The 45,530-nt window shown below is 37.8% G+C and carries 32 protein-coding genes and 1 pseudogene; 27 read left to right on the top strand and 6 right to left on the bottom strand.

Annotated elements, in window-relative coordinates; genetic code table 11:
• Positions 1–373 precede the first annotated feature (373 nt).
• From adhE to HMPREF1140_RS05745, 10 genes and pseudogenes are all read left to right on the top strand, one after another.
• Positions 374–2,974 carry a bifunctional acetaldehyde-CoA/alcohol dehydrogenase gene (gene adhE / locus HMPREF1140_RS05790; protein ID WP_009662880.1) on the top strand — a complete coding sequence of 867 codons (2,601 nt, stop codon included), beginning with the start codon at positions 374–376 and terminating at the stop codon, positions 2,972–2,974.
• 73 nt (positions 2,975–3,047) lie between these two features.
• Positions 3,048–3,803, top strand: coding sequence for an aminoglycoside phosphotransferase family protein (locus HMPREF1140_RS05785; RefSeq protein WP_009662923.1), 756 nt, complete (start codon positions 3,048–3,050; stop codon positions 3,801–3,803).
• Between the two features lie 138 nt (positions 3,804–3,941).
• A complete protein-coding gene (locus HMPREF1140_RS05780; protein WP_009662840.1) occupies positions 3,942–5,108 on the top strand; it encodes a cation diffusion facilitator family transporter in 1,167 nt (388 codons plus the stop codon).
• A 340-nt stretch (positions 5,109–5,448) separates the two neighbouring features.
• Complete coding sequence (locus tag HMPREF1140_RS05775) at positions 5,449–9,939, top strand: hemoblobin-interacting domain-containing protein (protein WP_009662868.1); 4,491 nt, start codon at positions 5,449–5,451, stop codon at positions 9,937–9,939.
• A 329-nt stretch (positions 9,940–10,268) separates the two neighbouring features.
• On the top strand, positions 10,269–14,171 hold the full coding sequence (gene rpoB, locus HMPREF1140_RS05770; protein ID WP_009662913.1) for a DNA-directed RNA polymerase subunit beta: 3,903 nt from the start codon (positions 10,269–10,271) through the stop codon (positions 14,169–14,171).
• A gap of 100 nt (positions 14,172–14,271) precedes the next feature.
• Positions 14,272–18,012 carry a DNA-directed RNA polymerase subunit beta' gene (rpoC, locus tag HMPREF1140_RS05765; protein WP_009662871.1) on the top strand — a complete coding sequence of 1,247 codons (3,741 nt, stop codon included), beginning with the start codon at positions 14,272–14,274 and terminating at the stop codon, positions 18,010–18,012.
• 217 nt (positions 18,013–18,229) lie between these two features.
• Positions 18,230–19,150: an Rpn family recombination-promoting nuclease/putative transposase gene (locus tag HMPREF1140_RS05760; protein ID WP_009662856.1), complete on the top strand. Its 921-nt coding sequence runs from the start codon at positions 18,230–18,232 to the stop codon at positions 19,148–19,150.
• A gap of 89 nt (positions 19,151–19,239) precedes the next feature.
• A pseudogene (locus HMPREF1140_RS05755) lies at positions 19,240–19,840 on the top strand (Rpn family recombination-promoting nuclease/putative transposase); the annotation flags it as partial.
• Between the two features lie 137 nt (positions 19,841–19,977).
• A complete protein-coding gene (locus tag HMPREF1140_RS05750; RefSeq protein ID WP_007595938.1) occupies positions 19,978–20,901 on the top strand; it encodes a hypothetical protein in 924 nt (307 codons plus the stop codon).
• Between the two features lie 9 nt (positions 20,902–20,910).
• Positions 20,911–22,620 (top strand): alpha-amylase family glycosyl hydrolase, encoded by a 1,710-nt coding sequence (locus HMPREF1140_RS05745; protein ID WP_009662941.1) that lies wholly within the window; start codon positions 20,911–20,913, stop codon positions 22,618–22,620.
• A 41-nt stretch (positions 22,621–22,661) separates the two neighbouring features.
• On the opposite strand, the gene HMPREF1140_RS05740 is transcribed toward HMPREF1140_RS05745, so the two are convergent.
• The 3 genes from HMPREF1140_RS05740 to HMPREF1140_RS05730 are packed head-to-tail and all read right to left on the bottom strand — an operon-like array spanning position 22,662 to position 25,657.
• Positions 22,662–23,498, bottom strand: coding sequence for a carbohydrate ABC transporter permease (locus HMPREF1140_RS05740; RefSeq protein WP_009662901.1), 837 nt, complete (start codon positions 23,496–23,498; stop codon positions 22,662–22,664).
• Between the two features lies 1 nt (position 23,499).
• The gene (locus HMPREF1140_RS05735) at positions 23,500–24,414 is read right to left on the bottom strand and encodes a carbohydrate ABC transporter permease (RefSeq protein ID WP_035619976.1); all 915 of its coding nucleotides are present in this window, start codon (positions 24,412–24,414) and stop codon (positions 23,500–23,502) included.
• Positions 24,386–25,657, bottom strand: coding sequence for an ABC transporter substrate-binding protein (locus tag HMPREF1140_RS05730; RefSeq protein WP_009662927.1), 1,272 nt, complete (start codon positions 25,655–25,657; stop codon positions 24,386–24,388). Before HMPREF1140_RS05730 ends, HMPREF1140_RS05735 begins: the two co-directional genes overlap by 29 nt.
• Before the next feature lie 263 nt (positions 25,658–25,920).
• On the opposite strand from HMPREF1140_RS05730, the gene HMPREF1140_RS05725 reads away from it, so the two are divergent.
• The 7 genes from HMPREF1140_RS05725 (at position 25,921) to HMPREF1140_RS05695 (ending at position 31,933) form a co-directional block, all read left to right on the top strand.
• Entirely contained in the window at positions 25,921–26,568 is a 648-nt protein-coding gene (locus HMPREF1140_RS05725; RefSeq protein ID WP_009662848.1) for a corrinoid protein, read from the top strand.
• A gap of 4 nt (positions 26,569–26,572) precedes the next feature.
• A complete protein-coding gene (locus HMPREF1140_RS05720) occupies positions 26,573–27,163 on the top strand; it encodes a hypothetical protein (protein WP_035619974.1) in 591 nt (196 codons plus the stop codon).
• A 3-nt stretch (positions 27,164–27,166) separates the two neighbouring features.
• Positions 27,167–28,693, top strand: coding sequence for an ASKHA domain-containing protein (locus tag HMPREF1140_RS05715; RefSeq protein ID WP_009662891.1), 1,527 nt, complete (start codon positions 27,167–27,169; stop codon positions 28,691–28,693).
• Between the two features lie 16 nt (positions 28,694–28,709).
• Positions 28,710–29,762, top strand: coding sequence for a methylcobamide--CoM methyltransferase (locus HMPREF1140_RS05710; RefSeq protein WP_009662957.1), 1,053 nt, complete (start codon positions 28,710–28,712; stop codon positions 29,760–29,762).
• 187 nt (positions 29,763–29,949) lie between these two features.
• The gene (locus HMPREF1140_RS05705; RefSeq protein ID WP_009662869.1) at positions 29,950–30,555 is read left to right on the top strand and encodes a TetR/AcrR family transcriptional regulator; all 606 of its coding nucleotides are present in this window, start codon (positions 29,950–29,952) and stop codon (positions 30,553–30,555) included.
• A 14-nt stretch (positions 30,556–30,569) separates the two neighbouring features.
• A complete protein-coding gene (locus HMPREF1140_RS05700) occupies positions 30,570–30,965 on the top strand; it encodes a hypothetical protein (protein ID WP_035619996.1) in 396 nt (131 codons plus the stop codon).
• Positions 30,962–31,933, top strand: coding sequence for a ketopantoate reductase family protein (locus HMPREF1140_RS05695; RefSeq protein ID WP_009662892.1), 972 nt, complete (start codon positions 30,962–30,964; stop codon positions 31,931–31,933). Before HMPREF1140_RS05700 ends, HMPREF1140_RS05695 begins: the two co-directional genes overlap by 4 nt.
• A gap of 73 nt (positions 31,934–32,006) precedes the next feature.
• On the opposite strand, the gene HMPREF1140_RS05690 is transcribed toward HMPREF1140_RS05695, so the two are convergent.
• The gene (locus HMPREF1140_RS05690; RefSeq protein WP_009662939.1) at positions 32,007–33,584 is read right to left on the bottom strand and encodes a vWA domain-containing protein; all 1,578 of its coding nucleotides are present in this window, start codon (positions 33,582–33,584) and stop codon (positions 32,007–32,009) included.
• Positions 33,585–33,852: 268 nt separating this feature from the next.
• Here HMPREF1140_RS05690 and HMPREF1140_RS05685 point away from each other — a divergent pair, with 268 nt between their 5' ends.
• From HMPREF1140_RS05685 to HMPREF1140_RS05660, 6 genes are all read left to right on the top strand, one after another.
• Positions 33,853–34,806: a peptidase gene (locus HMPREF1140_RS05685; RefSeq protein ID WP_009662875.1), complete on the top strand. Its 954-nt coding sequence runs from the start codon at positions 33,853–33,855 to the stop codon at positions 34,804–34,806.
• Positions 34,781–35,428: a pyroglutamyl-peptidase I gene (gene pcp / locus HMPREF1140_RS05680; protein WP_035619972.1), complete on the top strand. Its 648-nt coding sequence runs from the start codon at positions 34,781–34,783 to the stop codon at positions 35,426–35,428. The genes HMPREF1140_RS05685 and pcp overlap by 26 nt, the downstream gene beginning before the upstream one ends.
• Positions 35,429–35,596: 168 nt before the next feature.
• Complete coding sequence (locus HMPREF1140_RS05675; RefSeq protein ID WP_009662881.1) at positions 35,597–35,941, top strand: cupin domain-containing protein; 345 nt, start codon at positions 35,597–35,599, stop codon at positions 35,939–35,941.
• 33 nt (positions 35,942–35,974) lie between these two features.
• Positions 35,975–36,583 carry a hypothetical protein gene (locus HMPREF1140_RS05670; RefSeq protein ID WP_009662949.1) on the top strand — a complete coding sequence of 203 codons (609 nt, stop codon included), beginning with the start codon at positions 35,975–35,977 and terminating at the stop codon, positions 36,581–36,583.
• A gap of 1 nt (position 36,584) precedes the next feature.
• On the top strand, positions 36,585–37,148 hold the full coding sequence (locus HMPREF1140_RS05665; RefSeq protein WP_009662900.1) for a hemerythrin domain-containing protein: 564 nt from the start codon (positions 36,585–36,587) through the stop codon (positions 37,146–37,148).
• A 221-nt stretch (positions 37,149–37,369) separates the two neighbouring features.
• Entirely contained in the window at positions 37,370–37,918 is a 549-nt protein-coding gene (locus HMPREF1140_RS05660; protein ID WP_009662914.1) for a GNAT family N-acetyltransferase, read from the top strand.
• A 97-nt stretch (positions 37,919–38,015) separates the two neighbouring features.
• On the opposite strand, the gene HMPREF1140_RS05655 is transcribed toward HMPREF1140_RS05660, so the two are convergent.
• Complete coding sequence (locus HMPREF1140_RS05655) at positions 38,016–39,059, bottom strand: cell wall-binding protein (RefSeq protein WP_009662894.1); 1,044 nt, start codon at positions 39,057–39,059, stop codon at positions 38,016–38,018.
• A gap of 351 nt (positions 39,060–39,410) precedes the next feature.
• Between HMPREF1140_RS05655 and HMPREF1140_RS05650 the strand changes: the two genes are divergently transcribed.
• Genes HMPREF1140_RS05650 through HMPREF1140_RS13250 form a run of 4 tightly spaced genes read left to right on the top strand, consistent with a single transcriptional unit; the run spans position 39,411 to position 43,791 of the window.
• Positions 39,411–40,406: a metal ABC transporter solute-binding protein, Zn/Mn family gene (locus tag HMPREF1140_RS05650; RefSeq protein WP_009662854.1), complete on the top strand. Its 996-nt coding sequence runs from the start codon at positions 39,411–39,413 to the stop codon at positions 40,404–40,406.
• A 17-nt stretch (positions 40,407–40,423) separates the two neighbouring features.
• Positions 40,424–41,134 (top strand): metal ABC transporter ATP-binding protein, encoded by a 711-nt coding sequence (locus tag HMPREF1140_RS05645; protein ID WP_007596019.1) that lies wholly within the window; start codon positions 40,424–40,426, stop codon positions 41,132–41,134.
• Between the two features lie 3 nt (positions 41,135–41,137).
• Positions 41,138–42,025 carry a metal ABC transporter permease gene (locus tag HMPREF1140_RS05640; protein ID WP_009662948.1) on the top strand — a complete coding sequence of 296 codons (888 nt, stop codon included), beginning with the start codon at positions 41,138–41,140 and terminating at the stop codon, positions 42,023–42,025.
• Positions 42,022–43,791, top strand: a complete 1,770-nt coding sequence (locus tag HMPREF1140_RS13250; protein WP_009662889.1) for a metal ABC transporter permease — start codon at positions 42,022–42,024, stop codon at positions 43,789–43,791. Before HMPREF1140_RS05640 ends, HMPREF1140_RS13250 begins: the two co-directional genes overlap by 4 nt.
• Positions 43,792–43,910: 119 nt before the next feature.
• Here the strand turns inward: HMPREF1140_RS13250 and pckA are convergent, their stop codons facing one another.
• On the bottom strand, positions 43,911–45,518 hold the full coding sequence (gene pckA / locus HMPREF1140_RS05630; protein ID WP_009662944.1) for a phosphoenolpyruvate carboxykinase (ATP): 1,608 nt from the start codon (positions 45,516–45,518) through the stop codon (positions 43,911–43,913).
• Between the last annotated feature and the right edge of the window lie 12 nt (positions 45,519–45,530).

The following is a 45,530-nucleotide window of genomic DNA, read 5'->3' as shown; positions in this document are numbered from 1 at the left end:
GAGAGTACCAAGTTTGCGTACATTTACAGAGGTGCTAACCCCTTTGTCATTTATAAAGCTTTTGGAAATATAGAAGGACTCTGCATTTTTTGATTTTGATGTAGTAACTTTCATAGATAACCTCCACACCTTATTATATCATAAAATACTAGAAAATACTATATATTAAAACGAATATTTTGACAAAAAAATTGATTAAGAAAGATAGGATACATGCGGGTTCTAGGACTTTTCTAATACTTATTTAGGAAAACAAAGTGTCAAAGACCCGTGGAAAAGTTTGAAATATCATATTGACAAAAAAATAACAATATAGTATTATCTAACTGTGTTAAAAAAATAACGAAATATATTTTATTATGTCGGAGGAAATATGGCAGATAAGAATTTTATTGTAGATAATATCGATAACTTAAGTATCAGGATGAAAGAGCTGAGAGAAGCTCAGAGAGAATTTGCGACCTATTCTCAGGAACAGGTTGATAAGATATTCTATGAGGTAGCTATGGCTGCCAATAAAGAGAGATTCTCGCTTGCAAAGATGGCGGTAGAAGAGACCGGAATGGGAGTTTTGGAAGATAAGGTTATCAAAAACCACTATGCTGCTGAGTATATTTATAATGCTTATAAGGATACCAAGACCTGTGGAGTGATTGAAGAGGACAAGATATTCGGAATAAAGAAAATTGCCGAGCCTATAGGTGTTATAGCAGCTGTTATTCCAACAACAAACCCTACATCGACAGCTATATTTAAAATCCTTTTGGCACTTAAGACAAGAAATGCCATTATAATAAGCCCACACCCAAGAGCAAAGGACTGCACAAACTATACAGCTAAATTTCTGTTGGAAACAGCTGTAAAAGCGGGCGCTCCAAAGAACATTATAGGTTGGATAGATGTACCTTCACTTGAGCTTACAAATGAAGTAATGCATGAGGCTGATATTATACTTGCGACAGGCGGTCCGGGAATGGTTAAATCAGCTTACTCATCAGGTAAGCCTGCAATAGGTGTAGGTGCCGGAAATACTCCGGTTATCATTGATGAAACAGCTGACATTAAGATGGCTGTAAACTCAATAATACATTCAAAGACTTTTGATAACGGAATGATTTGTGCTTCAGAGCAGTCTGTAACTGTAATGGAGAGTATATATAATGAAGTAAAAAAAGAGTTTGCATACAGAGGTTGTTATTTTCTGAAGAAGGATGAGCTTAATAAGGTAAGAAAGACTATTATTGTAGGCGGATCACTAAATGCCAAAATCGTTGGACAGTCTGCATTTAAGATTGCGGAAATGGCAGGCGTAAGCGTACCTGAAAGTACAAAGATACTTATCGGTGAGGTGGAGTCTGTTGATATAAGCGAAGAGTTCGCTCATGAAAAGCTTTCACCTGTACTTGCAATGTATAAGGCAAAGACATTTGATGAGGCTATAGCTAAGGCTGAAAGACTTGTTGCAGACGGCGGTTACGGACATACATCAGCTATTTATATAGATGTAAATGAGAAGGAAAAACTTGCTATTCATGAAAATGCAATGAAGACTTGCAGGATACTTGTAAATACTCCTGCGGCTCATGGCGGTATCGGTGATTTGTATAACTTCAAGCTTGCACCTTCACTTACTTTAGGTTGCGGTTCATGGGGTGGAAACTCTGTTTCAGAGAATGTAGGCGTAAAGCATCTTATAAATATAAAAACTGTAGCACAAAGGAGAGAGAACATGTTGTGGCTTAGAACTCCTGAAAAGGTATACTTTAAGAGAGGCTGTCTTCCTGTAGCGCTTGATGAGCTTGGAAATGTAATGCATAAGAAGAGAGCGTTTATAGTAACAGATACATTCCTTTATAAGAACGGATATACAGATGTTATTACAAAGAAACTTGATGAGATGGGTATAAGACATACTTGCTTTTATGATGTAACACCGGATCCTACACTTCAGTGTGCAAGAGAGGGTGTAAAGGCAATGGCTTCATTTGAGCCGGATGTAATTATAGCGCTCGGTGGAGGTTCTGCTATGGATGCCGCAAAGATAATGTGGGTTATGTATGAGCATCCTGAAGTTAACTTTGAAGACATGGCAATGGACTTCATGGATATCAGAAAGAGAGTATATAAGTTCCCTAAGATGGGTGAGAAGTCATACTTTGTTGCGGTTCCTACATCATCAGGTACAGGTAGTGAGGTTACTCCTTTTGCCATCATTACAGATAAGGATACAGGAATAAAGTGGCCTATAGCAGACTATGAGATTCTTCCGAATATGGCGATAGTGGATGTTGACAATATGATGGATCAGCCGAAGGGACTTACAGCCGCATCAGGAATTGACGTACTTACACATGCTCTTGAAGCATATGTATCAATAATGGCTACAGATTATACGGACGGACTTGCATTAAGAGCAATGAAACTTGTGTTTGATTACCTTCCTTCAGCATATGAAAACGGAAGTGCAGACCCTATTGCAAGAGAAAAGATGGCGGACGCTTCATGTCTTGCAGGTATGGCTTTTGCAAATGCATTCCTTGGTATAAACCATTCAATGGCACATAAGCTCGGTGCATTCCACCATATAGCACACGGTTTTGCAAATGCCGTTATTCTTACAAGAGTAATGAGATATAATGCGGTAGATGCACCTACAAAGATGGGAACATTCTCACAGTATGATTATCCTAAGGCAAAAGCAAGATATGTAGAGGCTGCTAAATACTGTGGCGTAACAGGAAAAAATGATGATGAGATATTTGAAAACTTTATAATTAAAATAGAGGAATTAAAGAAAATTATAGGGGTAAAAGAGACTATAGCACTTTATGGTGTAGAGGAAAAATACTTCTTGGACACATTGGATGAGATGAGCGAGCAGGCATTTAATGATCAATGTACTCCGGCAAATCCGAGATATCCGCTTATAAGCGAGATCAAAGAGCTGTATTTGGACGCTTATTACGGTAGATAATATAAATTTGAGCGTATTGTATTAGACTTAATTTTAGAAAGGAGACGGATGTATTATACATCTGTAAAAAAGTATGGATTTGACAAATAAAAAGCTTATTTTAGAGAGATCGCATAAGAAAGTATATGAAACCGATGATTGCATTATTAAAGCGTTCAGCGGTGACCATCCCAAATCTGATGTATTTAACGAGGCACTGAATCAGGCAAGAATAGAAGAGACAGGTCTTAATGTTCCGAAGGTGCTCGCCGTAGAAGAAATGGACGGCGGATGGGCAATAGTAATGCTTAAGAAAAACGGTAAGACTTTAAAAGAAATCATGGAGTCTGACAAGGAAAATACAAGAAAGTACATGGAGATGTTTGTTGATATACAGCTGGATATCCATTCAAAATCATCCCCGCTTCTTAACAGAATGAATTTAAAATTCAGCAGACAGATAAATGATTTGAAGGAGCTCAGTGCAACTATAAGATATGAGCTTTTGACAAAGCTTGACGGAATGAAAAAGCATACCAAAATATGTCATGGCGATTTCAATCCCAGCAATGTGCTTATAGGAGAAGATGGTGAAGTTTCAATAATTGACTGGTCTCATGCTACTCAGGGAAATGCTGCCGGAGATGCGGCAAATACATACCTGCTCTTTGCACTCACAGATAAAGAGCTTGCGGATATGTATATGGATATATACTGTGATAAGTCGGATACGGCAAAACAGTATGTACAAAGATGGCTTTCAATAGTGGCTGCACAGAGATTATCAAAGCATATAGAGGCTGAAAAAGAGCTTTTGATGAAATACATTGATGTTGTAGACTATGTTTAGGTAAAAATTAATACAAACCCCATTCTGTTATAATAGCAGAATGTTCCAAATTCAATATAAAAGAGGTTGTATGCAATTTACGATTGCGTACAATCTTTTTTTAATGTATAATGTACATCCATATAAAGAAAGGAGAAGATGTGTAAACATCTAAGAACAATGAGCGAAGATATAAATTCATCCAATTTTAGAATGGATGCAAATGAAAGAAGAAAAAGAATTATAGGTGTATCCATAATAGGTATAGTAACAAATCTGTTACTGGGAGTGTTAAAGGCGGTGCTTGGAATACTTTCAGGCTCAATTGCTCTTGTAAGTGATGCTTTAAATAATATTACGGACTCATCATCATCACTTATTACGATAATAGGCACAAAGCTTGCAGGTAAGGCGCCTGATAAGCAACATCCTTTCGGACATGGAAGAACAGAGTATCTGACAAGTCTTTTGATTGGAGGTATCGTATTTATTACCGGTTTTCAATCTCTTATCAGTTCGATAAAGGCTATTTTTAACAGAGAAGAGATGAGTACGAGTATTGTTACTGCAATAATAATTATTGCAACAATTGTTGCTAAAATTGTTCTTGGTACTTTTACTGAAAACAGCGGTAAAAAATATAATTCGGGAGCATTGATTGCCTCAGGTGCTGATGCAAAAAATGATGCCATAGTGTCTTTAGTAACTTTGATATCCACATTAATATATATGTTTACAAAAATTTCTGTGGACGGTATTGCCGGTGTTATTATTTCGGTATTTATTTTAAAGACTGCCTATGAAGTATTATCAGATACAGTAAAGAAAATACTTGGTGAAAGAGTGGACGGTGAGATGGTAAGGGGAATAAAGGAGATAGCAAGAAATACCGAAGGTGTTATAAATTGCTTTGACCTTATATTAAACGATTATGGCCCTGATTTTTATACAGGGTCTATAAATGTGGAAATAGAGGATAACAGAAGTATCGGAGAGATGTATCCTATTTTACATGAGGCTCAGACAAAGATTTATAATAAATATAATGTATTTCTTGTATTCGGATTTTATTCGGTAGATGTAAATGATGAGAAATATATAAAGATAAAATCAATACTGAAAAACTACAAGGAAAATGAGAGGCATATCATTAACTATCATGGAATAGTTATTGATGACAAAGACAGTACCATTTATTGTGATATAACAAGAGACTTTGATATAAAATCGAAAACAGTTGTAGAAAACGTGAACAGAATTTTGAAAGAGGAGTTTCCGGAGTACAAAATACATGTAAATATAGATACTGAATTTGCCGGCGAATAGAGAGTAATCAGTCAATATAACGACTGATTGACAAATATATATCAAATTGGAAAGGCGAAAAATTGATTCTGTAGATTGTATCTAATAAAGTACTTGAAATACAAAAAAAGTACATAAAAATAGCTTGAAATAAATAAAACCTTTTAGTATACTCACAAGAGTTAGCTGATGCTAACAGATGTAATATAATAGAACTTAAATGCAAAGGGGAGTGTTTTTGCAAGAGTATTTGGTCAAAACGTATTACTACATTCTGATTTTGATGCTTTTTTGTAGCGCAACATTCCCTTTATTTGGGTTCGTGAGTTAGTGGACACTAACCAAATGTAATAGGAGATTTATGAAAAGGAAGCTATTTTTAAATGTAGGTGTTGGAGCATTAAGCATATTGATGGCTGCAACACAGGTTACACCGGCTTTTGCGGGTTCATGGAAGAACACACAGAGCGGATGGAATTATATAAATGATAACGGCAGCAAGGCTTTGGGTTGGACTCAGACTCCAAGCGGTTGGTATTATCTTGATACCGACAGCGGTATTATGCAGACGGGTTGGAAGAAGGATAATGCAGGATATTGGTATTTCCTTAATACAGCTAAGGGAGCTGCTGAGGGTATAATGCTCACAGGATGGAATTGGATCGACGGTTATTGCTATTATTTCAATCCTCAAAGCGGACCCGATCAGGGTAAACTTCTTGTAAATACTACAACTCCTGACGGTTACAAGGTTAATGCCGACGGTAAATGGGAAAAAGACGGAAAAGTTGTATTCTCACAGGGAAAAGGACTTTCTTCTACAGCAGGTGCGTCGGAAAATAATGCCGGTCAGTCATCTGCAAAAAAGAGCACAACAAGCTCTAAGGGCAGTTCGGGCGGTAGCAGTAGAGGCGGCTCAGGCAGTTCAAGAGGCGGCTCAGGCGGCGGAAGCTCAAGAGGCGGCAGTTCAAGAGGTGGCAATTCAAGAAGCGGAAACGGTTCAAATACAGTATCTGTAGGTGGAAATACCACAGAAAATAACAGCGCTTCAACAATCGTATCACCAAATCAAAACGCAGGTACAGATACGATTTCAGGAAATAGAGGATATTCTTTAGGTGATGTAGAGCACAGTGCTGATATAGTAGAAAATAATGGTGCAAATAATAATGTGGCAGGCACAGAAAACAACGCAGGCAATAATGTGGCTTCAAACAATGAAAACGCAGGAACTACAGGGAACAACACAGGTAGTGAAGTCGCAAATAACGCAGGCAACACCTCAAACGGTGAGGCTTCAAATAACGCAGGCAACACCTCAAACGGTGAGGCTTCAAATAACGCAGGTAATACAGAAAACAATGGAGCTCCAACTACTGAAGAAACAAACAATGATAAATTTGCGTATGTAAACTATACCAAAAATGTAAATACTGATTTCGGAGAGTATGTTGTAGTTGCATTCAAATATGGAACTATTGATGATTACAAAGTATTGGTAGACGGAGTAGATGTTACTTCAAACATGACCAAAGTGGATGATGACGGTCATGTTGTTAAGTGGCTTTCAAGTGTATCAAATCCTTCAGCATTACAGATTGTAAAAAAGGCTGATAATGATACTCAGGACATCACACTTGCAGGCGGGGAGAGGAAGAATATAACAAAGACTGATGTAAAGGCACCTAAGTATGTATTATCAAACGGTCCTATTACAAAGTTTGACTATTTCCTTGAGACATATGACAATGCCGGAAAGGTAAGAAAGAATGCTTCAAAGACTACATTCACATTGCAGTCAAAGAAGGTAGATTCAGCAGCGGCTGCAGTTCCTTCACAGTACTATATCCCTGTAACAGAGATAGACAATGTGGGAACAGGTAGTATAAAGATAAAGCTTCAGCTTGAAAATGAGGAGCAGGAGAAGTGGTTTGAAGGTCTTAATAATATTAAGCTTCTTAATGAAGACCACAATATTATAAACTCAAGCCTTATATACAATAAGTCTGTAGAGACAAAGTATGCAAAGGTGGGAGTTATAAATATTCCTCTTCCGCAAAACAATGCAAGAAGCAGAGGAGATTACTATGTAAGTATAGGCTCTGCAAAGGGCAATGAAAGAATAAGCCTTCCTATATCATTGGTAAGCAGTACAAACTTTAAGGTGATGCGTGACAGTACAACTCCAAATCCTAAGGTGGGAGAAAATATCAGATTTAAGATAGTTGATCCTAAAAACAATCAGAGCTTTGGAAATGATATAGGTGTGGTAATGTACAGAGTAACACTTACAAAGCCTGACGGTAGCGTTATTGAATTGCCGAAGATTTCAGGATGGCATAATATTTCTGATATAGTACAGATTACAGGAACAGACAGCACTTCAGGTAAGGTGTATACAGATGTAGCCGGAGTTTATACAGCTACAATATATACAAAGGGGTACAAGACTCTTACAAAGAAGTTTGAAGTATTAAAGAGTGACGGTTCATCCGTAGCAACAACACCTGTCAGTGACGAGTCTAAGACTGTGGATGCCATATCCGCTCCTACAGTAGGTAAAAATCATGCAGGAAACAGAGAGTCTTCAACAATTACAAAGGTTCTTGTAGGCGGAGGAAGTTCTTCATCTTCTTCAAGTTCAGGAAAGAAGGCCGATTCCGTATCAGGTGCTACAGGTAAGACAGGCGGTAAGGCTGATGCCACATCCGGTGCAAGCGGAAGTATGATGATAAATTCATACCTTATGTATGATTACGATCTGCTTGCAAATGCAATGATTTTAAATGAAATCGGGCTTAGAAGCAAGGATTCGGATGCTGTAATGAACTGGTGGCTTGAGCAGTCACCTGAGGCGATTGTTGGAGAAGATAAGAGTAAATTATATCTTCTTAACAATTTTGTGGATGCATATAAGGATGCAAAACTTGAAGGAAAGGTTCTTACATTTGAGGACTATATCAAGTCTGAGAATGCAACTACAAGAAATATTGTCGGAAATGTAAAGAACGTACTTGAAAACGGTAGGCTTGGAACTATTTATCGTTACGGTAATCTTGTAGGAGAAGCTGCACCTACATTTGAAGGTCTCATACAGGCAAATGCGGACAGCTTTACAATAACAACCGACAACGCAGATTTCTTAAAGAATCTTGAGTCTGTTATACTTGACGGTTCATCACCACTTAGAGGAGACAATTACCTAAAGCAGTATGAAGTAAGTGCAGATTATAAGAGTATCACACTCTATAAGAGTGCATTCAACAGATATCTTGCTCCTATTGTAGGAACACATAAACTTGCTCTTAATTCTATAGGTTTTGAGAAGATAGAACTTGACCTTACCATCACAGATACTTTGGAAGAAGTGGAACTTAGTGATGTAAGTGAAAAGCATGAAACGGATTCGGAAATAGTTATAAAGGCTGTTAAGGATGATGATGCCAAGAAAGGCGATTTCCTCAGTAAGCTTGGCAGCGTAAGTATTCAAAGTCCTGACGGTACACTTAGAGACGTAATATCCGCGTCTGCAGGCGGTTATACTTCAAATTCGGTTTATACTGTTGCGGACGGAAAAATTACACTTCGCGGCGGATTGTTTAAAAATGCAGGTGAGTATATTATCTATCTGAAGTCAAACGACAGAAACTATGCTGTAAAGTCTATAAAAGTAAATATTACTGAGAAAGCAAATACAGCACCTGTAACCCCTGTAACTCCTGTAACCCCTGTAACTCCACCTGCAGTGGAAGAGGGCAAGGATGCACCTAAGGCAAAGACAGGCAAAAAGTCGAATTCGATATTCTACAATATGCTTACAGTGAAATTCGATGGCATGAATGAATCCGATCTTGAGAAATATCTTAAAGCGGTTACAAGTGTCAATGTAAACGGTGAGGATTATACTAAAGCGGGTATTATCGGTTTCGGATTTGGAAATACAAAAGAATTTAGGGCGCATAACGATTCGGCTTATGGAGGCAAAATAAGTCAGTTATCTGTAAAGGCAAACAGTTTTACAGATAATAAGTTTGATTTTGTTGTAAAGGCGGATGGATATAAGGAACTTACATTTACAATGAATGCTGACGGAAGCATAGCGGAAAGTGTTGCACCGGCACCGGTAGTTCCTACAGTTAATGAGGTGGAAGTAGATAAGGTTGAATTTACAAAGTATAATAATGCCGAAGTATATGCCGTTACATTAAAGGGTGATACTGCAAAGATTAATGAGTTTATAGAGAAGCTTAATGCCGTAGAAGTAAACGATGTAAGGGTTGAAGAAGGTACAATATCAACACTGGGCAGAGATGTATTTGCAGTAGACAACAATAATGTAATCTACATAAAATCAAGAAAGATAAAGGGATTTGCAGATAAACTTGTATTTAAGGGAGAAGGTATGGATGATTTAGTCTATACTACATCTTCACAGATAGCTACACCGGCTATTACAGGTTCAGAGATTAAGAAGGGCTATGATAATTTTGTAAGGCTGAAATTTGATGATACTGATAAAGCAGTACTTAAGAGATTTACAGAACTTATAAAGTCAGGTAAGGCAACAGTTACCGTAAACGGTGTTACTTACAATAAAGGATATAATCTTAGAAACGCCGCTACATATAAGCTTACAGCAAATATGACTTTCGGATACACTCAGCTTATTGACCTTTCACTTGACGGATTCAATCAGGTAAATAATGAAGTGGCAATAAGTTCAGAGAACTTTGAAACTGTCAGATTTAATGTTGAGATAGCTGAAAATGCTTCCGCAACAGGCAGAACAAGATCAAGAAGAGACTTAAGTGCAGTAGAAACCGCTACATCATCAAATGCGGTAATACGATAAGATTAAAAATTAAATATTATATTTGATTGATTATGCCTCCTTTTAGAGCAAATGAGTGAAAAATACTTATTACTTTATAAGGGGGCATTTTAGATATGTGGAAAATTGAAAATAAATGAACATATGTTCCGTATTGACATGTTGACTTTATTTTTGTAAGATGAAAGTTGCACTATTGTAGGGATTTTTGTGCCCTTTTAGAGGTGTTTGGACGTGAAAATGTCCAATGTAACTTGCCTAACGGCTAAACAAATTGAATAGATTGCTCTAATTATAACATAGAAAAATCTAAATTCATAGAATAAAAAATATACAGGGGTGAAACGTCAATGGATAGAAGCAAGATGCATCCGATAACTTCCGGAAAGAGCATGAGGATGAGTTTCCAGACACAAAAAGAAGTTCTGGAAATGCCAAACCTGATAGAGATACAAAAAGACTCATATCAATGGTTCCTGGATGCAGGCCTAAAAGAAGTTTTTAGGGATATATTTCCTATAGAAGATTTTGCGGGACATTTTAGCCTCGATTTTGTCAATTTTAAATTGGCAAGAGATGAAGTTAAATATTCCATAGAAGAGTGTAAGGATAGAGATACAACATACGCAGCTCCGTTAAAGGTGAAAATCAGACTTACCAATAAGGATAAGGATGAGATAAACGAGCATGAGATCTTTTTAGGAGATTTACCACTGATGACAGATACCGGATCATTTGTAATAAACGGTGCGGAGAGAGTTATAGTCAGCCAGTTGGTCCGTTCACCGGGTATTTATTATACAATTGATCACGATAAAATAGGTAAAGAGCTATTTATGTCTCAGGTCATACCTAACAGAGGTGCATGGCTTGAATACGAAACAGATTCTAACGATATCTTTTATGCAAGAGTGGACAGAACAAGAAAAGTTCCTATCACAGTACTTTTGCGTGCTTTCGGTCTTGGAACAAATACTCAGATTATAGATATGTTCGGCGAGGAGCCGAAGATTATGGCGAGTTTTGCAAAAGATCCGTCTGAAAATTACCAGGACGGTTTGCTCGAATTATATAAGAAGATCAGACCGGGTGAGCCTCTTTCAGTAGACAGTGCTGAAAGTTTGCTTAAAGCAATGTTCTTCGATGCCAGAAGATATGATTTGGCAAAGGTGGGAAGATACAAATTCAACAAAAAACTCCATTTTAAGAACAGAATAAAGGGACATACTCTCGCAAGAGATGTAGTGGATGAGAATACAGGTGAAGTATTGGCACAGGCAGATACAGTAGTTGATGCTCAGACTGCAACAGCAATACAGAATGCGGCTATTCCTGCCGTATGGATAAAAGGAGTAGAACGTGAAGTAAAAGTTCTCTCAAATATGATGGTAGATATCGAAAGCTATGTACCTGAGCTTACAGACCCTAAATCTATCGGAGTTACAGAGCAGGTATATTATCCTGTACTTCAGAAATTGCTGGAAGAAAACGAGGGTGAGGAGCTTATAAAGGCTATTGAGAAGAATATCAATGAGCTTATTCCAAAGCATATCACAAAGGAAGATATTTTCGCTACTGTAAACTACAATATGCATATAGAAGAGCATATCGGAAGCAAGGATGATATCGACCACTTAGGAAACAGAAGAATAAGAGCGGTAGGAGAGCTGTTACAAAACCAGTATCGTATCGGTCTTACAAGAATGGAGAGAGTTGTAAGAGAGAGAATGACCACTCAGGACATTGAGTCTATTACACCTCAATCACTTATAAATATTAAGCCTGTAACTGCTGCTGTTAAGGAGTTCTTCGGAAGTTCACAGCTGAGCCAGTTTATGGACCAAAACAACCCTCTTTCAGAGCTTACACATAAGAGAAGACTTTCAGCTTTGGGACCGGGAGGTCTTTCAAGAGAAAGAGCCGGATTCGAGGTTCGAGACGTTCACTATACTCACTATGGCAGAATGTGCCCTATAGAGACACCTGAAGGACCTAACATCGGACTTATAAACTCACTTGCGAGCTTTGCAAGAGTAAATGAATACGGATTTGTAGAGGCACCTTATCGTGTTGTGGATAAGTCACAGGATCCTGAAAATCCGAGAGTTACGGAAGAAGTAGTATATCTTACAGCGGATGAAGAGGATAATTTCACAGTTGCGCAGGCGAATGAACCGCTTGATGCCGAAGGACATTTTGTAAACAACAATGTTTCAGGACGTTACCGTGATGAGACTTCAGAGTTTAAGAAGAAAAATATAGATTTGATGGACGTATCACCGAGAATGGTATTCTCAGTGGCTACAAGTATGATTCCTTTCCTTGAGAACGACGATGCTAACCGTGCGCTGATGGGTTCAAACATGCAGAGACAGGCAGTGCCTCTTATGATTACCGATGCACCTGTAGTAGGTACAGGTATGGAGACTAAGGCTGCAGTAGACTCAGGTGTCTGTGTTGTTGCCAAGAATTCGGGAACAGTAATTGAGTGTTCGTCAGATAAGATTGTTATTAAAAGAGATGATGATGCGGTACTTGATACTTACAAGCTTATCAAGTTTGCAAGAAGTAACCAGTCAAACTCATATAATCAAAAGCCTATAGTGTTTAAGGGTAACCATGTAAATGCCGGTGAGGTTATTGCAGACGGTGCTTCTACATATAATGGAGAGATAGCCCTTGGAAAGAATCCGCTTATCGGTTTCATGACATGGGAAGGATACAATTACGAGGATGCCGTACTCCTTAGTGAGAGACTTGTAGAATATGATGTATATACATCTATTCATATCGAGGAATACGAATGTGCGGCAAGAGAGACTAAGCTCGGACCTGAAGAGATTACAAGAGATGTACCGGGAGTCGGTGATGATGCTCTTAAAGATCTTGATGAGAGAGGTATTATCAGAATCGGTGCGGAAGTAAGAGCCGGTGATATACTTGTAGGAAAGGTTACTCCGAAGGGAGAGACGGAGCTTACAGCAGAGGAAAGACTTCTTCGTGCAATTTTCGGTGAGAAGGCAAGAGAGGTAAGAGATACTTCACTTAAGGTACCACATGGTGCTTACGGTGTTGTTGTTGATGCGAAAGTATTTACAAGAGAAGCCGGAGATGAATTGGCTCCGGGTGTTACACAGAATGTAAGAATTTATATAGCACAAAAGAGAAAGATTTCTGTCGGTGATAAGATGGCGGGTCGTCACGGTAACAAGGGTGTTGTTTCCAGAGTATTACCTGTAGAGGATATGCCATTCCTTCCAAACGGCAGACCGCTTGATATCGTGCTTAATCCATTGGGTGTGCCTTCACGTATGAACATCGGACAGGTGCTTGAGATTCACCTCTCACTTGCGGCAAAGGCGCTTGGCTTTAATGTGGCTACTCCTGTCTTTGACGGTGCAAACGAGAATGACATCATGGATATGCTTGAAGTTGCAAATGACTATGTAAACGGTGATTGGGATGACTTCGAGAATAAATATAAAGATGTGCTGGATCCCGGAGTTGTAGAATATCTCGGTTCACATCTTGAGAACAGAAAACTTTGGGAAGGTGTTCCTCTTTCAAGAGACGGTAAAGTAAGACTTCGTGACGGTAGAACGGGAGAGTACTTTGACAGCCCTGTTACAATAGGTCACATGCATTATTTGAAGCTCCACCACATGGTAGACGATAAGATTCATGCAAGATCTACAGGACCATACTCACTTGTTACTCAGCAGCCACTTGGCGGTAAAGCGCAGTTCGGTGGACAGAGATTCGGAGAGATGGAGGTTTGGGCTCTTGAGGCTTATGGTGCATCATATACATTGCAGGAGATTCTGACAGTAAAATCCGATGATGTTACAGGACGTGTGAAGACATACGAGGCCGTTATCAAGGGCGAGAACATACCTGATGCAGGTATACCTGAGTCATTCAAGGTACTTTTAAAAGAGCTTCAGTCTTTGGGACTTGATATAAGTGTACTCGGAGAAGACGGAAGAGAAGTAGAACTCAAAGAGAATACGGAATATGCAGATCTCAGCATTCACTCAATTATAGAGGGTGAGAGCAGACACCATGGAAGAGAAGATTTCAAGTCTGCAGGTTATAGTGAGCAGGAAGTAAAGGACGGCGAGTTTGTATCCGTTTCGGAAGATGCAGCCGATATGCAGAGTGCCGATGCTGACTATGATGGTGATATAGATTCGGGGGATGATTCCTCCTATAACGAAGATTCATTTGATGACACAGATAATTTTGAAGAATAATCTGAAAGTGGAGTGAATACTTATACAGCAGATGCCCTAAGGGCATCTGCAAAAATCAATGAAGTCGATTTATCGTTTTATATAGAAGGGAGCAAATTTTATGCCTGAAAACAATGATGCTTATCAGCCAATTTCTTTTGATGCAATTAAGATTGGTTTGGCTTCTCCTGAAAAAATACTGCAGTGGTCTCATGGTGAGGTTACAAAGCCTGAGACTATCAACTATAGGACATTAAAGCCTGAGAGAGACGGTCTTTTCTGTGAAAGAATATTCGGACCAAGTAAAGACTGGGAATGTCACTGTGGTAAATATAAGAAAATCCGCTACAAAGGCACTGTCTGTGACAGATGTGGTGTAGAGGTAACAAAGTCCAGTGTACGTAGAGAGCGTATGGGTCATATCAAACTGGCTGCGCCTGTATCTCATATCTGGTACTTTAAAGGAATTCCTTCAAGAATGGGTCTTATCATGGATATTGCACCTCGTATCTTGGAGAAAGTATTATACTTTGCATCATATATAGTATTGGACGGTGGAGACACTGCCCTCAACTATAAGCAGGTGCTTTCAGAAAGAGAGTATAGAGATGCAATCGACACCTATGGCTACGGTTCATTCAGAGCGGGTATGGGTGCAGAGAGCATTTTAGAAATATTAAGCAATATCGATCTTGAAAAAGAGTCGGTAGAATTAAAAGAAGCGTTGGTAGATGCTACAGGACAAAAGAGAGCAAAGATTATCAAAAGACTTGATGTTGTAGAAGCTTTCAGAAGTTCAGGAAATAAGCCTGAGTGGATGATACTCACAAATGTACCTGTTATACCGCCTGATATCAGACCTATGGTACAGCTTGACGGTGGTAGATTCGCTACCAGTGATTTGAACGATCTTTACAGAAGAATTATAAACAGAAACAATCGTTTGGCAAGACTTTTGGAGCTTGGTGCTCCTGATATCATTATCAGAAACGAGAAGAGAATGTTACAGGAAGCTGTAGATGCTCTTATAGATAACGGTAGAAGAGGAAGACCTGTTACAGGTCCCGGAAACAGAGCGCTTAAGTCACTTTCAGATATGTTAAAGGGTAAACAGGGACGTTTTCGTCAGAACCTTCTCGGAAAGCGTGTTGACTATTCGGGAAGATCTGTTATCGTAGTAGGACCTGAGCTTAAAATCTATCAGTGCGGTCTTCCAAAGGAGATGGCTATAGAACTCTTCAAGCCTTTCGTAATGAAGGAGCTTGTAGAAAAGGGAACAGCTCATAATATAAAATCTGCCAAGAAGATGGTTGAGAGAATGCAAAATGATGTATGGGATATCCTTGAGGAAGTCATCAAAGAGCATCCTGTAATGCTTAACAGAGCGCCTACACTTCATAGACTCGGTATTCAGGCATTTGAGCCTGTACTTGTAGAGGGTAAGGCTATCAAGCTTCATCCGCTTGTATGTACTGCGTTTAACGCTGACTTTGACGGTGACCAGATGGCTGTCCATTTGCCGCTTTCAGTAGAGGCTCAGGCAGAATGCAGATTCCTTTTGCTTTCACCAAATAACCTTCTTAAGCCTTCAGACGGTGGACCTGTTGCCGTTCCTTCACAGGATATGGTTCTCGGAATCTATTATCTTACACAGGAAAGACCCGGAGCAAAGGGAGAAGGTAAGTTCTTTAAGAGTGTTAATGAGGCGATTCTTGCATATGACAACAAGATTGTTACATTACATTCTAAAATAAAGGTTAGAATAAGCAAAAAGCTTGAAAACGGAGAAGTTTTATCAGATACTGTTGAATCAACAGTGGGCAGACTTTTATTTAATGAAATAATTCCTCAGGACCTCGGATTTGTTGACAGAAGTATTCCGGGAAATGAGTTAAAGCCTGAGATTGATTTCCTTGTAAAGAAAAAGCAGTGTAAGCAGATCCTGGAGAAGGTTATCAATGTACACGGACTTTCAAGAACTGCGGAAGTGCTGGATGATATAAAGGCAATCGGATACAAGTATTCAACTATTGCATCTATGACCGTTTCTATTTCAGATATGACAGTACCTGAGAGTAAGCCTGAACTTATAAAGAATGCACAGGCTACAGTTGACAGAATTGCAAAGAACTATGCCCGTGGATTTATTACTGAAGAAGAGAGATACAAAGAAGTTATAAAGACTTGGGATATGACAGATAAGCAGCTTACCAGAGACCTGCTTGACGGACTTGATGCATATAACAATATCTTCATGATGGCCGACTCCGGAGCGAGAGGTTCGGATAAGCAGATAAAGCAGCTTGCAGGTATGCGTGGTCTTATGGCGGATACAACAGGACATACTATCGAGCTTCCTATTAAGTCAAACTTTAGAGAGGGTCTTGACGTTTTGGAGTACTTTATCTCAGCTCACGGTGCTAGAAAAGGGCTTTCAGATACTGCTCTTCGTACAGCCGATTCAGGATACCTTACAAGAAGACTTGTAGACGTTTCACAGGACTTAATAGTTCGTGAAACGGACTGCTGCGAAGGCAAGGAAATTCCGTTTATGGAAATCAAAGCATTCTCAGACGGTAAGGAAGTTATTGAGAGTCTTGAGGAGAGAATTACAGGAAGATATATTGCAGAGACTATAACAGATCCTGATACGGGAGAAGTTGTAGTTAAGGCAAATCATATGTGTACTCCAAAGAGAGCCGCTGCGGTAATGAAGGTGCTTGAGAAGCTTGGAAGAGACAGCGTAAAGATAAGAACAATACTTTCATGTAAATCACATACAGGTATCTGTGCTAAGTGCTATGGTGCAAACATGGCCACAGGACAGGCTGTACAGGTAGGTGAGGCGGTAGGTATTATAGCCGCTCAGTCAATCGGTGAGCCGGGTACACAGCTTACTATGCGTACTTTCCATACCGGAGGTGTTGCCGGTGGAGATATCACACAGGGTCTTCCTAGAGTCGAGGAGCTTTTCGAGGCAAGAAAACCTAAGGGACTTGCAATCATCACAGAGTTCGGTGGTGTTGTAGAACTTAAGGATACCAAGAAAAAGCGTGAGATTATTGTTACAAACAATGAAACAGGTGAATCAAAGACATACCTGATTCCATACGGCTCAAGAATAAAGGTTGGAAACGGAGATGTATTGGAGGCCGGTGACGAGCTTACAGAAGGTAGTGTAAATCCACATGATATCCTTAAGATAAAAGGTGTTCGTGCGGTTCAGGATTACATGCTTCGTGAAGTTCAAAGAGTTTACAGACTCCAGGGTGTTGAGATCAACGATAAGCATATAGAGGTTATCGTTCGTCAGATGCTTAAGAAGGTAAGAATAGAAGAAAACAATGATGCAGATGTACTTCCGGGAAATTCAATGGATGTTCTGGATTACAATGATATGAATGAAAAGCTTATTGCAGAAGGAAAGACTCCTGCAGACGGTAAGCAGGTAATGCTCGGTATTACAAAGGCATCTCTTGCAACAGATTCATTCCTTTCAGCGGCATCATTCCAGGAGACTACAAAGGTTCTTACAGAGGCCGCTATTAACGGTAAGGTGGATCACCTTATAGGACTTAAGGAAAACGTACTTATCGGTAAGCTTATACCGGCAGGTACAGGTATGAAGAGATACAGAAGCGTAACTCTGAATACAGACGAATTCATTGGAGATGATGATGAGATTATCTTAAGTGAGGACGATCCTGCACTTCTCGATATCAAAGAAGAGCTGATAGCTGATGCAAAGGAAGCACTTGAGTCTGAGGAAAAGGCTTTTGAGCCGGAAAATGCTGAAGAGATTTCAGAAGTTGAAGAGAGTTCTGATAATGAAGAAGCAGATGCTAAGAGCGATGAAGAATAAAGATAGAAGGGAGACTGCCAGTGTGGCAGTCTCTTTTTGGTTGTTATATTTTAAGTTCTGTAAGGACATTTAAGAATATTACTATTGCAAAATATTTATATTCATCATAAAATAAAGCCAAGTGAACGGCACTTATTTTATTTCTATTTTCATTTACAAATATTATTTCTTGAAACAATTTCTTTTAAATCAAATCAGTAGCATTAACGGAGGTCGCATGAAGGGCAACAAAGAAAAAGATATTACACAAAAGACACTTGAAAGGTATAATGATGTATTCGCAGATATTATAAATGTGTTGTTATTTAATGGAAAGAGTGTGGTGACGGAAGACAGCCTGACAGATGTACTGCCGGGAAGTATTTTAAAGCTGGATGGCAGGATAAGGACACAGTATAGGGATATAGCAAAATATTGGCATAACAGTAAGATAAAATTATCAATGTTCGGATTGGAGAATCAGACAAAGCCGGAAAAGAGAATGCCGCTGAGGGTCTTTGGATATGATGGAGCGGAGTATGTCAAACAGGCCAAAAAAGAGAACAGTAAAGAAGTAATTTATCCTGTGATTACATTAGTATTATATTTCGGGTATAATAGTAGATGGAATCATCCAAAGAGTTTGTTTGAACTTTTAGAGATAGATGAAATGATCAAACCATATGTTAATGATTTCAAAATGAATCTATTTGAAATAGCATATCTTGACAGAGAAAAGATAGATATGTTCAAAAGTGATTTTCGGATACTGGCTGACTATCTGTTTCAGATGCGTGTAAATAAAAATTATGTGGCCGGTGATACAGTAATTGAACATGTGGATGAACTTTTAATGCTGATGTCTGCAATGACGAATGATTACAGATTTGAAGAAACTATAAACGAGGTGAAAGGAAAGGAGTATGTAACTATGTGTGAAGTACTTGACAGAGTAGAAGCAAGGGGAATAGAAAAAGGAATGGAAAAGGGAATAGCAAAAGGAAGAGAAGAAGGCATTAAAGAGGGTATTAAAAAGGGAATTAAAGAAGGAACTGTACAAGTCCTTATTTCTCTGGTAAAGGATGGAATTTTAAGCATTTCGGATGCAGCAAGAAGAGCCGGTATGAGTGAAGAATCCTTTAGAGGATATATAAAGTGAGTTTTATCAAAGGGACCATAGGATTAAAAATGTACAAATGTAAAATAAGGAGGTGAAAGTTCACATCCTTATTTTAGTGTTTATAATAATTATCAATGTTCGGATTGGAGAATCATACAAAGCCGGAAAAGAGAATGCCGCTTATATTTCGGGTATAATAGTAGATGGAATCAGCCAAAGAGCTTATTTGAACTTTTAGAGATAGATGAAATGATCAAACCATATGTTAATAATTTCAAAATTAATCTCTTTGAAATAGCATATCTTGACAGAGAAAAGATAGATATGTTCAAAAGTGATTTTCGTATACTGGCGGACTATTTGTATCAGATGCGTGTAAATAAAAATTATGTGGCCGGTGATACAGTAATTGAACATGTGGATGAACTTTTAATGCTGATGTCTGCAATGACGAATGATTACAGATTTGAAGAGACTATAAACGAGATGAAAGGAAAGGAGCATGTAACTATGTGTGAAGCACTTGACAGAGTAGAAGCAAGGGGAATGGAAAAAGGAATAGCAAAAGGAAGAGAAGAAGGCATTAAAGAAGGAATTAAAAAGGGAATTAAAGAAGGAACTGTACAAGTCCTTATTTCTCTGGTAAAGGATGGAATTTTAAGCATTTCGGATGCGGCAAAAAGAGCAGGTATGAGCGTTGCAGAATTTAAAAAGTATACAAACATGTAAAAATAAATACATAGAAAATAAATCAATATTATGTTACACTCCATATGAAACAGTTTTCATATGGAGTGCTTGTTTTTGGGAAAAGATTAGTATAAAAATCAAAAATAAGTACGGTTATTTATATGAGGTGAATACTTATGCAAGAGTTTAAAAATTGGAAGCCGCCGGTACTGCCTAAGGAGATAGAGCAGGCTGATGTACCTGGAAGCAAGGTTGTTATAACAGAGTATCATATTGACAGGGCAGGCAGGATTTTCCCTGATTTGCTTGAGGAGATTGAAAAAGTTAAGAGTAAAAACGGTAACGGAAAGGTTGTCGTATCCGTATCAGGTTGTTCAGGTGTGGGAAAATCAGGAATAGCCGCAGTGCTTTCGTATTATTTAAATGATATAGGAATAGGAAGCTATATTTTGGGTGGAGACAATTATCCACGAAGAATCCCTGAGTACAATGATGCAGAGCGCTTACATATTTTTAGAGAAGGTGGATTAAAAGGTCTGGTAAAGGACGGAGAGTACAATAAAGAACGTTTTCAAACAGTTCATAAGCTGCAAGAAGAGGGTAATGATGCAGACCCTGAAAATATAAAAAAATATCCATGGTACAAGTCATATATAAACGGTGGACGTAATGCACTTAAGGAGTATCTCGGTACAGGCAATGAGCTTGCATTTAAGGAAGTTGAGGATGTTGTTGACCAATTTAAATCAGGAGCGGAAAAAATCTGGTTAAAGAGAATGGGAAGAAGCAATACACAGATATGGTATGATGATGTGGATTTTAAGGATGTGGGTGTTCTTTTAATTGAATGGACACATGGAAACAGTGATTGCTTCAATGGAGTCGATATTCCGATACTTATACACAATACTCCGGCAGAAACTTTGAAATACAGACTTTTAAGAAATCGTGACTGCGGAATTGACAGTCCGTTTACAACCATGGTACTTGATATAGAGCAGGAATCACTGATAAATCAGGCACATAAGGCAAAGATAATTATTACTCCAAGCGGTGACAGACTAAGCTATGAAGAATATTGTAAATATATAGGAATGTAGGTGGGTAGTGTGAATAAAAATAATAACGGTCCGATGCTAAATGCCTATCCTGACAGTCTTGGTGGGAACTTAAGTGATATTGCAAATTTCCTTAGTAAAAAAGAATTGAAGGATGTATTTTCATCATTTTACATACTCCCAAGTCTTTTTCATACAGATCTTGACAGAGGATTTTCGGTTATTGATTACTCTTTAAATGAAATGCTTGCCAAAAAAGAGGATTTGGAAAAACTTGATGAACTTGGAATTGATTTAAAGCTTGACTTTATACTAAATCATGCTTCAGTGCTTTCAAAGCAGTTTCAGGATATTATAAAAAACGGCGAGAAGTCAAAGTACAGAGATTTTTTCATTGATTGGAATAAATTTTGGGCCGGATGTGGTGAGATGACTGAGGAAGGCTATATACAGCCAAAACCTGAGCTTATAAAGGATATGTTCTTTAGAAAGCCGGGTCTGCCTATACTGATGGTTCGCTTCCCTGACGGAAAGGAAGTTCCTTATTGGAATACATTTTATCAGGAAGTAAGATATCCTTCTTTAGATGCTGTGGATATTAGAAATATTACAGGAGTACAGTACGGTATTTCTGAGGGACTGGCAAGTTTATTGAATGAGAGTCTAAGAGATGGTAAATCGCCTGAAAAGATTTTAAACGAGTCAAATATCTACAGCAATAAACTTAGTAATGATCAAAAGAAAGAACTTTGTGACAAACTGGAGTCCGAGAGAAAATATCTTGGACAGATGGATCTGAATATCAAATCACCTCTTGTTTGGGAGTTTTATGATAATACTTTAAAGACATTGGCAGATTACGGTGCTAAGATAGTCAGACTGGATGCTTTTGCCTATGCTCCGAAAGAGGTGGGCGAGAAGAATTTCTTAAATGAGCCTGCTACCTGGGATGTACTTACAAAGGTGAGAGAATTAGCTGATAAATACAATGTAAGACTATTGCCTGAGATTCACGCAAGCTATGAGGAAAAAATCTATGAGAAGATTGCAAATAAGGGTTATATGACTTATGACTTCTTCCTTCCGGGACTTATTATAGACGCCTTTGAACAGCAATCAGGTGAAGTCTTAAAAAAATGGGCTGATGAGCTTGTGGAAAAGAATATACAGGTAGTAAATATGCTTGGCTGCCATGACGGTATACCACTACTTGATTTAAAGGGACTTATCAGTGAGGAAAGAATTCAGTCCGTTATAGATACTGTGGTAAAAAGAGGTGGATATGTAAAGGATTTGCATGGTCAAAAGAATGTATATTATCAGGTAAATGCAACTTACTACAGTGCATTGGGTGAAGAGGATAAGAGAATGCTCCTTGCCAGAGCTATTCAAATCTTTATGCCGGGAAAGCCACAAGTGTGGTATTTAGATCTTTTTGCAGGAAAGAATGATCACGAAGCGGTAAAGAGAGCAGGAGCCGGAGGACATAAGGAAATCAATCGTACAAACCTGACTACTAAAGAGATGGAAGCCGGATTACAAAGGGATATCGTTTTAAAGCAGCTTGAAATGCTTAGATTCCGCCACACATTTCCAGTATTTTCAAATGAGAGTGATTTTAGTATGGAATGTAGCGGAAGTAAGCTTTTTATGGAATGGAAGAATAAAGAGGAGAGAGCAGTACTAAAAGCCGATCTCTCAGACTTTAATTTTGATATTCTTGCAGAAAAAAACGGTGAGATAATTTATCAGTATAAATAATATAAAAAGAGTAAAACCCCATATTAAGGTTTTACTCTTTTTTAACCCTTGATACTGTCACCAAGCAGTCCTTTTATAAGAAATTTTTGAATGAAAATAAATATTATAAGTGTCGGAATCATGGTGATGACACTTGCAGCCATCTGAGTTTCCCAGGTTGTCTTATAAAGTGACTGATAATCTGTAAGTGCCATGGCTACAGTTCTGTTTTCCGGTGACAATATAAATGTTCGGGCAAAAAGCAGGTCGCCATAGGCTCTGATAAAGGCAAAAAGCCCTGTTGTAAGCAGACCCGGAAGTATCAAAGGGGCAAGAATAAATCTTACGCCTTCAATCCTGGTAGCACCGTCCATCCATGCAGCTTCTTCAAGCGTTACAGGTATATCCTTTATATATGAGTACAAAAGCCAGAGACTCATAGGCAGGCATACAGCCACATTTGCAATAATAAGTGCAAGTTTGGTATCAAGCAGTCCGAAGTTTTTAAATACAATATATATCGGTGAGGCAAGTATTACCTCCGAAAACATTTGAGTCAGAATGATAATCAAAAGCACAGTTTTTCTAAGTTTAAATTTATACCTTGCCACAGCATATGCGGCTAAAATTCCGATCAAAAGACAAATAATTGCCGAAGCTATGGAAACATAGAAACTTGTTAAAAGTGCAGGCAGAATGCTTTTTTCACCTATTAAAACTGTCTTATAATTCACCCATTCAAGTGGGGATTTAAACCATGTAGGTGGCCATTTTGTTATATCCTCATATTTTTTCAAAGAGGTATTTAGCATAATAAATATAGGACTGATAAATATAAAAACAAACACGGAGTAAAAAAACGTTCTTATAGCTTTGAATATTTTTCTTCTTAAAATCATATCAATCCTCCTCCACTTCCAGCTTATAATAAAGCATTGTAAAGATAAAAAGTATTATTACTACTACAGAGGAGAGTGCATATGCAGCTCCCAGATTAAACTTTGAAAAAGCTTGCTCATATATTTTCAGCATTAGAGTTTCAGTACTTCTCATAGGTCCACCGCCGGTAAGAACAAAGATAACATTAAAGGAATTGAATGTCCATATACTTACCAAAGTTAATGTAACCAGAAATACCCTCTTTATACATGGACAGGTGATATGAATGAACCTGCTTATAACACCTGCACCGTCTATCTTTGCACTCTCATAAAGTGAAGAATTTATATTTGAAAGCCCTGCCATAAATATCATAGAGACCATTGGAAGTCCAAGCCAGGTATCCACAAATGAAGCGGCAAAAAATGCCATACCCGGATTTGAGAGAAAGCTTATATTTTCATGCATCAATCCAAGTTTTTGAAGATAGAAATTCAGATAGCCGTAATTTCCATCCAGTATCCACTTCCATATAACAGCTACAGCCACCTGTTGCATTGCCCATGGCAGGAGTGACATAAATTTTAGAAATTTTGAAAAATACATATCACTGTTCATAAATAATGCCATGACAAATCCCAAAGACAATTTAAGAAAAACAGTAACTATAGCATATCTGAAAGTGAGTGAGAGTGTTGGAAGAAAGAATTTTGCACTGAAAACTTTCTTGAAATTTTCAAGACCTACAAAGTCCATTTCACCATTGATGATTGCAATCTTAAAAAAAGACCCCGATATAATGCGATATATCGGGTATCCAAATAATAATGCCACTACTACGAAAAGAGGCAGCAACAATATATAAGGTTGAAATCTTTTTTGAAAATTGGCTCTATTTGAAGAGACTTTATTTTGCGATTTCAGACTGTGCCTCATCTAATGCCTCTTTTGCTCCCATCTCACCTGTAAGAGCTTTTTGTACAGCAGTAAGGAATGCCTTGTTGAAGCTGTCCCAATCCTCTACCTGCGGCTCACTGATACCGTACTCTATGCTTGCGGCAAATGCCTGCATAAACTCAGTCTTGAATCTTTCATCCTCAAACTCTTCTTTCAATATAGGGAACCAACCGAAAGCCTCTGATACAGGTCTCTGATATTCAGGCTGTCCCATAAATTCTACAAATTTCCATGCGAGATCTTTGTTCTTGCTGATACTTGAAATAACATATGAGTCTGTTACCAAAGTCTCTGCCTTTTGCTTACCTTCAGGAAGTACTGCTACCTTGTAAGGTGCTGTATCGGCGGCCTTATCAAGTGTTTCCTTCTCCCATGGACCTGATACGAACATTGCAAGATTACCATTTGCAAATAATGTAGCCTGGTCGCCTCTTGCAGTGCTTACTACATCCGGAACAAGCTTTTCATCATTGAACTGCTTAAGATATTCTAAAGTACCCACATTTGCCTCAGTGTCAAATGTGATCTCACCCTTATCATCTACCAAAGCACCACCGTTTTGATATATAAAGTTTAAAAGCTCATCAGTTCCGCTTGTGATATCTGTAGGAATTGCAAATCCATACACATCAGGATTAGAGCTGTGAACTTCTTTAGCGGTTGCTAAAAGTTCGTCCCAGTTTGTTGGAGGTGTTTCTATCAGATCGCTTCTATAGTATAAGGCTCTTGATGAGAATGCCATAGGAATACCGTATTGCTTTCCGTCAACGCTTCCTGTTGCCAAAACAGACTCAACTCTGTTTGCTTTAAACTCATCTGTAATATGTGCACTAAGATCCTCAGCTATGCCGAGAGTTGCAAGCTGCTTTAATGTTCTTGAACCTGTAAGCATGATATCAGGTGCATCGTCTGCCTGATAAAGTGAAACTATCTTTGAGTTGAGCTCATCCCAACCTACTGAGACTATCTCAACTTTAACGCCTTCATTTTCCTTTTCAAAACCGGCAATACCATTGTCAAGCTGCTCTTTCAAATATCCTCCGTCATAGCCCGGAACCAATAATTTGATCACAGTATTCTCTGATGATATACCTGCTGTTGTAGACTCTGCTACTTCCTTGTTTGCCTCTGTACTTTCTGTTTTTGCAGTTGTAGAACATCCTGCTAAAAGTGTGCTTGCAAGCATCATGCCGGCAAGACTGAATGATAAGATTTTTTTCATAGTTTTTGTAAATTCATACCCTTTCTTTTGAAGTTAAATGCTTAAGAATTATATCAAATATATATATAAACATCTATATATATTCAAAAAAACGATAAAAAAGGTCTGTTTATTTATAAGACATATAATAGCATTTTAATTTTTGTATTAATATAGTACATATCGGTTGATTCGTATGAATATATAAAAACAGACTGAATTTGCTTGCTAAGTAATAGCATGAGAAGTTATCATTATAAGAAATTAATTGATAAGGGAAATATATGAGAAGCAAAGAAGAATTATTGAGGCTTATGGCAGATTATGTCAGAGATATGGAAGATGAAGCAATAGTTGATATTGCAAAGGAATATCTTGATGCAGGGTACCCGGCAAAAGAGGGTATACTTGACGGTTTGACTGTGGGAATGGAGGAAGCGGGAAAGCTCTATGATGAAGAAGAGTATTATATAGCGGAATTATTACTCTGTGCCGATGCCATGTATGCAGGTATAGATGTACTCAAAGGTGAGATAGAAGGAAATACCGATAAGAAGATAAAGGCTGTAATAGGTGTAATAGATGGGGATACTCATGATATAGGTAAAAATCTGGTGAAGATAATGCTTGAAACTGCCGGTTTTGAGATGATAGATCTTGGCAGAGATGTTGCAGTGGAAGATTTCGTAAAGGCAGCTATGGAACATGAGGCGGGGCTTGTATGTATGTCTTCTTTGATGTCCACAACAATGTATGGAATGCAAAGGGTTATAGAGGGTCTTGTAGAAAGCGGATATCGTGAAAATGTAAAGATTATGGTAGGTGGCGGCCCAATCACCCACAATTTTGCAATGCAAATAGGTGCCGATGCATACTCGGATAATGCTATAGAAGCAGTAAATGTAGCAAAAAGACTTTGCGGATTGGCTTAAGTAAATGAGAGATTTACGCTTCTGTTTTGATAATGAAAAATGCCGAATGGATGATGTGTACAATAAATTATATGAGGAAAATGTATATGAGCTTGACGGTATATTGCAGATTTTTGATAATAAAAATGAGCTAAACGCTATATATAAGTATCTGATAAAATATGCCGGATTATCGGATGAAGCAAGGGCAGTGATGAATGAGAAAATCAAAGATATAGAAGAAAAACTGCTTGAAAGAGTAGATACAGCCATATCAGACGGATATAAAATAATAAGTCTGGCAGATCCGCTATCAAGCATTGAATTTCTGGGTAAAAAGGGTGCGAAAGTATATATTGATACTATTTTGCTTGATCTTATATATAAAATAAAGCATTTATGCGAGAAAAACGCCTGTATACTTCATCTATGTCCAAGACTGAGCGCTTTATTAAAATCAGATGAAAATACCAGGTTTAAAGAAGTAAAGCTTAATAGCAGTTACAACTCTTTGGTTGAGGCTTTATTGTCGAATCATAAAGAAAGTATAACAGCCTTTAGATGTATACATTTTCGTGGCGAGATCGATAAGATACAAGCTATTAGATTGGATTAAAATATGAATGTATTGGAATTTTTAAGAGAAAAAAATATTCATATAGAAGCTGCATGCAATGGTCTGGGTGTATGTGGAAAATGCAGGGTAAAACTAAGAGATACAGATGCTTTGGAGAGTGAAAGAAAGCTCTTGGGTGAAGAAAATATAAAAGCCGGGTATAGACTTGCCTGCATGCATTCTGTAGATGAAGTTGATAAAGAGCTTATAGTAAAAGAACTTGAGGTTGATGAAAAGCCTGAAAATATAGTACTTACCGATAGTTTTATACCTAAAATCAATCATACAAATATAAGAGATAAGTACGGTATAGCCATAGATATAGGAACGACCACAGTGGCTATGGAGCTTATAGATCTAAAGAATTCTAAGATTATTTCAAAAGTTGCTGATGTAAATTCACAAGTCAAATTCGGCTTTGATGTAATGAGTAGAATTGCATTTACATTGGAAAATCCCGGAGGACTTTTGGCTTTACAAAGATGTATTGTTGATACATTGAATACACTTATAAATAAATTACTTGATGAGAGCAAGATAAGGAGAGAGGATATAGCAGAACTTGTAGTTTCAGCAAATACCACAATGTGTCATATCTTACTTGGAGAGAGTGTGGAGAGCCTTGGTAAATTTCCGTTTTTGCCGGTATTTATAGAAGTAAAAAGAGTATGTGCAAAAGATGTTGGTATTGATCTTGATGCTACACTTATAACATTACCGCATATATCAGGATTTTTGGGTTCTGATATAGTATCCGGAGTATATGCAAGCGGTATTTGTGATGATAATAAAGCTGAAAATATACTTTTTATAGATATTGGAACAAATGGCGAAATGCTTCTAAAAACAGATAAAAAGCTTCTGGCCACCTCATGTGCTATAGGGCCTGCGCTTGAAGGTATGAATATTTCATGCGGCATAAGAGCCGGAATCGGTGCGATAGATGATTTTCACATTGATGAAGACGGCATTTCTTATACTACTATCGGAAATACAGAGCCGACAGGAATATGCGGAAGCGGTGTACTTTCTATGGTGAGAGAGCTTTTAAAGGCAGGTTTTATAAACAAAATGGGAGCTATAGATAAAAAATGTCTTGATAGTAATCATAGCTTTATCAAAGCAGATGATTTCGGTAAGCCATTTATAAAAATAAATGATAATCTGTATTTTACAACAAAGGATATAAGGCAGGTACAGCTTGCCAAGGGAGCTATACTCTCAGGTATAAGAGCGCTTATAAAAAAAGCCGGTATTGAAACCGGTGATATAACAAGAGTATGTATAGCCGGGCAGTTTGGTAAGTATATAAGTATGGACTCTTTCTTTGGGGTGGGCCTTATGCCAAGTGAATTTGAGGGAAAGGTTGAATACCTTGGAAATACCTCTTTGACCGGAGCGTATATGGCTCTTCTTGATAAAAATGCGATAGAGTATATGACTGAAATCTCTGTGGAGACTGAGTATTTTGAGCTTTCAAAGCTTGAAGAGTATGAAAAAATATTTGCAAAGGCTTTGAGATTTGACTGATAATAGGAGAAAATATATGGAACTTAAGATTCATCCTAATGATAAGATGACACCTGTGGAAAGGGCAAAAGCAATAGCTGAAAAAAGAGATTATGACAGAATAATGATGGATCCTTTTTTGGGCGAGATAAAGGCAAGGCTTATAGGAAAAAATACAAGAGAGTATTGGAGAAATGAAGACAGCCTTGTAATGGGAGATATAGTGTCTATGAACCGATTCGGTCTGGACGGAATGGGTGTGGGTCCAAATGCCTATGGCATTGCAGAGGCAATGGGAGTAGTGCCGCATTACCCCGAGCAGGGGCTTATATATGTTGAGAGTCATCCTATAAACAGTATTGATGGGGTCAATAGGCTAAAGGATATTACAATTGATAGCGGAAACTTAAAGATGTATTATAATGCTACTGCAAGGCTACGAGAAATAGCAGACGGATTTTGTGGAGTAGGTGCTTCTGTATCGGGACCTATAACATTAGCAGGATTTGTACTGGGAACAGATAAACTTTTAAAAGCTATGATAAAATCACCTGATAAGGTGCATGAATTTTTGAGATATATAACAGATAATGTAAAAAAGGTCGTAGATATTTTCAATGTACTTGATATAGGTTTTTCAATGGCAGACCCTATAGCCTCATGTACTATGATAAGCCCCAAAATGTATAGGGATTTTGCATATCCATATACTTTGGAAATCAGTTCTTATATCAAGGAAAAATCAGGCAGAGCGCCAAGCTATCACGTTTGCGGGAATACAAAAAAGGTGTGGGAACATGTAAAAAATCTGGATATAGGCCTCTTTAGTGTGGACAATGAGATGGATATAGATGAAACTTGTAAGTTTTTTGCAGATTCAAAGATGATTGCAGGGAATGTAGCACCGGTTTACACCATCTGTAATGGAACACAGGAAAATATAGAAGATGAAGTAAAGAGATGTATCCTTGCGGGAAAAAAATGTAAAAAGGGCTTTATGCTCACTCCGGGATGTAACCTTCCCCTTGCAACAACAGATGAAAAGATAGATATGTTTTTAAATGCGGGAAGGAAGTATAGCTTTATATAATCAATATTAAAATAAAATATGTCTATGATCTATCTGCTGTAGTAAATATTATGGCACTTGCTAAGATGCAGGTGTCTTTTTCATTTCTCAAAGCAATTATTGACTGATAGTCGAAAAAAAGTATTGACAGTGAGTAAGTGAAGCCCCATAATAAAAATCGACTATTAGTCAAAAAAAGGAGACTGAAATGAAAAAAGGTGAAAAAAGAAAACAGGAACTTCTAAATCTTGCCTATCGTATGTTCATAGAAAAAGGCTATGAGAATACAAGTATTGATGAGATTGTGGCTAAGGCCGGTATAGCAAAAGGAACTTACTATTATTATTTTGCGAGCAAAGAAGCAACGCTGGAGGCGGTCATAGAAATGATGATAGAGAAGGAGAGCGCTGTAGCCAAAGAGCTTCTTGCGGCACAGCTTTCGATACCTGAAAAGTTGGTTTCGGTTGTAAATGCCTTTCGTCCGGATAAAGAGGAAGCGGTGATTACGGATGTTCTGGAAAGAAAAGAAAATATTATTATGCATGATAAAATCTGCAAGAAAATTGTAGAAGTGGCGGTACCGATTTTGGCAGAGATTGTTCAAGAAGGAATAGCACAGGGAATCTTTTCGTGTACGTATATTGAAGAGCGAGTGAAGATGCTCCTTGTTACGAGTCAGCATATGTTCGATTATGGAAATTTTGGTGAAAAAGATGTAGAGGTGTATATCGATATGCTGGAGAAGTCTCTTGGGGCAAAAACGGGAACCATGCAATTTATCAGTAAGGTCTTAGTAGAGGGGGCAAAGGAATGAAGGAAGAACAGTCAATGCATCAGAAAAAAATGAATCTTTTCTTGCGCGTGCTGTTTATCATTCTTATCATAGCGATATCCGGTGCGGCGATCCTACAGATTTTAGCACCGGAATATATGGGAAGAAACTCTGCGTATGGCATTTCTACAGGATGGCAGAGAGAAATCGGCTTTTGGAATATTGCCGTTTTAGTCATATTGATTACGGCGTATAGGCACTACAATTGGACCTATCTAAAGTCTATTTTGCTGGCTCTCATTCTCGGCGGAATCGGTATCGGAAGCAATCATTTTATCCATTATCTTAAGATGCATCAAATGGTAAATTTGATTGGCACGGTGGAAAATTATCTTCTGGTTCTTGCCTGGATAATCGGATGGAAAATAGAAGAAAGGAGGCAGAATTTATGAGAATATGCATAGTGGGTCTTGGTGTCATTGGCACAACTTACGGCTATGTGTTCCAAAAAGCAGGGCATCAAGTCGAACATTTGTTGAGAGAAGAGAAAAAATCGAAGGCACCGGAAAGTCTAAATATCAGTTTATTAGATGGACGTTATAATAAAAAAGGAGAAGAAAAAGCAGATCAATACAAGGTGAATCTTACCAAGCCGAATACAGAGTATGATTTTATTATTTTGAGTGTGGCAAGCGGGAAAATAAAGGATGCGATAGCGACACTTTCACAGAACCATATTAGAGGAAGCCTGATTTTATTTTGTAACTTTTGGAACAGTCGGGAAGAGATGAACGAAATAGTAGGTGCTTATCCTTATATTATAGGTTTTCCTACCGCAGGCGGAAGACTTTTGCAGAATAACTTGGACTGTGTTCTCTTTGACCATATTATGCTGGAAGGTGAGGGAAAAGCAGGGATTTCCAATTACAAAGCTTTAACAGATCTTCTCGCTTCCGCAGATTTGAAAACGGAGATTCCTCACGATATGGTGGAATGGATATGGATTCATATGGCTATCAATGCAGGGGTCACCTCTTCTGCGGCCCGGGAAGGGAAAATTGATCATCCGATGCAGCTTGCTCTTAATTTGATGAAGGATGCCCATGCCCTGTCTATTACAGTAAAGGTAATAAGAGAAACGATTCAGGTGGTCAAGGCGAGAGGAGTGGACTTAAGCTTCTATAAAAATGAACTTCTCCCGTATAGAATTCCGTCTACCTTTGCCGGAATTTTTATGAAACGAATGTTCAAAACGAATGAACTCACCCGAAGAATCATGACTTTACATAGTGATGTAGGGGATATGCTATATGGGTGCAAATGTGTTTATGAGACCGGGAAGTTAGAGCATCTTGAGTTACCGGTGTTTTACTCTAATATGGATAAACTTTTTATAAAAGCTGACAGTCTACTGTTATGAGAACTGTAGTGGCTGTATATATAAAAATACCGGCTTTATTTTAGAATAAAGCCGATATTTTAAGGTTTATATTTTATTGTTCTTTTGTCATTGAGGCAATCTTTTTTACAAGTAATAAAAATTCGAGTTTATTGGTATCACTCTTAATATCAGAGATTGAATTAAGTAATGATTCAACATCATCATAGCTTGACTTACCCTTAAACTCCGAATCACGAAGTAACATTCCGGTCTCCGCCACTGCAGAGGCGAACTTCATATTATCAGACATTTCCGTTTTTATGTCTTCGGTAGTAACAGGGTAGTTTAATTCTTTACTTGTTTCGGAATCAGGCTCCTTATATCTTACTGCAATATTTAAAAGGTCATTAGACTCTGTAACAGCACTGCTTTGGTATTTTAAATCCGAGCCGATATCCATTGGAGAGTCTTTATCTACTATCTCATACAATACGGTTACTCTGTGGACTGAACCTATTTCACCGCCGTCTTTGGTATCATCCTTAAAGTCCTCATCATCCATGATACGATTTTCATAGCCTATAAGTCTGTATCCCTTTATAAACTTAGGATTGAATTCCAATTGGAACTTTACATCCTTTGCTACAGTAAAGAAGTTTGCACCAAGCTCTTCTGAAAGTACTTTCTTTGCCTCAAATCTTGAATCGATATAAGAATAATTTCCGTTACCGTTGTCAGCCAGTGCTTCCATCTTATTGTCTTTTATATTCTCAGTACCGAATCCAAGAACAGAAAGGAATACACCGCTTTCTTTTTCCTTCTTTATAAGCCTTGTAAGTTCACCTTCACTTGTGATCCCGACATTTAGATCACCGTCGGTAGCAAGTATAACTCTGTTATTTCCGTCTGCTTTAAAGTATTTTCTTGCAATTTCATAAGCTGTCTTAATACCTTCAGATCCTGCAGTACTTCCGCCCGCTTCCAAATCTTCTATAGCAGCCATTATTTCTTTTGAGTCGGAACCCTTTGCACCTTCAAGTACAATCTGATCGCTTCCTGCATATGTAACTATGGAAATTGTATCATTTTCTTTTAACTGCTCACAAAGAAGTAAAAATGCATTTTTAACAAGAGGAAGCTTGTCAGGTGAATCCATAGAGCCTGATACATCAATAAGAAATACAAGGTTTGAAGGTTTCTTTTCAAGCTCATCCACCTGCTTGGCCTGCATTCCGACCATCATCAGCTTGGTGTCGGGATTCCATGGACAGGCGGAAATTTCGGTAGTCACCGAGAAAGGCTCACCTTCATTTGGCTGTGGATAGTCATAGTGGAAATAATTCAGCATTTCCTCGATTCTTACAGCATCAGCCGGAGGCAATTCTCCGAAATTTATGAAACGCCTTATATTTGCATATGATGCGGTATCCACATCTGCCGCAAATGTGGAAAGTGGTGAAGTAGCAACAGCTTTGAAGTTACTTTCGTCAATAGCATTGTATTCCTCAGTGTTATAATTTGCATCATAACTTACATAAGGAGTGGCATATTCAGCCACCTTTCCGGTATCATAAACCGCACCTTCCGTTTTAGGCTGTGGGCTTGAACATCCGACAAGTAAGGCAGGGGTGCTGAGGGCAAATATCAACATACCTGTACTTACCTTACAAAAACTTGATCTATTTTTCATATACTCATCCTCCTAATAAAACAATCAAGTGTAAAGCTTATAATAATAGTAACATTAAATACAATATAATAAATGTAGAAGAGCGTAAGTATTTATTAAAAATTTGGACATAATTTATTCATTAATCTGTGCTTCGCTTGAATTCAAATTATTTAAATAATAAGGTTTAGATGGTATGCATGATATAATTTTATATTTATCTTGATATTGATATATGGTGGTATCATAATATTAATACAATGAATGAAAAATATCAGGGGGTATTTTAGTGGCTGTCAATATCAAAAATGATGAAAAAGCTCTTGCAGGTGCCAGGTGCATTATTCAAAATTGGATAGAAGCAAAGGAAAATGAGGTATTACATTTTATAACCGATGAAAATCATATCAGAGAAGCCGATATTTTTGAACTGGCTGCCTTTGAATGCGGAGTGGTGCCAAAAATCACCATACTGTCATCGGATGGTGTGCAGTCAGGTGAAGTGATAGAAAAGATGAAAAATACCATGTATTATTCGGATGTGATAATAGGCGCCACACATTATTCCTTTATTACCACAGAGGCGGTGGACTATGCCTTGAAAAAAGGTTCAAGATTTCTTTCTTTTCCAATGCATACAAATGACAACAGCTCTATATTTGAGAGAGAATTTATCAGAATGAGACCAAAGACGGCTAAGAAGATGGGCAGGCCTGTAGCGGATAAAATAACAAAATCTGAGAGGGTAGTAGTGACAACAAAGAAAGGTACAAATGTTGCTTTTTGTGTTAAAGATAGAAAAGCCGGTATATTTGTCGGAAGCTGTACCGGGAGAGGAAGAGTGGCTTCTTCAAGCTTTGAAGTTTATGTTCCTATAGTGGAGACTATGACAAACGGAGCAGTAATAGCTGACGGTTCACTTGGATATCTGGGAGCTATAAAAAGTCCTATAGAATTGGTATTTGAAGCCGGATATCTTGTGGAAATAAACGGGAAAGAAGATGCCTCAAGACTAAAAAGATATATGGAAAGCTTTAATGATAAAGAGATTTATTGTGCTGCAGAGCTTGGTATAGGCTTAAATACAAAGTCAAAATGTGAGGGCGTATGCTACATTGAAGATGAGTCTACATATGGAACATTTCATATAGGATTTGGAAGGAATATAGCGCTTGGAGGAAATCATGAGGCAAAGGGACATTTTGAAAGGATAAGATATGAAACTATTATTGACAGCTTTTGATCCGTTTGGTGGTGATGCTATAAATCCTGCTCTTGAGGCGGTGAAGCTTGTAGCTGATAAAATCGGAAGATTTGATATCGTAAAGCTGGAAGTACCTACTGTCTTTAGAAAGTCAATAGATACAGTAGCAAAGGCTATTGAGGAAGAAAAACCTGATGTAGTTCTTTGTATAGGACAGGCGGGTGGAAGATTTGAAATAACACCTGAGAGGGTTGCTATAAATGTGGATGATGCCAGAATAAAGGACAATGAGGGCAATCAGCCTATAGATATAAAGATTTTTGAAGACGGAGAGAATGCTTACTTTACAACACTTCCTATAAAGGCCATGGTAGAGGCAATAAGAGAAGCAAACCTTCCGGCAGCTGTATCAAATACAGCAGGAACCTTCGTTTGTAATCATTTGATGTATGGTGTTCTCTATACATTAGCAAAGAAATATCCTCATATAAAGGGTGGATTTACACATGTTCCGTTTATACCTGCACAGGTAGCGAGAAGAACACCGGTGGCTCCTTATATGGCACTTGAGGACATAAAGAGAGGACTTGAAGCCGCTATAGCCGCTATTGATAAAAACTTTGATGCAGATATAAATGTAAACGGCGGTAAAGAGTTTTAATAAGTTTAATATAACCTGTTTCAGGAAACTGAAGCAGGTTTTTTAATACAAAAAAATTGTGCAAAACAAATTTATAAAATTAACAATTGTTACAGAAAAATATATAAAAACATACTATACTAAAAGAGTAATGAAGGTTAAAGCTTTTTACCATAAAGGAGAAAAAATATGGATAAGTTTTTAAAGAATATAAATCATGAAGAAGTTTTAAAGTTGGCTGATTTGGTTCAGGCAACAGACGGACAGGTGGTTTCAAAGACCTTGGCACAGAACAAGTATGTCAGCATTACAGTTTTCGCATTCTCAAAGGGTGAGGAGATTTCAACTCATGAGTCAGACGGAGATGCTTTGGTTACAGTGCTTGAAGGGACAGGAAAGTTTATCGTAGACGGAAAAGAATATGTATTAAATGCGGGAGAGAGCGTAGTGATGCCGGCAAGAAAGCCTCATTCAGTTCATGCAATTGAGAGCTTTAAGATGCAGCTTACTGTAGTTTTCCCGTTAGAAAGATAAAAAATTAAAAAAATTAAGTAAAGGAATAAAGATATGAGTGCAATACTGGGTCCAATACATCATTGGCTTTTTAGAAAGATAAAAATACAAAACGATTTAACAAATGTTTTAATAGCAACAGCAAAGGATAAGGGCTTGAATGTATCAGCTCTTGCTGATATAGATGAGAAGTTCGGTTCACTTCCTGAGGGTGATCTCGGAAATATAATAGATCCGACCAATATACATGGTTGGTTACAGGATAAGATAGCAATAGTAGAGAGAAGACTTGCATATGTCGCAAAAAATCTTACAGAAGGTAATGCAGATGCAATCGGTATTATCTGTGAGAGTGCAAGAGCTTTTGGAAAGGAAAATGCTATCGGAAGCGGAGCTTCACCTGTTGACGGGTTTGAGTATTATGAGAATATATTTGTAAGTGGAATGCCATGTGACGGTGTAAATATGATTGTAAATGAGGACAGTGATGAGCTTATGTGGCAGGAAACTGTAGATATTCACAAGCAGTACTGGGACGAAGTAGGTGCAAATGTAGCACTGTTTTATGAAATAAGAAATGCCATGATTGAAGGCGTGTTTGACGGTAGCGGTCTGACATACTATGCGTTGGGAAACGGCTCATATAAGTTAGTAAGGGAGTAATATGTACGGAATAGAAATTTTAGTAGATGAACACAAGAATATAGTAGAGTTTTGCAAGAGCATGAAGTCTATGTGCTGCTCAATCATAGAGGGAGATGAAGTAGATGCAAATCTCGTAAAAGAATGTGTGGCTTTCGGTAAGACATATGCGGACCACCTTCATCACGGAAAGGAAGAGAAGATCCTTTTCAAAATAATGCTTGAAAAGCTGGGTCCTGTAGCAGATAAACTTATCAGAAACGGTATGCTTGTAGAGCATGACCTTGGAAGACTTCATATGAATGAGCTTTTAGAAGCTGCCGACAGATATGAAAAAGATCCGTCCACATTAAATAAGCTCGATATAATTACAAATGCTGCCGGATATGCTACACTTCTTAACAGACATATAGGAAAAGAGGATGAGGTAGTATATACATTTGCCGAGAGAGCTTTATCAGCTGAGGACAAAGAGAGAGTAGATGCAGAAACTAAAGAGTTTGATGAAGATCCTGAGAATAAAGCAAATGTGGCTAAATACCTTGAGTGGTTTGAAGGCTTCAGAGCAAAATACCCTGCAAGATAATAAATATAAATAGAATTAAGAAAAGTATTTAATCATTATTTTATAGTGAGAGATGCTTTTTCTTAATTCTTTTTTATTACAAGGTTAAAAACAGATATAATAAAAACACAAAATGCGATATAAAACATTAAAGTTGTGATATAATTCGATTATTACAACAATTAATAATGCCGTTAATAGGTATACATATAAAAGTATAGTTGTTTAGAGGAGATGATGAGTTGAAATATTATAAAAAAATAAGACTTGCAAACAATATGCTTTGTATTATAAGAAATGCTACAATGGACGACGCTAAGAGTGTGCTTGAGAATACAAAGATTATCCGTGAGGAAACAGACTTCCTCCTTTCTTATCCGGATGAAATAAATTTTAGTGTTGAGGAAAAAGAGGAATTCCTTGAAGATAAAGAAAACAGCTCCTGTGAGATACAAATTTGTGCACTTGTTGATGATAGAATTATCGGTTTAGCCGGAATTTCTTCGGTTGGCTCAAAAGACAAGGTAAAGCATCGTGCAGAGTTCGGGATAAGTATTGAAAAAGCATATCATGGAAAAGGCATAGGCACTGCATTAACAAAGGCATGTATTGAATGCGCAAAAACTGCCGGCTATAGACAATTGGAACTTGAAGTGGTTGCTGAAAATAAAAATGCGATTGCACTTTATAAAAAATTTGGATTCAAGGAAATTGGTTGTAATCCGAGAGGATTTTGTTCTCGTTATACCGGATGGCAGGAACTTATATCCATGTTATTGGTGTTGGATTAAATATTGGGGTGTATTTGAAAAGATATATTAGATAACTAATGTTCACCTGATTAAATAACTATAAAAAGAGGATGTCGCATGCGACATCCTCAAAATTTTATCTGCTCTGTGTCCAAACACCGCTTCCGTCTACATAGTAGCGATTGTTATCAACCCACTGATTTGTAAGCATCTTACCAAGATTGCTTCCACCCTCTGTGCTGAGCCAATACCACTTACCTGAATATGGGCTCTTAAGCCAACCGGTCACCATATAACCTCTGTTATCAAAATAGTACCAGTTGCCGCCTATCTGCTGCCAGTTGTTTGTTGTATATGTTCTGTCGGCATTGATATACCACCAGCCTACATTGTCCTTTAACCAAGCGCCTGTATTACCTGCACTTGAACCGTTAGGTCCTGTAGAACTTCCGTTATTTGAACTTGACTGTCCGCCAAGGCTTGCTAAAATATCTTCATCTACATCAAACTCATCTGACTCTGTCCAGTTACCCTTAGTACCGTTGCTTGCAGCTGCACGAATCTTTACAGTATAGCTTCCCTTACCGTACTCACGGATCTTGCTGCGGAAGTCATAGCTTGTTCCTGATGTTGTGATATTGTCCTTGATTGAATTGTTACGATAAAGCTTTACTTCATACTGCTTTGCGTAATTTGCACTTTCCCATGTAACTACAGGACTGTCATCATCACCCCATGAAATATCGTTTACTTCCAATGCACCGCTATCACCTGCGCTTGTCTTTGGAAGAGTTACTGTGATTGACATATTTCCGCTTGTTGTAGAAACTTTAGAGATTGTAGCGCCCTTACCTGTAGCATCATTAAGTGTAATATTACCTGAAGGAGTTCCCTTAAATGTATAGTCCTCATCAGGCTTTACCTTGATAGTAACCTTAGGTTTCTTACCGAAGTCGGTGTTTGTAATAGAAGAGACTTTTACATCGTCAACTCCTGCACTGTCACTGTCTACATCAATGTTTCCGGCATTCATACCCGGTGCAAGATCGTAATTTATATTGATCCTTACATTCTGTACAACTGTCTTTGTGTTTCTGGCAAAAGCCACACCGGTCATTCCAAGAATCATGGAAGCCGTTAAAACAACTGAAGCCACTTTTTTAATATGGTTTCTTATCATATTTTCCTCCATTCTGCAGGTTATCCTGCGAAATAAATCTTTTAATGTTATGACTATATTCTAAAGTATTTTTAGTAGAAAATATAGTCCTTTAGACTTAAGTTTATCTTACTATATTGTAACTAATTTTGAATTTCGGCGAAAATAACAGAATAAATTTTAAAGAATAACGGAATATTATTTACGAAAAGGTATTTTATTGTAATTATCTGTATTCACGTGAAGAATTTAATTTATAAAATACTCTGCATTGTACTTGATTTCTTGAATGAAATAAGGTATAAATAAAAATATAGTTAGGTAAACCTAATTATAAAAATAAAATAACCTAATTCATTAGGAGGGGATAATATGTTTAAAAGAAATTTGAGTATACTTATTGCAGCCGCAGGAATGGCTTTATCACTTTGTGCATGTGCAGGAGGGAAAACTTCAGATACTAATGCTACTGCACAAAATACAGAGTCAAAGTCAATGGAGGAAACATCAAAAGCAAGCAGTGATACCATGAATAAGAAGAATGTGGTTGTTACAACTTCATTTTTACAGGATATGGTAGAACAACTTGCAGGTGATACTGTTAATGTAGAGCTTATAATACCTGCCGGAGAGGATCCGCATTTATATGTTGCAAAGCCTGAGGACTATACAAAACTTAGTTCTTCAGATCTTACACTTTATCATGGACTTCATTTTGAAGGTAAAATGGTGGAGGCACTTGAAGCTAAAGGCGAGGCTGTGAGCAGAAATTTTCCGAAAGATCGTATAGGAACAATGGATGAAGACGGACAAGTTATTACAGATCCGCATTTCTGGTTTGATATAGGACTTTATAAGATGGCTGTAGAAGCTGCAGGTGAATCACTTGAAAATTTGAACCCTGAATATAAGGATAAGTATGAAGAGAATAAGACAAAGTATTTGGAGGAACTTACAAAGCTTGATGAGTATGTAAAGGAGAATATTTCTTCAATACCTAAGGAGAGCAGATATTTGATTACACCTCATGATGCATTTAATTATTTCTCAAGAGCATATGACATAGAAGTAAAAGCACCTCAAGGTGTAAGCACCGAATCGGAGGTGGCAAATCAGGATATACAAGAAACTATAGATTTTATAGTGGAACATAAAATAAAAGCTATATTTGCAGAATCTACAACAGATCCTGCACGTATGGAAAAGTTAAGAGAAGGTGCAGCCGCAAAGGGAGCGGATGTAAAGATCGTAAGCGGTGAAGGAAATGAGTTGTTTTCAGATTCTTTGGCACCAAAGGGTGAAGATGGCGATACATATATTGATATGTATAAGCATAATGTAAAACTTATTACCGACAATTTAAAATAGTACCTTTGAGGTTAGATATGGAAAAAGTATTGATACATTTGGAAGACTTTACAATGGCATATACGGATATTCCTGTAATATGGGATATGGATCTTGATATATATGAGGGAAGTATTACTGCAATAATAGGGCCAAACGGCGCCGGTAAATCCACATTAATGAAGGGAATACTGGGGCTTATGAAGCCTATTTCAGGTAAAGTAAGTATTATGGGTAAGTCTTACAAGGAGGTATATAAGCAGATTGCTTATATACCTCAGACCACCACGGTAAACTGGAATTTTCCCACCACGGTAATTGATGTGGTGACAATGGGAAGATATGCGGGACTTGGCTTATTTAAAAGAGTAAATGCTTCTGAAAAGGAAAAAGCTTTGGAAGCATTGAAAAAAATGAAAATGGAAGATTTTGCATCCAGACAGATTTCAGAACTTTCAGGGGGACAAAAACAAAGGGTATTCATAGCAAGGGCAATTGCTCAGAATGCCCTTATTTACTTTATGGATGAACCGCTTGCAGGAGTTGATAAGAAAACAGAGAATATAATTATAGAAACAATGAGGGAGTTTAAAAAAGAGGGAAAGACCATTATAGCGGTACACCATGATTTAAACACCCTATGCGAATATTTCGATCATGTAATTATGGTTAATAAGCAGCTTATAGCAAGCGGAAGGACTGAGGAAACCTTTGTGAAAGAGAATATAGATGCGACATATGGGGAGTAGGCTATGAATATAAGTATTATTACACAGTATTCGTTTATTGTGGTTGCGATAGGAACAATGCTGCTTGCCATGGCAACAGGTATAGTCGGAACTATAAGTATTTTAAAGGGGCAGAGTCTGATAGGTGATGCTGTAGGTCATGCATCACTTCCCGGAATAATTTTAGCATTTATGATATCCGGAAGAAAAAGTTCTCTTATTTTAATGCTCGGTGCAATAGTGGCAGGCATAGTCGCTTTTTTACTGATACAGATTATTTCGGAAGGCTCAAAGATAGAAGCGGACACCGCAATGGCTGTCATTTTATCTGCAATGTTCGGTATGGGTATGGTATTAAAAAGTTATATACAGGGTAATCCGAAATATCAGGGCGCTTCGCAGTCGGGGCTTGCAAGCTATATATTCGGACAGGCGGCATATATACTAAGAGAAGATGTTTATATAATACTCGCTGTATCTGTCATATCTCTTGCCCTATTTATAGTCTTTTACAAAGAGATAAAGGTATATGTTTTTGATATGGTTTATGCGTATACAATAGGGATAAATTCAAGGCTTACCTCTCTTCTTATAATGATAATAACCATGATTTTGATTGCGGCAGGTCTAAAGGCGGTGGGTGCCATTCTTATAAGCAGTATGCTTATAACACCTGCGGTTACAGGTTTGCAATGGAGTAACAGTTATGAGAAAGTCTTAGTGATTGCGGCGGTAACAGGAGCCGTATCTGCCTTTTTAGGTACTTTTATAAGCAGTGCGGTGAAGGGATTTTCCACAGGACCAAGCATTATACTTATTATGTCTGTCATTGCTCTCTTTTCTGTATTGTTTGCACCGAGAGGTATTGTGAGAATGCTTTTAAATATTAGGAAGATGAGGGTAGGTAAATGATTGAATCTTTGTATATTCTTATAATAACCTCGCTTGCCTGTGCTGTTTTGGGAGTGTTTTTAGTGTTAAGAAGACTTTCAATGGTTTCTGATGCAATCTCACATTCCGTCCTTCTTGGAATAGTTATAGGATATTTTGTTACTAAAGATATAGGGAGTGTTTTATTAATAATAGGAGCAAGTCTTTTCGGTGTTTTAACGACTGTTTGTATAGAGTTACTGATAAAAAGTAAAAGAGTGACGGAAGATGCTTCTGTAGGTATAATTTTTCCGCTGTTTTTTTCGATAGCCGTTATACTTATTACAAGATATGCAAGAAATGTACATCTGGATACTGAGATGGTTTTGATTGGAGAAATTATACTGGCTCCGCTTCATAGAATAAATTTCCTTGGATTAAGCCTTCCAAAGGCTTTGGTACAGATGGTTTTTGTGCTTTTGATAAATACAGTATTTATAGCGGTCTTTTTTAGAAAACTGAAAATAAGTTCATTTGATCCTGTATATGCCGGAGTGGCCGGTATTGCAGGGGCAGGTCTTTATTATGTTTTTATGGCTTTGGTTTCATTTACTGCAGTTTCTGCGTTTGAGTCGGTAGGTGCGATACTTACAATATCCTTTTTTATTTCACCGGCTGCAAGTGCATATCTGATTTCAAAGGACCTTAAAATAACAATATTTTTGGCGGCTGTATATGCAGTAGTTAATTCTTGCATTGGTTATTTTCTTGCTGTAAAATTTAATGTATCCATGTCGGGAATGTGTGCTTTGGTTTCAGGTTTAACATTTATGATAACCATTGCAGTATATCCCGGTGGAATCATTACTAAGATTATAAGATACATTAAAAACAAAAATCGTTTCAGTAGGGAACTTTTGATTTTACATATAGATAATCATACAGGAAAGAAAAATGCTCTTGGTGAATTGGGATACAGTACAATCAGAGAGCATATTGCCTGGTCTGACAGTAAGCTCAAATATGTTTTGGACAAGCTGATAAAAAAGGGATATGTTTATCGTGCAAAAGAAAGAGGTGTATATTCCCTGACTGAAACGGGTAAAAAGTTAAGTGATGATATAAGAAAACATTACGGACTCAGAGTAAGGGAAAATGATATGGCTAAGATAGACACCGGTAGAGATGATTATATTTCAGCAATTTATGAGCTTATTGAGAAAAAGGAAATTGCAACAAATAAAAAGATCTCGGAGATTTTGGGAGTAAAGGCTGCATCTGTAAGTGAGATGTTAAAAAAACTGGTAGAAGAGGGTGAAGTATATACTGAGAACAAGTCGATTCTTTTGACGGAAACAGGTAAAATGAGGGCCAGAGCATTGCTGACAAAGCATAGATTGTGGGAATTGTTTCTGGTGGAATATCTGGGTTATTCATGGCAGGATGTCCATGAGGATGCAAAAGCTTTGGAGTATGTCACTTCAAACGGACTAAAGGACAGACTGAATGAATTTCTAAATAAACCTATGCACTGCCCACACGGAAATGAAATATACGAAAATCATCCGGAGACCGATAAATTAAAAAAGCTTTCGGAGGTATCAAAGGGTATTTCATGTCGCCTTCATAAAGTTGAAGATGACAGGGATTTGATTGAATACCTGGAAGAAAAAAAGATTGCTTTAGGAGATGAATTTGTGGTAAAGGATATCGATGATTTTGACGATTCGGTACTTGTAAGCTCTGCAAGTGAAGATAAGCATATTGCGGGGAAAGCGGCAGTAAGGATGATGGTGGAAATTATTTGATCTGATATTTCAGAAAACAAAATTTGGTGTAAGAGCATATAAATTTGTGAAAAGATAATATTAAAATGCAAAATGCCTGTGACAAGATAGTCACAGGCAAAATATTTATAAATATATTATTAGTCTACCTTTGGGCCGGCAGCTACTAAAGCCTTACCTGCCTCATTTGTCTCATACTTCTTGAAGTTCTTTGCGAATCTTGAAGCAAGATCCTTTGCCTTGATTTCCCAATCATTAACATTTGCATATGTATCTCTTGGGTCAAGAATCTTTGTATCAACGCCTTCAAGCTCTGTAGGAACCTCGAAATCAAAGTAAGGAATCTTCTTTGTAGGAGCATTCTTGATAGCACCGCTAAGGATTCCGTCGATGATACCACGAGTGTCTTTGATAGAAATTCTCTTTCCTGTTCCGTTCCATCCTGTATTTACAAGATAAGCCTTTGAACCGTTCTTTTCCATTCTCTTTACAAGCTCTTCGGCATACTTTGTCGGATGAAGCTCAAGGAATGCCTGTCCGAAGCAAGCTGAGAATGTAGGTGTAGGCTCTGTAATACCACGCTCTGTACCTGCAAGCTTAGCTGTAAATCCGCTGAGGAAGTAGTACTGTGTCTGCTCAGGTGTAAGGATTGATACAGGAGGAAGTACTCCGAATGCATCTGCTGAAAGGAAGATTACATTCTCTGCAGCAGGACCGTGTGATATAGGTTTAACTATATTCTCGATATGGTCGATAGGATATGAAACTCTTGTGTTCTCTGTCTTACTTCCGTCATTAAAGTCGATCTTGCCGTTCTCATCAAGAGTAACATTCTCTAAAAGAGCATCTCTTCTGATAGCATTGTAGATATCAGGCTCAGATTCCTTGTCAAGGTTGATAACCTTAGCATAGCATCCGCCCTCATAGTTGAATACACCGTTGTCATCCCAACCGTGCTCATCATCACCGATAAGAAGTCTCTTAGGATCTGTTGAAAGAGTTGTCTTACCTGTTCCTGAAAGACCGAAGAAGATAGCTGTATTCTCACCGTTCATATCTGTATTTGCTGAACAGTGCATTGAAGCAATTCCCTTAAGCGGAAGATAGTAGTTCATCATTGAGAACATACCCTTCTTCATCTCACCGCCGTACCATGTGTTAAGAATAACCTGCTCACGGCTTGTGATATTGAAAGCAACAGCTGTTTCTGAATTGAGACCAAGCTCTTTGTAGTTGGCTACCTTTGCCTTTGATGCATTGTAAACTACGAAGTCAGGCTTGAAGTTCTCAAGTTCCTCAGCAGTTGGCTGAATAAACATATTTGTAACGAAATGTGCCTGCCAAGCAACTTCCACGATGAAACGAACTGACATTCTTGTGTCCTTGTTTGCACCACAGAAAGCATCTACTACATAAAGCTTCTTGTTTGAAAGCTCATTCTTTGCAAGGTCCTTTAAGACTTTCCAGGAATCCTCTGAAAGCGGATGGTTGTCATTTGCATAATCTGCTGATGTCCACCAAACTGTATCTTTTGAATTTTCATCCATAACTATAAATTTATCTTTAGGGGAACGACCTGTATAGATACCTGTTAATACGTTAACGGCACCAAGCTCACTAACCTGTCCCTTTTCATAGCCTGATAATGCAGAATCTGTCTCAGCTGCAAATAATTCATCATAAGATGGATTGTGTACTATCTCTGTAGTGCCTGTGATACCATACTGAGTTAAGTCAATATTTGCCATAATAATCCTCTT

This window comes from Lachnoanaerobaculum sp. ICM7 (genome assembly GCF_000287675.1).
In the GTDB taxonomy this organism is placed as follows: Bacteria; Bacillota; Clostridia; order Lachnospirales; family Lachnospiraceae; genus Lachnoanaerobaculum.
The sequence above is the reverse complement of the archived record's forward strand: the minus strand, read 5'-3'. Positions and strand labels throughout refer to the sequence as shown.

Excerpts from the sequence above, each read along its gene's own strand:
- adhE (WP_009662880.1), top strand. The coding sequence starts at position 374 with ATGGCAGATAAGAATTTTATTGTAGATAATATCGATAACTTAAGTATC.
- HMPREF1140_RS05785 (WP_009662923.1), top strand. The coding sequence starts at position 3,048 with ATGGATTTGACAAATAAAAAGCTTATTTTAGAGAGATCGCATAAGAAA.
- HMPREF1140_RS05780 (WP_009662840.1), top strand. The coding sequence starts at position 3,942 with ATGTGTAAACATCTAAGAACAATGAGCGAAGATATAAATTCATCCAAT.
- HMPREF1140_RS05775 (WP_009662868.1), top strand. The coding sequence starts at position 5,449 with ATGAAAAGGAAGCTATTTTTAAATGTAGGTGTTGGAGCATTAAGCATA.
- rpoB (WP_009662913.1), top strand. The coding sequence starts at position 10,269 with ATGGATAGAAGCAAGATGCATCCGATAACTTCCGGAAAGAGCATGAGG.
- rpoC (WP_009662871.1), top strand. The coding sequence starts at position 14,272 with ATGCCTGAAAACAATGATGCTTATCAGCCAATTTCTTTTGATGCAATT.
- HMPREF1140_RS05760 (WP_009662856.1), top strand. The coding sequence starts at position 18,230 with ATGAAGGGCAACAAAGAAAAAGATATTACACAAAAGACACTTGAAAGG.
- HMPREF1140_RS05750 (WP_007595938.1), top strand. The coding sequence starts at position 19,978 with ATGCAAGAGTTTAAAAATTGGAAGCCGCCGGTACTGCCTAAGGAGATA.
- HMPREF1140_RS05740 (WP_009662901.1), bottom strand. The coding sequence starts at position 23,498 with ATGATTTTAAGAAGAAAAATATTCAAAGCTATAAGAACGTTTTTTTAC.
- HMPREF1140_RS05735 (WP_035619976.1), bottom strand. The coding sequence starts at position 24,414 with ATGAGGCACAGTCTGAAATCGCAAAATAAAGTCTCTTCAAATAGAGCC.
- HMPREF1140_RS05730 (WP_009662927.1), bottom strand. The coding sequence starts at position 25,657 with ATGAAAAAAATCTTATCATTCAGTCTTGCCGGCATGATGCTTGCAAGC.
- HMPREF1140_RS05725 (WP_009662848.1), top strand. The coding sequence starts at position 25,921 with ATGAGAAGCAAAGAAGAATTATTGAGGCTTATGGCAGATTATGTCAGA.
- HMPREF1140_RS05720 (WP_035619974.1), top strand. The coding sequence starts at position 26,573 with ATGAGAGATTTACGCTTCTGTTTTGATAATGAAAAATGCCGAATGGAT.
- HMPREF1140_RS05715 (WP_009662891.1), top strand. The coding sequence starts at position 27,167 with ATGAATGTATTGGAATTTTTAAGAGAAAAAAATATTCATATAGAAGCT.
- HMPREF1140_RS05710 (WP_009662957.1), top strand. The coding sequence starts at position 28,710 with ATGGAACTTAAGATTCATCCTAATGATAAGATGACACCTGTGGAAAGG.
- HMPREF1140_RS05705 (WP_009662869.1), top strand. The coding sequence starts at position 29,950 with ATGAAAAAAGGTGAAAAAAGAAAACAGGAACTTCTAAATCTTGCCTAT.
- HMPREF1140_RS05700 (WP_035619996.1), top strand. The coding sequence starts at position 30,570 with ATGCATCAGAAAAAAATGAATCTTTTCTTGCGCGTGCTGTTTATCATT.
- HMPREF1140_RS05695 (WP_009662892.1), top strand. The coding sequence starts at position 30,962 with ATGAGAATATGCATAGTGGGTCTTGGTGTCATTGGCACAACTTACGGC.
- HMPREF1140_RS05690 (WP_009662939.1), bottom strand. The coding sequence starts at position 33,584 with ATGAAAAATAGATCAAGTTTTTGTAAGGTAAGTACAGGTATGTTGATA.
- pcp (WP_035619972.1), top strand. The coding sequence starts at position 34,781 with ATGAAACTATTATTGACAGCTTTTGATCCGTTTGGTGGTGATGCTATA.
- HMPREF1140_RS05675 (WP_009662881.1), top strand. The coding sequence starts at position 35,597 with ATGGATAAGTTTTTAAAGAATATAAATCATGAAGAAGTTTTAAAGTTG.
- HMPREF1140_RS05670 (WP_009662949.1), top strand. The coding sequence starts at position 35,975 with ATGAGTGCAATACTGGGTCCAATACATCATTGGCTTTTTAGAAAGATA.
- HMPREF1140_RS05665 (WP_009662900.1), top strand. The coding sequence starts at position 36,585 with ATGTACGGAATAGAAATTTTAGTAGATGAACACAAGAATATAGTAGAG.
- HMPREF1140_RS05655 (WP_009662894.1), bottom strand. The coding sequence starts at position 39,059 with ATGATAAGAAACCATATTAAAAAAGTGGCTTCAGTTGTTTTAACGGCT.
- HMPREF1140_RS05650 (WP_009662854.1), top strand. The coding sequence starts at position 39,411 with ATGTTTAAAAGAAATTTGAGTATACTTATTGCAGCCGCAGGAATGGCT.
- HMPREF1140_RS05645 (WP_007596019.1), top strand. The coding sequence starts at position 40,424 with ATGGAAAAAGTATTGATACATTTGGAAGACTTTACAATGGCATATACG.
- HMPREF1140_RS05640 (WP_009662948.1), top strand. The coding sequence starts at position 41,138 with ATGAATATAAGTATTATTACACAGTATTCGTTTATTGTGGTTGCGATA.
- HMPREF1140_RS13250 (WP_009662889.1), top strand. The coding sequence starts at position 42,022 with ATGATTGAATCTTTGTATATTCTTATAATAACCTCGCTTGCCTGTGCT.
- pckA (WP_009662944.1), bottom strand. The coding sequence starts at position 45,518 with ATGGCAAATATTGACTTAACTCAGTATGGTATCACAGGCACTACAGAG.